The organism is Rhizobium sp. WW_1 (genome assembly GCF_003610155.1).
Taxonomy (GTDB): Bacteria; Pseudomonadota; Alphaproteobacteria; order Rhizobiales; family Rhizobiaceae; genus Rhizobium; species Rhizobium tropici_A.
The window spans coordinates 508429-563423 of sequence record NZ_RAIN01000004.1; the positions used below are offsets into that span (position 1 = coordinate 508429).

A 54995-nucleotide genomic window follows, 5' to 3' on the forward strand; every position below is an offset into this window, starting at 1 on the left:
TTTCTCGTCATCATACCATAAAGGTATCGTTTGAGATGCAAATGGTGTTGGACGTTTGCCGCCTCCCCGCGCAGACTTCTGGCATGAACACGACCTTCACACCCATTGCGCCGAACGCGGCAACCTCCCCCGTCATTGACCGGGTAGAAACTTTGCTGATCGACCTGCCGACCATCCGGCCGCACAAGCTCTCCGTCGCGACGATGAACGGCCAGACCCTGATGCTGGTCAAGGTTCACTGCAGCGACGGCATTGTGGGCATCGGTGAGGGAACGACGATCGGTGGGCTCTCCTATGGCGGCGAAAGCCCAGAAGGCATGAAGCTCGCCATAGATACCTATTTCCAGCCGGCACTGCTGGGGCAAGATGCCACCCGCATCCAGATCCTGATGGCGCGCATCGGCAAGCAGATCAAGGAAAACCGCTTCGCCAAATGTGCGATCGAGACGGCGCTGCTCGATGCGCATGGCAAGCGGCTCGGCCTGCCCGTCAGCGAACTCTTGGGAGGGCGCATGCGCAGCCGGTTACCGGTCGCGTGGACGCTCGCCTCGGGCGATACTGCGACCGACATAGCCGAAGCCGAGAAGATGCTCGACCTTCGCCGCCACAGGATCTTCAAATTGAAGATCGGTGCCGGGACGCCGCGCGAGGACGTTGCCCATGTCGCCGCGATCAAGCGCGCGCTCGGCGATCGCGGCGCAGTTCGCGTCGACGTCAATATGGCCTGGAGCGAAACCGAGGCTGCCTACGCGATGGCCGCTCTTGCCGAGGCCGGATGCGAGCTGGTGGAACAGCCTGTCGCCTCCGCTGCTGCGCTGGCGCGGCTCGTGCGTCGCTTCCCCATCGCCTTGATGGCCGACGAATCCCTGCAAGGTCCGGAGACGGCCTTCGAGCTTGCCAAGATCAGCGGCGCAGATGTCTTCGCCATCAAGATCGAGCAGAGCGGTGGCCTCTTCAATGCGCAGCGCGTCGCGGCGATCGCCGATGCGGCCGGGATCGAACTTTATGGCGGCACCATGCTCGAGGGCGCGGTCGGCACCGCCGCATCGGCCCATGCCTTTTCCACCTTCGCCAATCTGCAATGGGGAACGGAGCTCTTCGGCCCGCTGCTGCTGACGGAGGAAATTCTGGCGACCCCGCTGGACTATCGCGATTTCGAACTGACCGTCCCCGATGGGCCTGGTCTGGGCATCGCGCTGGACGAAGACCGAGTGAAATTCTTCCTGCGCGGCGGATCACGCAAGACGGTCAGTGTCATCGGGTAGAGGATCAAGATCATGCTTTTTCATGTGCGAATGGACGTGAACATCCCGAGGGACCTGCCGCAGGCGGAAGCGGGCGAAATCATCGCCAGGGAGAAAGCCTATTCGCAGGAGCTGCAGCGCAGCGGAAAATGGCGGCATATCTGGCGCATTGCCGGTGAATACGCGAACTACAGCATTTTCGACGTGAAGGACAATGAGGAGCTGCACACGATCCTGATGGGCCTGCCGCTGTTCAAGTTCATGACCATCAAAGTCACGCCGCTCTTGCGGCACCCGTCGTCGGTCCGCGACGACGACACCTGAGGCGACGGCACGGGAGAGGCCCCTGCCGCAGGCCGGGTCTTAGAAGCGGCTTTCGCAACGACCGGAAAAGAGGAGGAGTAATATCATGAGTGTTAAGATTTTTGACAGGCCAGACGTACAGGATTTCCTGAAGGTTTTGAGCGGCCTCGCCAACGACAGCGGCAATCCGCGCGTCAAGCAGATCATCCATCGGTTGATGTCCGATCTGTTCAAGGCGATTGACGATCTCGACATCACGCCCGACGAATACTGGACCGCGATCGCCTGGGTAAACGAGATCGGCGCCGCCGGCCAGGCGGGCCTCATCTCGCCCGGCCTTGGGCTCGACCATTTTCTCGACGAACGTCTCGACGCCATCGACGATGCGCTCGGCATCAAGAACGAGACACCGCGCACCATCGAGGGGCCGCTTTACGTTGCCGGCGCGCCAGTGTCACAAGGATTCGCCCGCCTCGACGACGGCACCGATGCCAATGGCCATACGCTCATTATGCAAGGCACTGTCTATGGGGCCGATGGCAAGCCGCTGCCCGGCGCATCCGTCGAGGTCTGGCACTGCGACACGCGTGGCTTCTATTCCCACTTCGACCCCACCGGAAAGCAGGCGCCCTTCAACATGCGCCGCACGATCATTGCCGATGTCAACGGCTGTTACAAGTTCCGGAGCATCGTGCCGCACGGCTACGGCGTGCCTCCGGGCAGCCCGACCGAAAAGCTGCTGTCGGCGCTCGGCCGCCACGGCCAGCGCCCCGCGCATATCCACTTCTTCATCAGCGCCGACGACCATCGCAAGCTGACGACCCAGATCAATATCGCCGGCGATCCGCTGGTGAACGACGATTTCGCCTATGCGACCCGGGATGGCCTCGTGCCTGAGGTAACGGAGCGTACCGACGAAGCCAGTATCCGGGCCAATGATCTCAGCGGCCCGTTTGCGGAGATCGAATTCGACTTCCGCCTGACCGCCCTCGTCAATGGCGTCGACAATCAGGTCAACGAGCAGCGCAAGCGCGCAGCCGCGTAACCGATCGATGCGGTGGCCCGAAGGGCCGCCGCCCCTCTTCATCATCGATATTGTTGCTGTGCCGCACCCATGCGCCGCGAGCTGGAGAGACATCATGTCCGCGATCATAGACAAGGCCCGAGATCTCGATCATCTGCTGAGCACTGCCGTGCAAGATGACAAGGACGCCGGCATATTCCGTTGCCGCCGCGACATCTTCACCAACGAAGACCTGTTCGAGCTCGAGATGAAGCACATCTTCGAAAGCAACTGGGTGTATCTGGCTCATGAAAGCCAGATCCCTGATAACAACGACTATTACACGACCTATATTGGCCGCCAGCCCATCGTCATCACCCGTGACAAGACGGGAGAACTGCACGCCGTCATCAATGCCTGCGCGCACCGCGGCGCCATGATCTGCCGGCGCAAGCACGGCAACAAGGGCAGCTTCACCTGCCCCTTCCATGGCTGGACCTTTTCCAACACCGGCAAGCTGCTCAAGGTCAAGGACGAGAAGACGACGCAATATCCCGAGCAATTTGCCCAGAACGGCTCGCACGATCTCAGACGTGTAGCGCGTTTCCAGAGCTATCGCGGCTTTCTGTTCGGCAGCCTGAACGAAGACGTCGCCACGCTGGAGGATTATCTCGGCGCGGCCAAGGTCATCATCGACCAGATCGTCGACCAGGCCCCCGAAGGGCTGGAAGTGCTGCGGGGTAATTCGTCCTACATCTATGACGGAAACTGGAAGCTGCAGATGGAAAACGGCTGTGACGGCTATCACGTCAGCTCCGTTCATTGGAACTACGCCGCAACCATGGGCCGCCGCAATGAGGAAGGTACCAAAGCGGTCGACGCCAATGGCTGGAGCAAATCCATCGCCGGCGTCTACGGTTTCGAAAATGGCCACATCCTTTTGTGGACACGAGCGATGAACCCGGAGGTCAGGCCGGTCTACAATCGCCGCGGCGAGATCGAGGCTCGTGTCGGCTCGGACAAGGCGGATTTCATCATCAACCAGACCCGCAATCTCTGCCTCTATCCGAACGTGTTTCTGATGGACCAGTTCAGCACGCAGATCCGCGTGACACGCCCCATCAGTGTCGACAAGACGGAAATCAGCATCTTCTGCTTCGCGCCGAAGGGCGAAAGCGAGGCCGATCGCACGCTTCGTATCCGGCAGTACGAGGATTTCTTCAATGTGTCGGGCATGGGAACCGCCGATGATCTGGAAGAATTCCGCGCCTGCCAGGCCGGCTATGCCGGAACGGCAGCCCTCTGGAACGATCTTTCGCGCGGCGCGCCTCTCTGGATCGACGGCCCGGACGAGAATGCCAGGAGGATGGGTCTGGAGCCGCTGCTGTCAGGCGAGCGCAGCGAAGACGAGGGCCTGTTCGTCCGCCAGCATGAATATTGGGCGAAGGTGATGCGCGAAGCTCTTGCCGCCGAAAAGGAAGGAGCTCTCCCATGAACATCTCCCACGATGAGATCTGCGCCTTCCTCTATCGCGAGGCACGCCTGCTTGATGATCGCGAATGGGATGAATGGCTAACCTGCTATGCGCCCGATGTCGAATACTGGATGCCGGCCTGGGACGACGACGACCAGTTGACCGAAGATCCACATAGCCAGATATCCCTGATCTTCTATCCGAGCCGTGATGGCCTGGAAGACCGGGTGTTCCGCATCAAGACCGAGCGCTCCGGCGCATCGACGCCGGAGCCGCGCACCAGCCACAATGTCAACAACGTCGAGCTGCTGGCCCGCCGCGATGCGGAAGTCGACATTCGCTACAACTTTCACACGCTCAACCATCGCTACAAGGTCACGGATCAATTCTTCGGAACCATGTTCGTCACCCTTCGCAGGAGCGGCGATCAACTGCTGATCTCGGCCAAGAAAATCGTGCTGAAGAACGACTACATCCGCCAGGTCATCGACGTCTATCACATCTGAGAGACGTCTCCTGACGGCACAGGAACCGATGAGGAGAGTTCCATGACCAGCTATAACATCGCTTTGAATTTCGAAGACGGCGTCACCCGTTTCGTCGAATGCAAGGAAGGCGAAAAGGTTCTCGACGCGGCCTTTCGCAACAAGATCAACCTCCCGATGGACTGTTCGGACGGCGTATGCGGCACCTGCAAATGCCGCGCCGAGTGCGGCAACTACGATCTCGGCGACGACTATATCGATGACGCATTGACCGCCGATGAGGCAAAGAGCGGGCTCGTCCTCACCTGCCAGATGAAGCCGTCCTCCGACTGCGTCATCGCGGTCCCGACGACCTCGACGGCATGCAAGACCAGTCAACAGAAGTTCGTTGCGACCGTGGCACAGGTTACACCGCACAATGATGCAGCCATCGTACTGGAGCTGGAAGTCGATGCGAGCGCTCCCGTCTTTCTTCCCGGACAATATGTCAATATCGATGTCCCCGGCAGCGGCCAGCACCGCTCTTATTCCTTCAGCAGCGCTCCCGGCGAGCGTCGCATCGGCTTCTTGATCAAGAGGATCAACGGCGGCGTGATGAGCAGCTGGCTCGCAAGGGCGCAGACCGGCGAGAAGCTCGACATCACAGGCCCGATGGGCAGCTTCTATTTACGCGACATGCAGCGCCCCGTGCTCATGCTCGCCGGCGGGACCGGTCTCGCCCCATTCCTGTCGATGCTGGAAGTCCTGGCATGCGAAAACTCGCAGCAGCAGATCCATCTGATCTATGGCGTGACCCGGGATCTGGACCTGGTTCTCGTCGATCAGATCGAAGCCTACAGGAAGCGGCTGCCGAATTTCACATACAACACGGTCGTCGCGGAAGAAGCTTCCGCCCATCCGCGTAAGGGCTGGGTCACGCAACACATGCCGGCCGAGGCCCTCCATGGCGGGGATGTCGACGTCTATCTGTGTGGCCCACCGCCAATGGTCGATGCCGTGCGCAAATATTTCGACGACAACGGCATTACGCCCAACAGTTTCCATTATGAAAAATTCACGCCGAACGTCGCGGCGAAGGAGGCCGCATGAGCGGCTCCTATTTCCCAGGTCGCTTCTCCGGCAAGGCTGTTGTCGTCACCGGTGCCGCGCAAGGTATAGGCCGGGCTGTGGCAACGCGCGCAGCCGAAGAAGGCGGCGCCGTACTCTTCGTCGATCGCGCCGAATTCGTGGAAGAGGTGGCGGAAGGTGTGAAAGCCAGTGCCTTCAATGCCGATCTCGAAACCTATGAAGGTGCTGCAGCAGCCATGCGATTTGCCGCCGAGACTTTCGGCGGCATCGATATCCTGATCAACAATGTCGGCGGCGCGATACGCATGCGACCCTATGTCGAATTCGAAGCAGGCCAGATCGATGCGGAAATCCGCCGTTCGCTGATGCCAACCCTTTACTGCTGTCACGCCGTGCTGCCGCATCTGTTTGCGCGCGGTGGCGGCACGATCGTGAACGTATCGTCCAACGCGACGCGCGGCATCCATCGCGTGCCTTATTCGGCCGCCAAGGGAGGCGTCAACGCCATCACGCAATCGCTGGCAATGGAGCTTGGCGAACGGAATATCCGCGTGGTCGCGACGGCGCCCGGCGGCACGGATGCTCCGCCGCGCCGGATACCGCGCAATGTCAGCGGGGACAGCGCCGCCGAGAAGCGCTGGATGAGCGAGGTCGTGCAGCAGGTAACGGAATCGAGCTTCATGAAGCGCTACGCGACGATTGACGAGCAGGTCGCGCCGATCCTGTTTCTGGCTTCAGATGAGGCCTCCTACATCACAGGCAGCGTATTGCCCGTCGCCGGCGGCGATCTCGGCTGATTTCGAGGAACACTCCGGCGCCAACCGACGTCAGTCCGGGCTGGATAATGACGTCCGTTGCGCGCCAAATGTCGCCTTCACAGGTTGCAGGAGGATTCGGCGCCAGATTGGTTTTGCTGGCGGGATTTACGCTCCTCATGCACAGCCAGATCCCGTCTTGCCCGCGCACTCGCGGCCTCGATCGGCTCCGCCCTTCCCTGTTCGGCAATGGCAGCCCGCGCTCGCTCGATGTCGACCATGTAGTCGCGTGCCAGCGGCAGGGCCGAAACATTCTTTGTCAGCTGCAATTGCCAGTTCATGTGACCCATGCGGCGGAAGGCCAGCTCAGATCCGACGAGGTAGAATTCGAACATCCGACAAAACCGCTCGTCGTAAAGCTTGGCCAGGGTTTCCCTGTTCTTCATGAAGCGATCCCGCCACTGCGCGAGCGTCTTGGCGTAATGGAGGCGCAGGATTTCGACATCCGTCGTCCATAGACCAGATTTTTCAACCACGGATAGAACTTCGGAGGTCGCCGGCGAATAGCCGCCGGGGAAGATGTATTTGGCAATCCACGGATTGGTGCTGCCCGGCCCGTCGGCGCGGCCGATCGCATGGATCAGCGCAACACCGTCCTCCTTCAGCACCGAGCGGATCTTGTCGAAGAAGGTCTTGTAGTGGTTGATGCCGACATGCTCGAACATGCCGACCGAGACGATACGATCGACCGGGCGCGTCCAGGAACGATAATCCAAGAGCTCGAACGTCACCATGTGATCGAGGCCGGCATCTTTTGCACGCGCCCTTGCCGCCAGCAATTGCTCCTCGGAAAGGGTGAGACCCGTGACCCGGGCGCCGAACTCCCTGGCAAGATAAAGCGCCATCCCGCCCCAGCCGCAACCGATGTCCAGAACTTCGAGGCCCGGGCGATCGAGCATCAGCTTCGATGCGATATGCCGCTTCTTCTTGAGCTGCGCCTCCTCGAGCGTCTCGTCACCGACGGGGAAATAGGCGCAGGAATACTGCCTGTCGTCGTCCAGCATCAGCGAATAGAGGCGTGCGTCGAGATCGTAGTGATGCGCGACATTGCGCTTCGAGCGCCCGGCAAAGTTCAGCTGATCCAGGTTCCGGCGCAGCCAGCGAACCTTCTCCATCAGCTTTTCGAAAGGATGGCTCCCGCCTTCCATCATGTTGAGGGCGAGCAGGTCCACCATCTCGAAGAGATTGCCATCGACCGGCTCGACTTCGCCGTCCATATAGGCTTCCCCCAGCGCCAGCGCCGGATTGAGGAGCAAGCGGCGTTTTGCGCGGGCGGTCTTTATGTTCATCGCGGCGCGCGGTTCAGATCCCGTACCGAAACTGCGCGTGGAACCATCCGGAAAAGTGACCGTAAGGGTTCCGATCTTGATCAAGCGGGAAAGAGCTGCTTCTAGGAACATGACAACTACCTGTTTATCGTTTCCTTGACGGGTGATCCCCTAGCTCGGGAGCAGAGAAGAATCCCGTACCGGTATTGGTTTGTAAAGCGTACTACTTAATCTGGTAGAATATCCAGATCATTTGCGACATCAAGGTTGCGTTCGCGCGCCGATGCCCGAGGCGGCTGCATCGTTACCGACGAAATCGCTCGCGATATTCACTCGGCCCGGTGCCGATGCGCCGCAGAAAGGCCCGTCGCATCGTATCGGGGTTTGCAAAGCCGCAGCTTGAAGCCACTCTCTGCAATGGTGTTTCGGTATCTTCCAGCAGCCTGCGGGCGGAATCCACCCGGGCCATCTCGACGAAATCGGCCGGCGTAATGCCGGTTTCCTGCTGAAAGACGCGGGAGAAATTGCGAACGCTCATGGCTGCGCGTGACGCAAGTGTGTGAACGGTAAGCTCAAGCGACAAATGGTCAAGTACCCAATGCTGGATCGCCTGGATACGTCCCTCGGTCGCGATTTGTGCGGCAAGATGGACGCTGAATTGCGATTGTCCGCCCGGGCGCTTCAGGAAAACGACCAGCCGCCTCGCGACAGTCAGCGCAAGCTCGCGGCCGTGATCGTCCTCCACCAGCTTCAGGGCAAGATCGATGCCGGCCGTCACGCCGGCAGATGTCCATAGCGGCCCATCCTCCACATAGATCTGATCGGGAACGACGTTGACGGCCGGAAAGCGCTCGGCCAGCTCGACGGCATGCTGCCAATGCGTGGTCGCACTGTGGCCGTCGAGCAGACCCGCAGCCCCCAGGAAGAAGGCTCCCGTGCAAACCGAGCCGTGCCGGCGCGTCGAGGGCGCACGCAGCCTCAACCAATCGTGTAGCTCGATGCTCTCATAGGCCTGTCCGTAATTGGGCGTGCCTGCAACGAGCAACGTGTCGATGGCGCCATCGTCGTCATGGATCGATCCATCCGCGAGCAGCGACATGCCTCCGGCCCGTATCGTTCGTTCACGGCATGCCGACAGCGTCCGGATTTCATAATTTGCGATGCCCGGCGCCTGGCGGTTGGCTTCCAGGAATACGTCGAAAGGCCCGGAGACATCGAGGGACTGGGCATTGTCGGGCACGACGATGACAACCGGCTTCGCCTTAGCGGTCATTTCCTACTTCCCCACCCCACATCCCACGCCAAACCTTGCGTCAACGGCGGTGAAACGCTCCGCCCGAAAGTCGGACATTGGAATACAAACCTACAACCAGCCGCTCAGTTCCCGCCGAACGATCGACCCGATCACGCGCATTCCCGCTTCACTGTCGTTCAAACAGTCGATTCGCGCAAATTTTTCGCCGCCGCCAGCGAAGAAATACTCGGCATTCTCGGCCCCGATTTCCTCGATAGTTTCAAGACAGTCGGCGGAAAAACCGGGGGTTACGACCGCCAGCCGCTTTACCCCACTTGCCGCAAGGGCCTTGATCGTCTCATCGGTATAGGGCTTTAGCCATTCCGCCTTGCCGAAGCGCGACTGGAAGGTCACCATCAACCGGCTGACCGGCAAGCTCAGTCGCAGCCGCAGGAGATGAACCGTCCGCTGACATTGGTCGTAATAGGGGTCGCCGTTGAGGAGGGTGTCGAGCGGCATGCCATGGAACGACGCCAGGATGATCTCCGGCTCGAAATCGAGGCGCCTGAGCTGATCGGCCATCGAAACCGCGATCTGCTCGATATAATCGGGATCGTCGAAATAGGGAGCTGCGACCCTCAACGCCGGCTGATGGCGAAGCGCTGCCAGGGCCTCGAAGGTCTTGTCGCAGGCTGTCGCGGTCGTCGCCGCGGAATATTGCGGATAGAGCGGCAGCAGAAGAATACGGTCGCAGCCATTCGCCACCAGATGCTCTATTGCCGATTTCAGCGAGGGGTTGCCATACCGCATTCCCCAGGCGACGGCGATCTCCGCATCCGTGCGACCGAGCAAACCGGCCGCAATCGCAGCCTTGAGCTTTTCCGCCTGCTCCCTGCTGATCGTCTTTAGCGGGCTTTCGTCACGCTCAAGATTCCAGATCGTCGCATAATCCCTCCCCTTCCTTGCTGGCCGCGTCGTGAGAATAAGGCCGTTGAGGATGAAGAACCACGCAAGTCGGGACACCTCTATCACGCGACGGTCGGAGAGAAATTCCTTGAGATAGCGTCGGACCGACCAGTAGTCGGTGCCATCAGGCGTTCCGAGGTTGCTGAGCAGGATGCCGATCTTGCGGTTGCTGCTCCAGTGCAACGAACGGCGGCGGTCCATGCTCCTGGAAAGATCCAGCTTGACGATATTCATGTCGGCCTCCAAATCCTCGCGCCGCTTCGGACCGCTCGAAACGGAACGGTGTTGCGGTCAGGCACCCGCGACCCCGAGCGGCGGCGGGGGCGCGAACTATCTTGAAGAAAGATCGGGACGCGTTGCGGAAAAGGCCTGGCGCACCGCTTTCCGCAACGCTTGCAGGCGGCAGGGTGGATAGGGCCGCCTGCAAAACTGCATCAGAGTTCGCCGGCGGTCAATTTCGCCAGCGCGTCGGCAACACCCTTGCCATAGGCCGGGTCGGCCTTCGTGCAGTTGTCAATATGCCTCTGCTTGACTTCGGCCCTGGCATCTCCCATGGCGCGAGCGGTATTGTCGAACAGAGCCTGCCTCTGCGCAGGCGTCATCTTGCGGAAGAGATCGCCTGGCTGCTGGTAGTAATCGTCGTCGACACGATGATCCCAATGCGCTGCCGCTCCGGTGATTTCGAGCGGCGGCTCGTTGAGATGCGGCTGGTCCGTCCACTCGCCCCTGCTGTTTGGCCAGTAGGTCGGGGTGCCGCCAAGATTGCCGTCGGTCCGCATGGCGCCATCGCGGTGATAGCTATGGAACGGACATTTCGGCGCGTTGACCGGGATCTGGTGGTGATTGACGCCGACCCGGTAGCGCTGCGCATCGCCATAGGAGAACAGGCGCGCCTGCAGCATCTTGTCGGGCGAGTAGCCGATGCCGGGCACGATATTGGCTGGCGTGAACGCAGCCTGCTCGGTTTCGGCAAAGACGTTGTCGGGGTTGCGGTTGAGCTCGAAATACCCGACCTCGATGAGCGGATATTCACCCTTCGGCCAGACCTTGGTGAGGTCGAACGGGTTGAACGGAAAGGCCTGCGCCTGCTCGTCGGTCATCACCTGGATGAACAGCGTCCAGCGCGGGAAATCGCCCGCCTCGATACTGTCGAACAGGTCGCGGCCGTGACTTTCGCGATCCTTGCCGGCAAGTGCTTCGGCGTCCGCATCGGTAAGGTTCTGAATGCCCTGCTGCGTGCGGAAGTGGAACTTGACCCAGATGCGTTCATTGGCGGCGTTCAGCAGACTGTAGGTATGGCTGCCGAAGCCATGCATATGCCGCAGGCTCTTTGGAATACCCCGCTCCGACATGACGATCGTCACCTGATGCAGCGCTTCGGGAAGCAAGGACCAGAAGTCCCAATTCGCGTCGGCCGAGCGCATTCCGGTGCGCGGATCGCGCTTGATGGCGTGATTCAGATCGGGAAAGCGCAAGGGATCGCGGAAGAAGAAGACCGGCGTATTGTTGCCGACCAGATCCCAATTGCCTTCCTCGGTATAGAATTTCAGCGCGAAGCCGCGGATATCGCGTTCGGCATCGGCGGCGCCGCGCTCGCCGGCAACCGTTGAGAACCGGGCAAACATCGGCGTCTGCTTGCCGATCTCGGAGAATATCTTCGCCTTGGTGTAGCGCGAGATATCGTGCGTCACGGTAAAGGTGCCGTGCGCACCCCAGCCCTTGGCATGCATGCGGCGCTCGGGAATGACCTCGCGGGCGAAATGCGCAAGCTTCTCGATCAGCCAGACGTCCTGCAGCAATGCCGGACCGCGCGGGCCGGCCGTCTGGATATTGACGTTATCCGAGACCGGAGCCCCGGACGCGTGTGTCAGGAATGGCCTGTTGGTTTGGTCGTTCATCGGTTTCTCCTCGTTCATGGAAGCGACTGATGCGACCTTGTCATCCATGCTTATATAGATGAATGACAAGGATACTATATGATTAAGAGGCTTTGGCTCTCAATCGGTCTTCAGCGTGATCCATGACGCCTGGCGCGCTCGTGAAAGATCGAGCCGATGAAATCGAGGCTGGTGCGAGCCGCCAGAAGCGAGGTGATGCCTGAGGGATCATAGGGCGGCGAGACTTCGACGAAATCGACGCCGACCACTTCGAAGCGGCGGGCAACCTCGCGCAACAGGTCCTTGGCCTCATAATAGGTGAAGCCGCCATGGCTGATGGTTGCCGTGCCCGGCGCGATCGACGGATCGAAGCTGTCGATGTCGATCGAGACATAGACGCGCTCGCCGTCCGGAATATGGGCGAGAGCTGCAGCCGCGCCGATGGTCCTGAACCTGCGCAGCGACACGACATTGGTGCCATAGGCTTTGGCTGCCTCGTAATCCTTCCTGCTGACCGAGGCCATATTGTGCGGGCCGAGCGTGGTGATGCCCTTCACATGCGCCATCTCCGAAGCACGACGCATCGGACTGCCATGGCCCCAGGTGATGCCGTTGCGGCCGTCGATGAAGTCGAAATGGGCATCGAGATGGACGATATGGATCGGCTTCTCGTTCGAATAGGCCGCAATCGTCGCCATGGTGATCGCATGGTCGCCGCCGAGAATATAGGGCATGGTCTTGGCGTCGAGCAAAGCGCGCACGGCAAGCTCGGCATTGGCGAGACTGCGCTTCGTGTCGGCATAGATGACATCGCTATCGCCGGCATCGACGATCTTGACCTCTTCCGCCGTCAGATATGTCACTTCGTCTTCGAAATCGAAGACGCCCTCCGGGCCGAAGCCATGGAACATCGACATCTCGCGAATGGCCCGCGGGCCGAAACGGGTGCCGACGCGATAGCTGGAAGCGGTGTCGATCGGCACGCCCAGCACGGCGACGTCGGCACCATCGAGCTTGTCCCAATCGGTGCAGGCGGGCTGCGTTGCGAAGGTCGCAAGACCGACGAAGGGAAGGTCCATGCGCTCGGGCATGTTGCGGCTGTGGAACTCGGTTGTCATGGCAAAATCCTTTCTTGGATCGCGTCGCGAACCGGGCGCGCGGATAGGCGCCCGGCAGGCAGGCGTTGATGGCGTTCAGCAGATGCCGTCGGTGATGCCTTCGCCCTCATAGGCGCGGCGGACGGAGGGAAGGGCCGTCACCTTGTCGAGCAACTTGGCGATCGCCGGCCGGCTGCGCGGCGGCTTCGTCATCGGCCGAGCCCAGCGCGAAAGCATGACGAGATAGAAGTCGGCCGCGCTCAGCTTGTCTCCGAGGAAAAGCGGGCCGTTTGTCTTCAGATGCTGCTCGATGACATCGAGATAATTGCTGGCGCGCGCTTCGGCGCCGCGCTTGACGACTTCGACGGCGGCCTTGTCGTCTCCAGCCAGACGATCCGGGTACTGCCAGATCATCAGCTCTTCCTGAAGCGAGTTCGTCAGGAACGTGAGCCACTGGTAGAACTTGGCGCGCTCTGCCGTGCCGACGGCCGGAGCAAGGCCTGCCTGCGGATGCTTGTCTACGAGATACAGGACAATAGCGGCGGCCTCGAACAGGACGAGATTGCCATCAACCAAGGTAGGGATACGGCCATTCGGGTTGATCTTCATGTATTCCGAAGACTTTTGAGCGTTCTTTGCGCGATCTACGATAACAATTTCGTAGTTCGCGCCAATTTCCTCAAGAACCATATGCGGTGCTGCATTGGCATTCGCTGGGAAATAGTGAAGCTGATACATTTTATGTTTCCTTGGCTGCGTTTCTACCAGTCAAGAATAGATTTCCACCAATTTGTCCGCAATGAAGGATATCCGTCTATTTCGGCCAAAGACCCGTCAATCCAGGCCGTTTCCAGCGCCTTGCCGAATGACCTTGCTTGCCGGAGTATCCGCGACATATTGATAGATGGAAGACAATTAACTAACGATATAAATAGACAATAGCTATCACCAAGGTAGACTCTGATGAACCTCAGCGGACTGTCTCTGCGAGATCTGGAATATGTGGTGGCGATCGCCGACCATTTGAGCTTTGTCCGCGCCGCCGAACAATGCCGCGTTGCCCAGCCCTCACTGTCGGCGCAGGTCCGCAAGCTGGAAACCTGGATGGGGCTTATGATTTTCGAGCGCACGACCCGTCGCGTGTTGATTACGCCCGAAGGCCGGCAATTCGTCGATCAGGCGCGCAAGGTATTGCAGGAGGCACGTCAGCTTTTCATGGTCGCCAGAAATACGGCGCTTCCGTTTGGAGGCTCATTGCGCCTTGCCGCGATATCGACGCTCGGTCCTTATCTCTTCCCCCGGATATTGCCGCACCTGCGCACCGACTACCCCGAATTGACGATGGTGCTCGGCGAGGGCCTGACGGACGATCTTGCCGCTAAATTGAGTGAAGGCGACCTCGACGCAGTCCTGTTATCACTGCCGCAACCGGACCTGTCGCTCTCGACCGCTGCCATCTTCGACGAACCCTTCTTCCTGGCCTGTCCGCATGGGCACGCGGCGATGAGCAAGGGCGGCCCCAACTGGGACGGGCTAAGGCCGGAGGAGCGCTTGCTCCTGGAAGAAGGACATTGTCTGCGCGAGCAGGCTCTTGCCGCCTGTTCGGTGGTCGATCGGAGCAACCGGCATGGAACCAGCCTCGAGACGTTGAAATACATGGTCGCGGCCGGCGAAGGATGCACTCTCGTTCCGGCGCTTGCGATCGCCGACAAGGACGCGGTCGCCTATAGCCCTCAGCCCGCGGCCGGCTTCGTTCGAAGGATCGCATTGGCATGGCGCCGCAGCGATCCGCGCGACGAAGAATTCAAGATCCTGGCGTCGCACTTGCGAAGCATCATCGCGACTCTGGATCTGGGCGTTTCATTGCCGTCCAACAATACGAAAGACATGGGCTGAACCGACGGCCGCCGAAGTGCTGGAAACGAGCCATTCAAGCCGCCGCGCCGAAAGACAGCAATGGGGAGCGGGCCGTTTTGCGACGTCCCGCAACGAGATGGATCTACCAGCAGGTAAAGCCGCCATCCACGTTCACGATAGTGCCGGTCATCAGGCTCGCAGCACCTGATGCGAGAAAGAGAACTGCGCTCGCGACCTCCTCGGGCGTCCCCATACGCCCCATCGGCGTCTCGATATAGGTCGGGGCGACGGCATTCACCCGGACACCATACTCAGCCCATTCGGCCGCCATCGACCGCGTGAGATGATGGACGGCCGCCTTGGACACGTTGTATGGCGTCTGCGGCTGCGGCCGATTGCAGATGATACCGGACATCGAGCCGAGATTGACGATGGCTCCACGCCTCGCGGCAACCATATGACGGCCGAAAGCACGCGAGCACCAGAACACGCCATTGATGTTGACATCCATCATTCGCAGCCAATCGGCATCGGTGACATCCTGCGAGGGAATGCCGCTCTGGCCGATCCCGGCATTGTTCACCAGGATCGTCGCGGGGCGACCGTCATCGGCAAGCTCGGTCGCGATCGCTTCCATGCGTGCGGAGTCGGTGACATCCCCGATCCGCAATTCGATCTCGTACCCCCTGTTTCGCAGGGCAAGTGCCTCCTGCGCATCGGCCTCGCCACGCTCGATAACGACGATCGCGGCACCCGCTTCCGCCAGCGCCTCTACGCAGCAAAGGCCGATGGCGCGACCGCCGCCGGTAACCACGGCGCGCTCGCCGTGGAGCCGGAATTTTTCCTGATAGCTCATCAACATGCTCCTTAGATGTCGAAAGCACTTGGCAGAACGACGACGTCGCGGATCGTCACGTTGCGGGGACGCGTCAGCATGAACATAATGGCATCGGCGACCTCCTTGGGCTCGATCAGGGCACCGGCTTCCTTGGCCTTGCGCAGGTTTTCCTCGGGCCAATCCGCCAGCAAGGCGCTGATGACCGGGCCTGGAGAAACCGAACCGACGCGGATACCGCTCTTCAGGAGCTGACGCCGCATGGTCTGGACGAAGCAGGTCATCGCCCATTTCGAAGGCGAATAAACGGGCTCCCAGGGAACCGGAGAATGCCCGGCGACCGAGCTTGTGACAATGATGTCGCCGGTCCCACGTTCGATCATATGCGGAGCGACCGTTCTGACATTCTTGATGACGACATTGACGTTGAGATTGAGCATCCGGTCTATGGCGTCGAGATTGGCCTCCACGAGGTCGCCGCCGATATAGGTGCCGGCGTTTGCATGGAGGATGTCGAGGTGATCGACCTTGGCGAGAATGCCGTCCAAGAGCGAAGCGCATTGCTCCGCATTCAGCAGGTCGACGGCAAGCGGAATGGCCCGGTCGCCAAGGCGTTCGCACACCGATCGCAACGCTCTCTCATCCCGGTCGACAAGAACGACCGTCGCTCCCGCCGCGATCATCGCTTCCGTCGACGCCAGCCCGATCCCCGACGCGGCGCCCGTCACCGCGGCTACCTTTCCCTTCAATTCGTCCATCTGCTCCTCCTTCAGTTAGCTAGCGATTGTTTCCCAGCGCCACACGCCGCTTGATAGTCCGCAAGACTGCGAAGGCTCGTCGTCTTCCAGCGAAAAGAAGCGGCTGCGAAACATATATGCTGCCTCGAATGGCCGGCTAGAACCCCGGCCTCCTTTCGAAGACGATTTCAACATTCGCGTTGAGTTCAAGCACGATTCCCCGTGGCTTGCCCATGCGGACCTTTGACACGCCCGCTGCAAATCCTGAGGGAGGACACCACCGGAACTAGGTAGTTTATATCCCCGTCGATCGCTTCCCCCCTTTGACGAAATCCGGTTCGTTTCCGACAGGTCATCGCATTTTCGTGTTGACTCTCGCTGCATTGGTAACTTCGATCGAGAGACAGGCAGGAGACGGCGAGAGGAAGTTCCGATGAGTTTCGAAGGCAAGAGGGTGATCGTCACCGGCGCAGGCAAGGGCATAGGCCGGGCGACGACGGAACTGCTCATAAGACGCGGCGCACAAGTCGTGGCATTGACCAGAAGCGCCGACGACGTCGCTTCCCTGCGTGGTGAGTTGGGTTGCCAAGCCATTCAGGTCGATCTCGCCGACGCCGACAAGACGCGAGAGGCTGCAATTGCCGCGCTTCCGGCGGATTATCTCGTCAACTGTGCAGGCACCACCGAACTGCAGTCGTTTCTCGACACGACGGTCGAAGCCTTCGATCGCCTGCACGCGGTCAACACGCGCGCTCCGATGATCGTGGCCCAGGAATTTGCACGGACCTTGATCGACAGGGGTCTTCCCGGCGCAATTGTCAACGTCTCCTCCATTGCCGCCTTTATCGGCGTACCGGATCACGCAGCCTATTGCGCCTCGAAAGGAGGCCTCGACGGCCTGACGCGCGTCATGGCCAGGGAACTGGCCCCGAAGGGCATTCGCGTCAACAGCGTAAATCCGGCGGTGACGATGACGCCGATGGCGGTCAAGGCCTGGAGCGACCCCGAAAAGGCCGGCCCGATGCGCGAACGTATCCCCGTCGGCCGGTTTGTAGAGCCGACGGAGGTTGCCGAGGTCATCCTGTTCCTGCTCTCCGACGCCGCCGCCATGGTGAACGGCATCTCCATGCCGGTCGACGGTGGCTATATGATTGCCTGAGATCACGCCGCGCCGATAGAGGAGCGCGATCTCGCCTATTTCGCTGCCGTATGGATTTCAGCGACATAACCGCCTGGAAATTCGACCATCGCCGCCTGACGCTTGTCGGAGGTGTAGGGGTCGGCGAAAACGGTCGCGCCATTGGCCTTGGCCTTGTCGAGCGTCGCCTTAAGGTCCGGAACCTCATAGCCCGTCGTTTCATGGCCATAAGGGAAAGGCAGATGTCCGTCCGTAACGAGTACCGTCATGTTGCCATAGACGGACTCGACGCGAATACGGCGAAATGTGTCGTTCGGACGGCCGATCTCGACGCCCGAGGCCTTCCTGTCGTCCGAGACCACCTTGCCCTTGGAGAAGGCGATAAAGGCCTTGACGAACTTGTCCGCGACGTCAGGCGAAACATAGATGCGGTTCTCCGGAACGGCCTCCAAAGGAGCATAGTTCGGCTTGGTCGTGTGCCAATAGAGCTGCATGTTGACGCCACCCGGCCATTGAATGACCGCATCACGGCCGATCGGATCCGGAAAGACGTCGACGACGACAGCGGCGCCTGCTGATCTGGCCGCGGCAACCGCTTGATCCATATCGGTGACCAGATAGCCAGTACGCTCGGCGCCGAACGGATAGGGGATCGGCGTCTTGAAGCCGAAGAGCGACACGGTTCCGACCGGCGTCTGCAGCAGCTGCGACGTTGTACTGCTCGGCGTCGGCGTGACGGTGGCGACCACCTGCTTCGTGCTGGTCCCGCCGAACGTACCCAGGAAACTGGCGGCGAAGGCGTCGACCTTGTCCGGATCGATATAGACGTGCGAGGTATCGTATTGCGCCCCGACGCCGACCTGCGGCTGGGCGGCGCGGGCAAATGCCGTGCCGGCAGGCGCCAGGCCAAGGGCGATGAGCAGTCCGATCGTGTAAGCGTTGCAAGATCGCATATACCGAGCCTCCATTGTTCTCGGCACATCCTGATCGAGAACAGGCCCGACCGCCAGACGGAAGTCACCTAGGAGACCAAGATATTCGGAAAAGATTTACCCTCTCGAAGCGTCCGGGCCTCACCGATCGCTTCTACTGGCTCCGCACTAGGCGGCCTCCTCGTAGATCAGGTTCGGCGCGACAATCCACTCCCCGTGTCTGAGCGACAGGACATCGAGCCTGCCTTCGCGGTCCCGGCGGGCGAGGCCGACGAAACGGTAGCGGCTACCGTTTCCATCGACCACTGCACTCGCAATCGGCCTGTCGTTGACATAGCCGATCACGGGACCTTCTTCGCGTGTCGCCGACAGGACGAAATATTCCTGCGGAATGTTTCTGCTCACCATCAGCCGCGGTCCTCGCGCTGCAAGGTCAGCCCGACGCTCGCCTCGATACCTTTCCGTGCGCTCGGGGCCTCGCGGCCCGCTTGCGCGGGAGAAGATTTCGAGCGGGGTCGTCTGCTCTTCTTGATCTCGACCACGAATGGCTTTCGCTGCGGCCGCATTATCGGTCCTTTCAACTTTTGATTTTTTTCAATTGAATATGCATTCGACCTGGCCGAGCGGCCCGAAATCCGCAGCCAGATGCTGGCCGGCGCAAACCTGAAGAATCGTGGTGCAGGAGCCCGTCGCAACGACATCGTTAGGCTCCAGCTGCCGGCCGTTTGCGGCGAGTGCCGCGGCGAGCCAAGCAACCGCATTCAACGGATTGCCCATGACCGACGATGAATTGCCGGAAAGCACGGTCTGCCGGAAGAGAAATGCCGTCACATCGATCCCGGCGAGATCATCGGCCTCGATATCTCCGGCATGCTCACCGCACAGCGTCGCGACGTGCAGACCGAAATCCGCAATCGCCGCATTCGCGCTGGCAGGCGCTTGCCGTATCCTGCGCCCGACGATGCCGATTGCCGGGCGGCAACTCATCACGGCATCGGCCACGCTGTGAAGCGTGATCTGCTCACCCTCGTCCGGAAACGACCTCAGCATGGTGAAGACCAGCTCGCATTGCGCACCGATGGTTCCAGGCGGCAGGCGGAAATTCTGAGCCCTTTTTTGCAGGGCAATGGCGGGGATCTCGGAATAGATCGGCTCCCGGAGACCTAGCATATGACGCGACGCCTCGCTCGTGCCCACAACCGCATAGCCCTTGCGTTCGAAGCCGAGCGCGTCCTGCGCCGTTGCCTGGATGTCATATGCCTCACGCTCCGAGGCGATCAGATCGAGCGGTAGATCACACAGCTCTTCCCGCCGGCGACACTTCGCCAGAAGTTCGGCTGTGGTATCCTTCAATTCGAAATACATCGTCGCGCTCCAATTTCGCCCGCTGGCTATCAAGCGAAGATGGCCCGACACGCATAACCATTCCATTCGGCGCAATGCTCGAAGAAATTAAAATCTTATAGTGATCGCTTTTTCGACGGGACGGACGGGGCTGCTGCCGCGTGACCCGAAAGGTGGGGTCCGGTGGGCGGCAAAGCGGCGCATGAGGGAGAGATCCTGGCACGGATCGTAGCGGCGCAGCTATTAAGCGTTCGGGCGTCATGAAATCAGTCGCCGGACAGATCGCCCGGCGCCGCCACGCCGAGCCGATCGTCGTCCCCCTTGACACGTGGCCGCTGTCGGTTTTCACCCCCATGCAAGAGGCCGCGCGCTCAAGGGATCGCGCATTCGCTCTCGAACCCGATAAAGGTTGACGCTAAGAAAAATCGGACAACCTGTCTGCGTCCATTTTTGAAAGTGGCAAAAATTGAACGGCCCGGAGACCCAAAGGCTGTTGATAGCGCACCAGGTCTTTTGCACGGCTTTCGCCTATGAAACGGCACCGGGGCCGGCGTCCTGCACCGCGCGAACCCTTGATGAAACATGATCGACGATGAGCAGCTTGTGCGCCTGAGCCATGGCATATTCCTGATAGAACCCAAGCGAGATCCATAGCGGCGAACGACCCCTGTGTCCGCTCCAGCCGATGCCGCCGACCACTTCGGCCGCCGACAGTTTAAAGAGCGATGTAGGCGAGGACGAGCCGTGTCAGCTCGGGTTCGCCGGTGTGAACCGACCAGAAATGATGGGCGAGAGCCGCCTGATAGAGCAACCAGCGCTGCTGCGTGGCAAGCAATGCCGCCAGTATCGGCGAGGCTTCGTGAACCGCTATGAAACTGCGCGCCAGTTGCTGCAACGCATCGGGAAACGCCTCCATCGAGATCAGGCAATCGACGTCGCGCCGCAAGGCAACCCCGTCACCGTGCATGGCGAAGGGCGACGCTGCTATTGAGAAGTCACACAGCCTGCACATCAGCGTCACTCTCGATACCACAACCGATTTTCGCCGCGTCCTCGCCCAACCGAATTGACGGACAGACCGATCCCCCAGTCTGCTGTCTACAGCTGGCGCAGAAGGCTACCGATGGTTCGACCGATCGTCTGCGTCCATCTTCGAACGGATCTAGGCCGCCTCGCCCGTCTGCTCAGCAGGCGCGCAGCGTCGAGAAAGGGAGGTCATGGCGTTTGGCGCAAGCAAGCGAAGCGGATAGGATGGTGGGAGTAATCGAATCATAAATTGGCGGTGTCGAGCAATGCGCGTTACTATTCTGGACGATTGGCACGATACGCTGCGCGGCCTCCCCTGCTTTGCCAAGCTGGACGGCCATGATGTTACGATCCACACCGACCATCTGCATGACACGGCCGCCCTTGCAGAGCGGCTGAGCGAAACCGAAGCCCTCGTCCTCTTCCGCGAGCGGACCGCAATCCGCCGCCCCCTGATCGAACGCCTGCCCAAATTGAAGCTGATCAGCCAACGCAGCGTCTATCCGCATATCGATGTCGATGCCTGTACCGAGCACGGCATCGTAGTCTCGTCCAATCAGCATGCAGACACGCCTTCCTATGCCGCAGCGGAGCTGACCTTTGCCCTCATGCTCGCCTCTGCACGCGCCATTCCGCAGCAAATGGCATCGATGCAGAGAGGCGGCTGGCAAATCGGGGTCGGAACGACGCTGCGTGGCAAAACGCTCGGCATCTACGGCTACGGCCGCATCAGCAGGGCCATGGCCGGCTATGCGACGGCATTCGGCATGAACGTGCTGGTCTGGTCACGCGAAACCTCGCGGGCGCAAGCGGCTGCCGATGGCTATGCAACCGCGCCCGACAAGGAAACGCTTTTCCGTGAAAGCGATTTCCTGACGCTGCACATGCGCCTCGTGCCGGCGACGCGCAATATCGTCACCGCCGCCGATCTCGCCTTGATGAAGCCGTCCGCGACGCTCATCAACACCAGCCGGGCGGGGCTGATCGAGCCTGGCGCGCTTGAGGCGGCCCTGCGCTCGGGAAGGCCGGGCTATGCGGCTGTCGATGTCTACGAGATCGAGCCGCTTCCGGATGGCAAGCACCCGCTGCTCGATATGCCGAATGTCGTCTGCACACCGCATATCGGCTATGTCACGCGAGAAGAATACGATCTTCAGTTCAGCGATATCTTCGACCAGATCACGTCGTTTGCCGCGGGACTTCCGATCAACGTCGTCAATCCGGGCGTATTGCCGAATACGACCAAGCCTTAACCCCCATGCAGCCGAGGCTGACGACACCGGCCGGCGCCGCCACCCAGCATTTCGACGACCTGAAACACGATTAAGGTCGCCGTGCCGGTAATCTTTAGGCATGATCGGCTGGAGATATCGCCGCCAATCCCTCACGACCCGATCTATGCTCTTCATTCCATTTCCGTTCGTCGTCACCATTTTACTTGTCGTTCTGTTTGCGACCGTCAGGACCCGCGACGATGAGGCACCGCCCAATCTTCCTTTTCAGGCGCTGATCCTTCTCAGCGCATTGCAGTCCGCGATGTCGGGGTTGCGATGGGGCTATGCCATTCAGCCTATCATGTACGTCATGCCGGTCGCGGCTGCGATGGCCCCGCCGCTTGCCTATCTCGGCGTTTCCAGGCTGGTGCGCAAAAGTTCGCTTTCTCCGATCCGGCAGATCTGCCTGCATGCGCTCCCGGCCGGGCTCATTATCGTGCTGGTCGCGGTGCGGCGCGACGCGATCGATCTCGCCATCATCCTCATCGATATCGGCTATGCCGCGGCAATTCTGCGTCTCATGCGGTCCGGCACGGACGCGCTTCGTCTCGCGCCGTTCGAAAATGCCGACACGACCTATCGGGCCATCCTCTTTGCCGCCGGCGCACTTCTTCTGTCGGCGGCGATGGATACTTTCATCTGGTTCGCCTTTGCCTGGGCCGGCGTTCAATATGCGTTGAAAATCATTACCTTCGGGAACCTCGCAGCCCTGGCCATCCTCGCCACCGCCGCCGCTGCGGCGAGCCGCAGCCATGCGCCGGCCGACAAGGTGGATGCCGTCCAGCCATTGGACACCCTTCAGGACGCACAGACGCTTGCTGCCGTGCAAGCACTGATGAAGGACAAGCATGCCTATCGCGATGTCGATCTCAATCTCGATCGGCTCGCGCGCAAGCTTGCTATTCCCGCCCGGCAGATTTCCGCCGCCATCAACCGAGCAACCGGCAAAAACGTCTCGCAATATGTCAACGAGTACCGGATCGCGGAAGCCTGTACGCTGCTGGCGGAAACGGAAAAGCCGGTAACCGAAATCATGTTCGATGTCGGCTTTCAGACCAAATCGAACTTCAATCGCGAATTCCGGCGTATCACGGATACGACGCCGCTCGAATGGCGCGACAGGTCGCGCAGGCTCTCAAGGCCCGCAGGCAGGTCGACGGCTGACTGAATCGCGATAAAGCACGATCCGGAACATGTTTGAGGTCTCCCCGTGCCGGCCGGATGGCAATGCTCCCAGACATGAGCACCATCACCGATCACGACCACAGACTTGCCGCAACGCTCACCTCCCTCTCGCTTGAGCGACAGCACGAAACACAGGCCCCGCCGCGCAAATCGGCGCGGCAGCCACTCCTTCCCATCATCTTGACGATGCTCGCCACCGCGGCCGCCTTGACCGCCGTTATTTATCGGCCAAGCATACTTCAGCCGTGGGAAACGGCTGCTCGCACGATGCCTGCCTCGCGGAATGAACCGCGCACGATGGAAGCCTCACAGTCGGGTGAAGGTACCAACGCGCAGGACGCCAGGAAAAACGCGCCCCGCAGGCAGTCAATGGCGGCCGGTGAGATAACCGGTTCCGGCACGGTCGTTGCGCCACGAACCACGACGGTCTTCTCCAAATACGAGGCCAGAATCACCGGCGTCACGGTCGAATTGGGCGATCGCGTCGCCGCGGGTGAGGTTCTGGTGACGCTCGACGACGCCGTCACCCACATCGCCCTGGAACAGGCCAAGGCGGCGAGAGCAGCAGCCGAGCTTGCGCTTACAGCTCGCGACATTGATCTCAAGCAGGCGCGAGCCTCGCTGGATCGCCTTGAAAGCCTCGCGAGCCGCGACGCTGCCTCTAGGCAGCAGCTGGAAGAATCGAGAACGGCCTTTGCCCGCGCATCCAATGCCGTCTCGCAGGCCCGGCAGGATCTTGCGACGGCCGAACTCGGCATTCGCTCTGCCGAAGAGCCCCTGGCGGAACTGACGATCCGCGCGCCCTTCGCCGGCACGGTGACGCAGATCAACGCCCATGTCGGCGACACGGTCCTCGCCCGTGCCGACAGCGTGCGCGAAAACCAGAGCCTGCTTGTCATAACCGATACAGCCAACCTGGTGATCGACGCCGACGTGGCGGAAACCAACATCGCATCCCTCAGACCGGGCTTGCGAGGCGAGGCCGTACTGGACGGATTTCCAAACCGCGCCTTTGCCGTCGAAGTGGTGCGGCTCGCGCCCATAGCCTCGATCGAAAAAGGCACGATCACGGTCCGCCTTGCCCTCATCGATCCGCCCGAAGGCATTCGACCAAACATGGCCGCACGCATCCGTATCCCCCTTGCCGACATGATCAGCCAGAACGGAGACAGCACGCCATGACCCATGCCGCCCATATCGAACTCAAAGAGGTGAGAAAGGCCTACCGTATCGGCAGTGAGGCCATCTCCATCTTCTCGGATCTGGATCTCACCATTCCACAAGGCGACTTCGTCGCAATCATGGGGCCGTCAGGATCGGGGAAATCGACGCTCCTCAACATGCTGGCCGGCATCGACCGGCCGGATGCCGGCAGTCTCACCATTGGCGATCATCGCCTGGACTGGATGGGTGAGGCGGCGCTTGCCTCATGGCGAGCTCACAATGTCGGCATCGTCTTCCAATTCTACAATCTTCTGCCGATGCTGACCGCGGCCGAGAATGTCGAGCTGCCACTTCTCCTGAAGCCGCTCAGCAAGAAGGAGCGACGTGAACGGGTCGACAAGGTTCTCGATCTCGTCGGGCTTGCCGGCAGGGAAAGGCAATATCCCTCGTCCATGTCCGGTGGACAGCAGCAACGCATCGGCATCGCTCGTGCCATCGTCTCCGATCCCAGCCTGCTGCTTTGCGACGAGCCGACCGGCGATCTCGACAGGGCATCCGCCGACGATGTGCTGCAGATGCTCACCTTCCTCAACCGCGAACTGGGAAAGACCATCGTCATGGTGACCCACGATCCACGGGCAGCAGGCTCGGCCCGCAGGACGCTTTATCTCGACAAGGGCCAGTTCATCGAAGCGGAGAAGGCAGCCTGATGACCTTCCTCGACCTAGCCCGAAAGAATGCCTGGCGAAAGCCGCTGCGCGCGGTTCTCCTTATCGTCTGTATCGCCGTCGCCTTTCTGATCTATGGGCTGACGGCCAGTTTCCTTGCAGGTTCGCAGGGCGCGTCGGCCGCCAGCGACAGTATTCTCGGCGTCATGAGTGCGGGCGGCCGCGGACAGGCATTGCCGATGGCCTACCGTGCTCGCCTGGAGGCCGATCCCAATATCGCGGCGGTCGGCTACATGGCGCGCCTACGCGGCTTCATGAATGTCGAAAAGAATGTCGTCCCCATCAGCGCCGGCGATCCGGCAGCGCTTATGGAAACGAGTGGCCAGGAGCTCGGCCTTACCGCCGATCTGCTTGCCGCCATTAATCAGGGTCGTGATCGGGTGCTGGTCGGACGGGCGCTGGCCGAGGCGCAAGGCTGGTCCGTCGGCCAGCACATCGCCGTCACCGCCTTCCAGATGGCAAAGCAGGACGGCAGCCGCGACTGGCGCTTCGAGGTCGCCGGAATCTTCGACGGCGAAAACGCAAGCACGGACACCTACTTCGCCATAGCACGCTACGATTACGTCAATGCGGCGCGCGCAAGGGACAGAGATACAGTCGATGTATTCATCGTCCGGCCGCGTGAAGGCGTTTCACCGGGAGTCTTGGCAGCCCACATCGACGCACTGTTCGCCAACTCCGCAGCGCCGACCCGCACGCAATCAGAAAAGCAGTTTCTCGAAGCCTTCCTGCGCCAATATGCCGATATCGGCCTCATCGTCGATCTGGTCACGGGCGCTGCCTTCGTCACATTGCTGATGATCGTCGTCAACACCATGGTCTTTGCCGTGCGCGAGCGGACCTTTGAAATCGCCGTGCTGAAAACGCTCGGCCTCTCGCGCATGACGATCATGACCCTCGTCCTCGGCGAGACGTTGCTAATCTTCACGATTGGCGGAACCGTCGGCCTGTCCTTGGCGAAGGCAGGAACGATACTTGCCGGCCCGTCGCTCGGGCTCGTCTTCTCACCGACCGTGCTGATCCACGCAACGGCCATTGTACTTGCCCTTGGTCTTGCGACAGGCATCCTGCCGGCGCTGAATGCCATGCGAACTCCCATTATGACAGCTTTCCGAACGAGGTGACCGACATGTCCATCCAAATCAGGCAGATCATCGTCGCAACCAGAACCACGCTCGGCAGTATAAAGCGGCGCAAGGCTATTTCGGTCTCGATGGCACTCTCGGTATCGCTCGTCGTCATGGTGCTTACAGGTTTCCTTGCCATGGCGGACGGTTTCGAGAAGGCCTTGAGCGGGACCGGTTCGCCGCTGGTCGCCGTCATCCTCGGAGGTGGCACGAACCGGGAAACCGGCTCGGATGTCCCCGCCGATGCGATCCGCAGCCTCAAGGCAAGCGCTGACAATATCGGTGCGCTTCGCAATGTGTCAGGAGACCTTGTCGCATCCCGCGAGCTGGTGGTCCCGGTCGATGTCTTCGGCACAGGGGACAAGACTTCCAGGACTTTGGCCCTGCGCGGCATGGACGCAAGCGGCCTCTCGATCCGGGACGGCATTACCCTCTTCGAGGGAAGGCTGTTTGCGCCCGGCGCCAGAGAAATCGTCGTCGGCGCGAGCATTGTCCGCGACTATCCCGGCTTCGGTATCGGCGCCAAGGTGCGGTTGGGCGCTGTCGACTGGACGGTCGTCGGACATTTCGCCGCCAATGGCAGCGCGTTCGAGTCCGAAATCTGGAGCGACATCGACGCGGTGCGTGCCGCCTTCGACCGACAGGGAGAGGTGCAAAGCCTGCGGTTGCGGCTCATCGAGCAACCTTCCCTTGCCACGTTGAACGCGAAGCTGGCGACGATGACCGGGATACCGCTGACCGCCGTATCCGAGGCCACGCTCTATGCGGCACAGGCCGGACGCACCTCCGATCTCATCCGCCTGTTCGGATGGCCGATCGCCTTGCTGATGGCGATCGGAGCAACCGCCGGCGCGCTCAATACGATGATGAGTTCGATTTCGGACAGAACGGTCGAGATCGCGACCTTGCGGGCACTGGGCTTCAGCCGCCTGTCCGCCTTTCTGGCAACCTGGCTCGAAGCAAGCTTGTTGGCTGCAGCCGGCACCGGCATCGGCGTATTGGCGTCGCGGCTCGTCTTCGACGGATGGCAAGCCAGCACCATCGGGGCCAATGATACCAGCATGGCCTTTCAGCTTACTCTGAGCTTCGATGCCATGCTGACCGGTGGCCTGCTCGGCCTTGCAATCGGGCTTGTCGGCGGCGCGCTTCCCGCCTTGGCCGCTAGCCGGCTGCCGTTGATTGCTGCACTGAGAGCCCGTGGATAGGCTGACGACCCGGCACTGCGACCGTCTCCAAACTGTCGCCTGCACTCCAGCTGCTCATGCCTTTAACCAGTTTTTAATCATCAAGTTGAAGCGCCAGCCATCCTCGGATAAAGGAGGGATATCGCCCCCTCCGTCATCCCGTGGATAGCAAATTGACAATGGAAAATTTGCTTCAACTGCTGAGATTGATGGAGGAGTATACCGATCGCATCTTTCCCGTCGCAGCGCTGTTGCTCGCCGCAGAGATCTTCTTTCCGAAGTCTCGGTATAGCTACATATCGAAGCTTCGCGGCGCTATCTTCTGCGTGGCGAACATCCTGATAACCAAGGCAAGCCTGACGCTCTTCTACTGGCTTTGGGCCGGTATCGGCATCAAACCGCTGTTCGAGATCGACCTGACGTTCCTCACGAGGTTCTCGAATGCCTGGCCACTGCACGCGCTGGGTGCCATCGCTGCTTCCTTTCTCGTTTTGCAGGTCAGCGAGTTCTTCTACTATTGGTTTCACAGACTGCAGCATAGCAGCAGGTTCTTCTGGCGCTTCCATGCCGAGCATCATTCGCTCGAGGAAATGAGCGCCTTCAACAGCAACCACCATTTCAGCGAAGAGATCTTCAGGATTCCCTTCCTGATCATTCCTGTCTCGCTGCTCTTCGATTTCAAGCAAGATTATGTTCCCTGGATCTGGGTGTTCTTCGTTCGCTGGCAAGGCTATTTCGAGCATAGCTCGACGCGCCTCAACCTGGGCTGGGTAAGGTATATCTTTCCCGACAATCGTTTTCACCGCATTCACCATTCGATCGAGCGACGGCACTTCAACAAGAACTTCGGCAGTGGCTCGGCGATCTGGGACATTCTCTTCGGAACCGCCTATTATCCGGGGGCGAAGGAGTGGCCCGATGTCGGTCTGCCGAATATTCGCGAACCCCGGAATTTGACCGAATTTCTCGTTCGGCCTTTCCGGCGCGGCAAGCCTGGCTAGAGGGCCGATCATTCCAGCTGTCGGCTGCATTCATAGTCTCCGTCCCGGGACCAAATAAAAGCGGGGCTTCGTTAGAATTTTAGCTAAACCTAAAAGCGGTCATCAAGACCACAACTCTACTATGGGTGTGTCTGGCCGAACCGACGTTCGGCGGCACTATGACAGTGCCAAGGCACCCTCACCCGGTTTCAGCCTCCAGACGGCTGCACTTTTGAACAGGGAGCCCCTCGAAGGGGACGAAGTGCTCAATGCCTCTGTCAGCTTTTCTTCGCCGCCGCGCGGCGATGGCAGTCCGCGTGCATGACACGCTATGCACATTCATCGACGGGACGATCGTCGCGAGGGCGGACAACTGGCGCCCGCTCAGCAACAGCGATGACAAGCGCCGCACGCTGGGCCATACGTCATACCGGGGTGAACTGGTGCCGGTTTATGATCTGGCGGTAAGAATGGGCGACAAGCCCTCGACGAGCTGTGAGATCGCAATCGTCAAGATGGCCGGCGGCTACGTCGCATTTCTGATCGATGAATTCATCGGCAGCACGTCGGCCGCGAGCGAGGCCATCCGCCTCTCGCAACTCGACATTTTTGGCCGCGAGCGCGTGGCTGCCTAACGTCGCTCTTCCGACGCCAATGGAAAGTAGCCGATCAACCGCCCACGGCGCCCGAGCGATCCATCTAGCCGGCCTTGGATAGGCCAGCGCGATCCAATATCTGCGTGATGACGCCGCCTCCCATGATGGCGGCGCGATCGCACATATGGCCGACGACGCCCGGATCATGGCTGACGAGCACGAAGGTCATCCCGTGCGCCGCCTTCAGATCGTTGAGGAGATTGAGAATTCCTGCCTGAACCGAGACATCGAGCGCCGAGGTCGGTTCGTCGAGCAGCAACAGGTTCGGGCGCAACAGCAGCGCCCGCGCGATCGCCACACGCTGGCGCTGGCCGCCGGACAGCTGATGCGGATAGCGCTGGCTCGCCGCCGCAGGCAGGCCGACCTGATCGAGAGCTGTCCGCACCTGTGCCGCGATATCCCCGGCACCTCGCAACGCCAGGGGCTCGCCGAGAATCCGCGCGATCGTGTGACGCGGATGCAGAGAGGAATAGGGGTCCTGGAACACCATCTGAATATTGTCGCGCAAGGGGCCTGAAATCTTCTTGCCCGGCTGCAGCGGATCGTTGAAGACGGAGATCGCTCCTTGCCAATGGATATTCAGCCCGGCGATGGCACGCAGAACCGTCGTCTTGCCGCAACCGGATGGCCCGATGAGACCAAAGGTTTCGCCGCGCGCCACATCGAAGCTGACACCACGCACGGCCGTAAACGCCTTCCTCGCACCGGAAAAGGTGATGGAAAGATCGGATATCGAGAGCGCGTTCATGCTCCGGCTCCATAGACAGGCAGTCGGGTGCCATAGGTTTCAGCCGACGGCCGCGCCGCCCACAACGCGCGCGTATAGGCGGATTGGGCGTTAGCAAGATCGGCAGACGCCAGCTCTTCGTCGATCCGGCCGCCGCGCATGACGATCACGCGATCGGCAAATTGCGACACCTGCTGCAGATCGTGGCTGATCAGCAGCAGGCCCATGCCGAACTCCTCGGTCAGCGAGCGCAACAACGTCAAAATCTGGTTCTGAAGCTCACGGTCGAGCGCGGAGGTCGGCTCGTCGGCAATCAGCAGCTTCGGCCGGTTGATCAGCATCGCCGCGATCATCACGCGCTGCCCCATGCCACCAGACAATGCTGCCGGATAGCTCGAATAGATCCGCTTCGGATCGGGAAGGCCGACCGTATGAAGCATGTCGAGCGCCCGCTCGCGCCGCTCCGCCGCCGAAAGACGCGTGTGGAGCACCAAGGTCTCCTCGACCTGCCGTCCGACCTTATGCGCGGGATTGAGCGAATATTTCGGGTCCTGAAGGACGAGGCCGATCCCCTTGCCACGCAGAGCATTCCAGCCGGAAGGCGCCAAGGAGAGCAGATCCTGTCCCTCGAAAGACAGCCGCGTGGCTCGAACCTCGGCGTGGCGCGGCAGCAGCCCCATGATCGCTCGTCCCGTCATCGATTTTCCGAAGCCGGATTCACCGACGAGCGCGACAATCTCGCGACCGACCGAAAACCCGATGCCGTCGACGACGGGCACTATGCCAGCATCGGTGGGAAAGGAAACCGATAGATCCTGAACGGAAAGCAACGGTTCAGCCATGACGCGGGTCCAGTATATCGCGCAAGCCGTCCGCCAGGAGGTTGAAGGCAAGCGAGGTGACGAGAATGGCAAGACCGGGCACGGCCGCCACCCACCATTGGTCGAAGATGACCTGTGTGCCTTCCGAAACCATCGCCCCCCATTCGGCGGTCGGCGGACGAACGCCAAGGCCGAGGAAGCCAAGCCCTGCGGCCGCCAGGATGATGCCGGAGAGATCGAGAGCCAGCCTTATGATTGCCGATGGCAATACCAGGGGGAGCACATGCCCGTAAAGCAGCCGGATACCCCTGATGCCGACCATTTCGGCGGCGGCCAGATAGTCGCTCCGGCGAAGCGCTGCTGTTTCCACGCGCGCCTGCCGCGCATAGGCAGGCCAGCTCGTGAGAGACAGCGCCAGCGCACCATTGACCAGTCCCGGCCCCATGATCGCGACGAAGGCGAAGGCAAGCAAAAGCCGCGGAAAGGACATGACCACGTCGGTAATGCGCATCAGGATGCGCTCGACGATGCCGCCGAAGAAACCGGCGAGAATGCCGACGACGATACCGAGCGGCGCCATGAGGAGAACAACGAACAGCAACAACAGCAGGGTCGGGCGGGCGCCGTAGATCATGCGGGACAGAAGATCGCGCCCAAACCCGTCGGTACCGAGCCAGTGAGCCGCACTCGGCGGCATCAGCCGATTGGCTGTCTCCTGCAGATTGGGATCATAGGGCGCGATCCACGGCGCGAGCAGCGCCACGGCAAGAATGAAGAGGACAATGATGCCGCCGGCGGCTGCAGAGGGAGAACGCAGGAGACGTCGCAGGAACGACGGCCCGTCGAGCGGATGCTGGACAATCGTACTCACCGCTTCCTCCCTGCCTCAAGCCGCGCAACACCGAGATCGGTCAGCGCATTCAGGAGAACGAAGGACGCGCCGACGACGAGGGTCGCGCCGAGGATCGCCGGCATGTCGCCGGCAAACATTGCCGTCGTCAGATAGCGGCCGATGCCGGGCCAGGCGAACACGGTTTCGGTCAGCACAGCGCCTTCCAGCAGGCTGGCATAGGAAAGAGCAATTACGATCAGAAGCGTCCCGGAGATATTCGGCATGACATGCTTAAAGACGATACGGAAAAGACCCGCCCCCTTGGCACGTGCAGTCGTCACATATTCCTGACCGAGCTCCGTCAGGATCGCCGCTCGTGTGAGCCGCGAAATTGCGGCAAGCGCGTGAAAGGCGAGCAATGTTGCCGGCAGCGCCAGATGCGCCAGCGCGTCGCGAAAAGCGCCCGGTTTTCCGGAGAGCCATGTATCGATCAGCGCAAAACCGGTCACAGGCTTCACCGTATATTGGAAGACGACATCGGCGCGGCCCGGCCCTGGAGCCCAGTGCAGCCGAGCGTAGAAGAAAAGCAGCATCAGCAGTCCGAGCCAGAAGATCGGCACGGAATAGCCAAAGAGCGAGATTATCCGCGCCAGGGCGTCAATCCAGGTTCCCTGCCGCATGGCCGCGACTATGCCGAGCGCCACGCCGATGACGGCACCCAGGATGATCGCCGCTGTCGCAAGCTCGATCGTCGCCGGAAAGGTCCGAGCAATGTCCCTGGCGACCGGTTGGCCGGTCGAGGTCGATTGACCAAAATTTCCTGATGCGGCGGTCTCGATGTAGCGGATAAATTGTATCGGCAGCGGTTGATCGAGCCCCAGTTCGGCTCGTGCCTGGTCATAGGTCGACTGGCTGGCATGGTCGCCGACCATCTGCAAAGCCGGATCGATCGGCGACAGCCGCGTCAGCGCAAACGTCACCAGCGCAAGGCCGAAGAGCGTCAGCACGAAGGACCAGGCCCATGAAAGGAAAGACCGTACGAAAGACAACTCCCGCCAGGTTTTCATCTGGCGGGAGTTGGTCATGTCGGCATCGGATTGGGTTGCCGCTTGCGGCACTTACTTTTCCACCCTGTCGTAATAGACCTGGTCTGCGTTCAGGCCTTGAACATAGTTCTTCACCTTGTCGCCTAGCACGACCTGATCGTTGCCTTGAAGCATAAAGATGAAGGGAGAGCTTGCCTGGATCTTCTTCTGCAGATCCTGGTAGAACGCGACACGCTTGGCGGCATCCTGCTCCTTGACGGCGGAAAGCGTCTCGTCCGTCAATTCGGGGATTACCCAGCCAGCATATTTCGCAGCCGTGTTGGTCGAATTGTCCTTGTTGATGGCAAAGGCGCTGGCATTGGAGTGCGGATCGAAATAATCCGGAATCCAGTAACGCAGCGTCATCTCGAACTTGCCGGAACGGCCACGGGCATAGATGTCGCTCGCGACACCCGGCTGGATATCGAGCGTGATGCCGGCCTGCGCGAAGGTCGACTGCAGCGACTGCGCGATCGACAGGAACGGCTGGTCGTTGAAGACGATGAATTCGACCTTGAAGGGCGTCTTGATGCCGGCATCGGCCAGGACCTTCTTCGCCTTCTCGACATCGAGCTTAAACGGCGTATCCGTCAATGCGCCGGGGAAGCCGACGGGCAGAAACGCCTGATGCACCGTGCTCTGGCCGCGAAGCAGGTTCTTGGCGATGCCGTCGTAATCGACGAGGTAGCGAGCAGCTTCCCAGAAGGCGGGATTGCCGAGCGTCGGATTTGCCTTGGTGTTGAGGAGAATATAGTCGGTGCGCGCTGACGGCACAGAAAGAACCTTGACGCCGCTCTTGGTCTTAAGCGCCTCGATCTGGTCGGCGGAAAGGCCGCGAGCGATGTCCGCATCCCCCTGCTCGACCAGCAGACGGCGCGCGCCGACATCCGGGACGTTGCGGATGATGACACTGTCGAGCTTCGGCTTGTCGGTGGAGTTGGCGTTCGCCTGCAGCACCAGCGCCTCGTGCGGCGTGTAGGTCGCGATCGTGTAGGAGCCGCTGCCGGCAGAATTCGTCTTCAGCCAGGCATTGCCGAAATCGCCATCCTTTGTCTGTGGCCCGACCGTCCTTTCATCGACGATCGAGGCGATCGGCGCCGTCAGCAGGGACAGGGCGAAACCCGAGCCGACATCGGCGGGCCAGGTCAGCTTCACATGCTTGTCGTCCACCTTGGTAATGGCGGCATCGACATTGTCAGCCTTCCAGCCCAGTTCGTTGAGAATGAACGCAGGCGACTTGTTCAGCTTGACGGCGCGGGTCAGCGAAAAGATCACGTCTTCGGGGCGAACCGGATTGCCGGAGGAAAACTTGGCATCGGCAAGTTCGAAGGTCAGGCTGCGGCCATCGCCGCCGGCCGCCCAGGACGCGGCAAGCGCCGGCTCGATCTTGGTGCCGTCTTCGCGGTTCGACTGGACTAGGCGCTGATAGAGATTGTTGAAGGACTGGACCGTCGTCAGCTCGAAGCCTTCGGCCGGATCGAAGCTGACGGCATCGTCGATCGACTGGGCAACAACGAGCACGTTCGGCGGCGTTTCTGCCTGCGCAGCCGATGTGCCCAACAGGAGCGCCAGGCCAAGGGCCGTTCCGAGCAGCTTCGTACGGGAAGCAATAATTGACATGGGGTGAACTCCCTTAAATATTTTTGCTTTATAGCATTCTATCTATTCGCCGTGCCCATTCGGGTCCAACTACCGGCAAGCATTTAGCAAGCTCTCTCGGAGCATGCAGGCAAAATCGAACCAGCTTTTCGTCTTTTTCGCGAAAAAATTTCCTCGTCATATTCCGGCATTGGCGCCGATCGTCGCACTCGGCCGTTTATTCGGTCTTCATCGACCAATTCGTTCGGATTCCATTCATGTGGAGCGGGTATAGTCACATCAGACAGCTTAGCGATCCGTAAGGAAGGCCGACACCCAGGATAGATCAGCCTTCCATTCGTCAGACGCGGCTCTGGCGAAGGAGATGATGATGGAACATGATGAAAGCTTGAAAGTTGAACGGCGGCAATATGCTCGAAAGGCGCTTCTGACCGTTGCCGTTTGTGCCGCTCTTGCAGCCTTCGCTGCATGGCTGATCCAGCCGGAAGCAGCCTCTGCCAAACTGCATGAGCATTCCACGCAGCCGGCGGCATCCACTCTTTCGCTTTAGTCAAACATGACGCGGAATGAAGTTTCCCTCGATTAGACAAGCGCATAGTTTTCCCTGATCGCTAGCGAAACGCCGGGAAACGTGGCCGGGATCTTGCCCGACATCCCTTGATCACCATCCGGCCCATAGCCATGCAGCCGCTCCCCATCATCGCGGCCATTGCAGTCTATTGACATCCAGCACATTCATTGGCCGGCGAAGTCTGCTCCTGAAATGATATTTCAGGAGCGCCTATAATTACTGCGCCTAGCCTCTTGCGTCGCTGCGGATGCAGCATTTTATAGAAATATTTTCTCCGAAATCCCCTTAGATTGGTAAACGAGCGATCGCCTGCCGCCCCGTTACCAGATATTGTCGATCAAGGTACTAGACAATCGGGATTCGACGGACGTACACTTGATAGATGAACGCGCACCACAGCAAGAAGGCGATTACGGTCTTGATCTCAACCGGAACGGCCACTCCACTGATGGCTCTCTCTTGGATATGGAGCTGACGAATGCTGTATGATCCGAAGGTGTCCCAATCGCGCTGGCCATTGCCGTTTCGTCGGCAATCATGGGAAACGATAATTGGTCTTGTCTCTGTGATCCTCCTGGTCGGGATTATATGCTCATACCTGCCCAGCGCAGGCATCGTCGAGCGGAACGTAGCGGTAGCCTCTTCGAATCATTCCGAACATTAATGGGCTGACGCTGCCCACCCGCAGCGAATCGGAAGCCTCCAGCGGATGGTATCTCGTATCCATCTGAGCTTGCACTTAGTTGATACAGCAACGAGCGCGAGTATTGACTGGCAGTGCAACGGCAACCCGTTGCGACGGATGCACCAGCAGTTTTTCCTCGACGAAATAGGCAGCGATGCCCTCATATCTCCGCTGCGAAATGGCTACTGAACGGGGTGATCTCCGGTATTTCCGATCAGAGCCCGCACACATCGGACTTTGGTCCGAATAGCTGTGCGACCCTCGCCCCAACTCACCCGACTGAAGTCCAAGGAAAGGAACAGATAGGGAGGAAGCTCTGTTTTACCGACAGCTCCGTCATTGACGGATCAATAGAAGGTGAAAGGAGATTCTGATGAAAACGAAAGTACTTAGTGTTGCAGCACTCGCGCTCGGCCTCACCGCCGGATGTGCTTTTGCCCAATCGTCGACCGTCACCGGCGCTGCAGGTGGCGCAGTCACGGGGGCCGTCGTTGGCGGTCCGGTCGGAGCCGCCGTGGGCGGCGTGGCCGGCGCCATCGTCGGTACTGCCATCGATCCGCCGCCGCAGAAGGTGGTAACCTATGTCCGCGAACAGCCTCTGCCTGATGATGGTACGGTTGTCCAGGAGCGCGTGGTCGTCGGCCGGTCATTGCCGGACACGATCGTTGTTCAAGCCGTTCCGGAGAATCCGCGATATGCCTATGCAATCGTCAACCACGAGCGCGTGATTGTCGAACCTTCGTCGCGCAAGGTTGTCCAGATTCTGAACTAACTGTCCTGGAGAGCGGAAAGCCGCTCTCCAGCCCTCCCACCGCTCACAATTGTTGTTTGCCTATCGCCGGGTCGAACAGCGTCTGGGGCGGAAGGCTCGACCCGGCGATAGAGCCGGCGGGCGGACCGGCTAGGGTATGGCGTTCGCTGACGCCAAACTTGTGAACGATGAGCGTTTAAACCTCACCACTAAAGTCACCCGTGACCGCCACGCTCACTCCAATTCATTGAAAAACGCAGCGTCTTCAGTTGACAATCGCCGTAACGGTCTGTGACGGGGCTGAGATTTTTGATCTCCTCTCCAGCGCATCACGGACTTCCTCGATTTTTCCGCTTTTGGTTCCAACGCCGAGAATGCTCTTTGCCTCCGCAAGCGTCTGGTCCGTCACCGGTTTGTTCGACAGTTGCGCCAGCGCCGAACGCAAAGCATCGTCACTGAGGGCCGGGTCCGTCGGAACAGCCGCCGTCCCGTACTGCATTTCGAACTCTGCATATGCCTTCACATAGGCCGAAAGCGCCGCGATCTTGGGATCTTTCGAGTTCAAATAGGCATGGTAGTTTCTCCTCAGCGAGGCGAGCCGACCTTCATCGAGCCTTGCGGCTTGCGTCTTCGAGCTCTTGCCATGTGCTTCGGAGCGTTTGTCATGACGCGTTGCCAGCAAGGTCGATGCCGCAACTTGCGTCGTCGTCGCGTTTACGGATGTGGCAGCTGCATCGTTGCTCTCCGACTTTTCATGACCGGAGTTTGCCTCACCATGACCGCCGCCATTGCCGTTACCGCCACCGTTTCCACCCTTGGCAAATGCCGTCTGCGTGAAGCCGACGGCAGCTCCTCCCATGGGAATAACTGTCAGCACCAGGCCGATGCCTGCGGCGCCAATAACGGAACGGATTTTCATGCACCCCTCTTTCACAAGACATCCGTCGCCTGCGACGGCCGTATCCAGCAAATCATTGCGCACTTACAATATTGCTCAAATCCTGTGTTTCTACACCGGTCGGACCTATGCCTTGGGTATTAGGACCATAGTCTGATTGATCACTCCCGATGGTCTCCTGGATTGCCTGGGCCACGAAGCGATGCCATCTTTGCGAGACAAGGCGACCGCCGTCAGTGTCGCAAGAGTTGACACTTCACTTCGCTGGGATAGCTATAGGGGGTTGGGAGATCTGTGCTGACGATGCCGGTTTCGCGAGCTAACGATAAATACAAGTTATCTCTGGCAAGTCGTATCGAACGCTGGAATTCTCAATCCTTGGCCAGGCAGTTCCTGCTTGCCGGCGGCGTGCTGGCGATCTGTGCCATGCTCGTTGTCGGGTCCTTCGTCGCCAGCCTGATCGAAAATGCCGTGACACGCAATTCCGCGGCAACGACGGCCCTCTATGTCGATAGCGTCATCGCCCCGCTTCTGCCGGACATGCAAACCACCCGGGTACTCGACGACACGGTAACGCGGGCTCTTGACGAGACGCTCGGCCAGGGTGCGCTTGGCACACGGCTGTTCTCCTTCCGGCTATGGCGCAGCGACGGAACGATCCTCTATTCCAACAACAAGGATCTTTCCGGCAAACGGTTTCCACTCTCGGACAGCCTCAGGTTGGCGTTTTCCGGACGAATGGTCGCCAAATTCAACTGGATCGATGATGTCGAAAGCACGGCCGAGCGCAATAGCGGCAAGCCGCTGCTGGAAATCTACAATCCGGTGCTGCAGCCCTGGTCGGGCAAGGTCGTCGCCGTCTCCGAGTTTTACGAGGTCGCCAACGATTTCGAATGGAGCCTTACTCAGGCCCGCCTGCTGAGCTGGCTCGTCGTTGCCCTGTTTACGCTGACGTTCTTCGCACTTCTGTCGATCATCGTCCTGCGTGGCAGCCGCACTATCGACAATCAGCGCAAGGCGCTCAACGGTCGCATCGGCGAATTGTCGACGCTTCTCCTGCAGAATGAAGCATTGCGCGCCCGCGTTCAGCGCGCGACGCAACGCGCAGCCGCGCTGAACGAGAGCTATCTGCGCCGTATCGGCGCCGACCTGCATGACGGCCCCGCCCAATTGGTCGCCTATGCTTCATTGCGCCTGGATAGTCAGACCCTCATCAATCCCGCAGCCACGTCGAGCGAACGTGAGGCATCACTGCGCGCCATCAAGTCAAGCCTCGACGACGCCATGACCGAAATCAGGAGCGTCTGCAGCGGATTGATGCTGCCCCACATCGAAACCGACAACCTGACCGATCTCCTCAGACGCGCAATCCGCGCCCATGAGCAGCGCACCGGCGTCACCGTCAAACTTCATGCGACCACGACCCCGCTAGATCTTTCCACTTCCGCAAAGATATGCGTCTATCGCTTTGTCCAGGAAGCGCTGAACAACGGCTATCGTCATGCCGGCGGGGTCGGACAAAACGTCGTGCAATCCCTGGAAGACGGCCAGATCGTGATCGAGGTTGCCGATGAGGGGCCCGGCTTCGAGGCGAAGGATGTCGGTCCACAGAAGCTCGGCCTTGCCGGTCTCAGAGATCGGGTCGAAAGCCTCGGCGGGACGTTCCAGCTTTTATCATCGCACCAGGGAACAACTGTTCGCATGTCCCTGAACATCGAGGAAATGGAGCAGGCATGACAGCTGTAATCAGCTTGGCGGTCGTGGACGACCACCCCCTTTTCAGGGAGGGCGTCATTCGAAGCCTGACCGAGATGGATGGGTTCAGCATTGTCGGTGAAGGCAGCAGTAAGGAAGACGCCCTGCGCATCGCAGCGGAACACCGCCCGGACGTTCTTTTGCTCGACATCTCCATGCCTGGAGGAGGACTGGATGCCGTCTCTCAGATCATGCACCGGTTGCCCGATCAGAAGATCGTGATGCTGACGGTCTCAGAAGCAAGTGACGACGTGATGGCGGCACTCAAGAGCGGTGCAAAAGGTTATGTCCTGAAAGGCGTTGGGGCCCGGACACTTGCCGATATCATCCGCAGCATCGCCACCGGCGACAGCTATGTTGCGCCAACCCTCTCGGCGCGTCTGATTTCGGAAAGCGGATCGGCGAGCGAGATCAATCCGTTCAATGCGCTGACGGATCGGGAACGGGAAGTGCTGGAACTCGCGTCTGCCGGATTGAGCAACAAGCATATCGGCTTGAAGCTCGACCTGCATGAGAAGACCATCAAGCACCATATGACCCAGATCTTTGCCAAGCTTGCCGTCAGCAACAGAACGGAAGCCGCAATGGCGTTTCGTGACGAGCTAGAGAAACGGCGTCAGTGAAGGAATGATTTGAGCCTCTGCTCGTCCGCCATCGTCGCATTGCGATTGACGATTGTCCGCCCCCTCGAATCCCTCATCACATAACGTCCGCCCCGTATGTCCTCGCTCATGCCATCCTTGTGGCGAACTGTGAGGGAGCCGGTACCGTTGCCGACATTAGCGGGCTGGTCGGAATCGACTTGGCTTTGCGTCACGCTCTTAGTGCTGGATGATTGGCCGTTGGCAGCGCCGTTTCCATTGCCGTTATTGTTGGCATTACCATTACCATTGCCGTTTCCGTTATTATTTCCATTGCCGTTGCCACTGTTACCGCCTCCGTTGCCACTGTTACCGCCGCCGTTCCCGTTGCCTCCGCCATTGTCATTTCCACCACCGTTGCCGTTGCCGCCGCCATTCCCGTTCCCCCCTTTTGCCTCTACGACTTGCAGCGCAAATCTTGCGGAAACGCCGTGAATTTTGAGCGTGTAGGGGAGCGTTGTAGCGACCAAAGCCAACAGCAGGTATGGTAAACCGGCAATAAGCTTTCGACGGAATAACATCTGTAGCCTCCTGAGGCTTCCGATTGGCTCCGGTGCCGAACACCCATCGCGCTCGGGCTCCGAGCGTCCGCGCCAATTGAAGGTTCCGATCCCATATCAAATCGCCGCAACATGGCGAGGGGTCAAGTCCAATCAAACGGAAAGCCCACTCCTTGGACTTCAGCGATCACGGCCAAGACCTTGCGCCGACGGACCATCAGACCAACGTCTGAGAACAAGATGGACCGAAGCCCAATTGCATGATCGCGTCATTGAAAGCAGTGTCGCCTGGTCGATATCACCTCGGTACACACTGTAGCGGGGCCCACGCAATCGAGCTGACGGAAGGAATACAGCGATGACCCAGCACTGGAGGACATTTCTGGCCCGCTCCGCTCCGCCGGGCGCAATATCGGATTTCTCCGCAACCGAATTCACTCTCGGTGTTGCAATCAACTTGCGGTACTGCCTGAACCTCGTCCGGCCGACGCCAGAATGTATTGATCTCGCGGAACTTGTTCTGCTACGTGCCGCAAATTATGGCGAGGCCAGAATGGGCCTCAAGCCGCAATTGTTTGCAGAGGCCGAAAACGCGCTTGCCCAGGCAACGCGGCTACTCGAGATCGAACTTGAATATTGCTGGGTGCAAGCTGCGAAAGAGTGCCGCATTCGGGCTGCCTGAAATTTTCGCGAGGTTTTTTCTGCGATGAGAGAGGAAAACCACTGAGCGGGCCGTCCGCATGGATACCTTCTACATGCGGCCCCGCGGTCGCTGCCATTTCCGCGTGATCTGTCAGGAGCATGTGCTCGGCTCGAAAACCGAGCGGTCATCTTCGATGGGAGAGGCTGGCCCGACCACGGCGATGCTTAGCGCAAAATAGCGCTTCAATCGGCTGCTGCCTCTGGGAAAAGGCGTCGATGGTTGCCGCCCCTTGAACCCTTTGCGGCGGCGCATACCGGAAGGTATGCGCGCGAAAATGAAAACTCAGTTGCCGCGGGCGCCGCTGACGGCGTAGGGGATATGCGCGCGCGAAATGCCCAGATCGCGAAGGACATGATCGTCGAGGGCGGAAAGTTCGCGTATTGCTCTGCGCTCTTCGCTGAAGCGTTTAATCTTCTGAAATATTCTCATTTTAGCGTCTCCTTTGTTTGCTGCGCAGGAGATAAGCATTTACCCGCCTAAATAAAATGCACATGCCTGCAAGATAGCCATGCCGCTTTTGCAAAGCTCAAAGCGGCGCCACTCTTTACCGGCTGGCTGTAGCCTGTCGTGCCAGCGATTGGTCTCCTCGATCTCACGCCAATCATGGCCGTTGGGCGTAACTGCACCCTGAGGCTTGAATTTGGGGCCAACTGATATTGAAATAGCTCTATGACCCATTACCGTGACCCCGACCTCACTGATCGCGCCTACATCGGCGCGACGACCTACCACGCGATCAAGCGCTACTTTGCTCATGCGGAAGGATTGCCGGCCGGGTATGACTTCGAGGCACGTTACCGTGCCTATCTCGGTGAAGCATTGGAAGCACGAGATCGGAAAGCTTTTTCTCGGGCTACGATGCGCCTTTTCGCAAGCCTGAGAAATGGCCATACCTCCTTTTGGGACGAAGAATTGGCGCAGCAGACAGGACCGATGCCGTTCAGGATAAGACGGATCGACAGTCGATGGACGGTCGTGCGATCAAGGATGGCTGAGCTATCCCCTGGTGACGTGGTGACCATAGTCGACGGTAGACCTGTCGATGAATGGCTTGAGAGTGCGCGCGAACATATTGGTCAATCCAGCATCGCGGCATTGGATTGGATGACATGGCTCCGCCCATATCTGCTGCCACAACGTTTTACGGTCGGCACGGATGATGGCAGGCAAGTGCCGATCGATTTGACCGAACCCCTAGCCGGACCTGAACGCGGACCACCGCTTGCAACCGACGTTGAAACCGTCCAACGCAAAGACGGCGTGGTGGTGATCCGCATTCCAGGCTTTGATGACCCGAAATATGAGGAAGCCGCCATTACGGCCATTCGAGGCGTGGAAAATACTCGCCCCATCCTCCTCGATCTGCGCGACAACAGCGGCGGCAGTTCGCCAGGCAAGCTGCTGTCGGCGATTATGACCAATCCCTATCGCGGTACGTTGGTATCTACCCCTATGACAATTGCCAAGTCCGATGCTTCGAACTCCTTCAACGGCAGCATCCCGGCATTGCCCATAACGATGATGCGAAGCGGCCCGGATATAACGCTGCCTTTCACAGACGCCTGGAAGGGGAAGATGGCGCTACTCATCAACGGCGGCAGTGCTTCGGCATGCGAAGATTTCGCCTTACGCTTCAAGGATGGCAAGCGTGGCCTCGTGTTCGGCGAGCCTAGCTTCGGATCGACGGGACAGCCATACTTTGTGCGGTTTCCCGAGTTTGGTATGTCGTTCAGGGTATCCACCAAGCGCGAATATTTTCCCGACGGTCGCCAGTTCGAAGGCGTCGGCGTAGAGCCCGACGTGTCTATTCCTCTGACGCGCGACGAATTGAGGAATGGGATCGATATTCAGCTCGAGCTTGCCGCCAAAGCTGTGTTGGCCGAATGACGGGCCGGCGGACGGAAGTTCAGCCGTGGCAAGGACCGGCTGCCGGAGCTCTGGCAGACAGGCTGGTGGCTTTGTGCCTTACACCGGACATCGCACCCATCTGTGTATCGGTTGGAAAATGCTCGAAATAGCGAAATAGCGGGAAGTACTTATACGATTTCCACCCTGCGCATCTTTAAACCTATGAGCGCAATGCCTACGTGGTCTACCGTTATGTCTATCAAGGCAACACCGATGTGAGACCGCATCAAGACCACGCCCTTCCTCAGTGGGGACTGAGGGCAGGCGGTCATTTTTCCATGTAGTGAGCAACCCAAACCTTCGACACACCCTTGGTGCGTCGACCGCATAGGCGCGCAATCTCCCCGTCTTATCAACCAATACCAACCGGGCGGCTGTCGGGTGGACGAACCCGTGCGCCCTAGGAGAGAAGAGATGGAAGCCCTCACCAATCTCAGTCCGATGGAATGGCTCGCGATCGAAATCGCCGTTCCCGTTATCGTGTTGGCAATATTCTTTCGATGGAGCGGCGTGGTCCGCTATATTCCCAATGACAGGCTCGGCATTCTTGAAAAGCTGTGGAGTTTTCGTGGCTCGGTCAAGAATGGCTTCATTGCACTCAACGGCGAGGCCGGCTTCCAGCCGGATGTCGTGCGCGGCGGCCTGCATTTCTTCATGCCGTTCCAATATTCGATGCATCGCGCCAATCTCGTGACCATCCCGCAGGGCCAGATCGGCTATGTCTTCGCCCGTGACGGCAAGCCGTTGCCGCCGACCCAGACGCTTGCCTCGAACATAGAGGCCGATGATTTCCAGGATGTGCGCGGCTTTCTCATCAAAGACGGACACAAAGGCCCACAGCGCAAGATCCTGCGCGAAGGCACCTATGCCATCAACCTCGCGCAGTTCATCGTGCTGACGGCCCAATCGATCTACGCCGTCAATCTCAGTTCATCGGAACAGACGCTGTTTGCTGACATGTCGACGCTGATCACCCAGCGTGACGGTTTCGAACCAGTCGTCATCCATGACGCCGAGGACATGATCGGCATCGTGACCATCCACGACGGTCCGGCACTGCCCGACGGCGAGATTATTGCGCCTACGGTCGCCAACGATCCGAAAGATCTGAATTTCCATAACAATTTTCAAGATCCTGAGAAGTTTCTCAATGCCGGCGGTTATCGCGGCCGACAGCTGCAGGTGCTTGCCGATGGCAGCTATTTCCTCAACCGTATCTTCGCGACCGTCGAACTGGTCGACAAGACGATCATCGGCGTCGGTACGGTCGGCGTCGTGGTTTCCTATACCGGTCGCCGGGGCGACGATATTTCTGGCCAGGCCTATCGCCATGGCGAGCTTGTTGAAACGGGTGCACGCGGTGTGTGGTCGACGCCGCTTCTGCCGGGCAAGTACGCCTTCAACACTTACGCCGGGAACATCGTCATCGTACCGACCACCAACTTCGTGCTCAAATGGACCAAGGAACAATACGGCGAGCACCGTCTGGACGAAAACCTGTCCGAAGTATCCCTCATCACCAAGGATGCGTTCGAACCTATGCTGCCGCTCTCCGTCGTCGTCCACATCGACTACATGAAGGCTCCGCTCGTCGTGCAGCGCTTCGGCGATATCAAGCGCCTGGTCGAACAGACGCTCGATCCGATGGTCTCGGCCTATTTCAAGAATATCGCCCAGACGAAAACCTTGATCGAACTGTTGCAGGAGCGCAGCGAGATCCAGCGCAAGTCCGGTGACGAAATGCGCGAAAAATTTTCCTCCTACAGCCTCGAACTGCAAGAAGTGCTGATCGGCACGCCGCGCGCCAGCAACGGCCAGAACAGCATAGAGCAGATTCTCATCCAGCTGCGCGAGCGCCAGATCGCCGTTGAGAAGGTCGAGACCTACAAATTGCAGGAGGCAGCTGCAATCCAGGAACGTACGTTGCGCGAGAAGGAGGCGCTTGCCGAACAACAGGCCAAGATCACGACATCCGCGCTCACCATCGAGATCAGCGAGAATGAGGGCAAGGCGCAGCTTGCCCGTACCCGCCAGCAGGCGGAAACCATTCAGGTCACGGCCAAGGCAGAGGCCGAGAAAGTGCGCCTCGCAGGTCTCGGCGAAGCCGACCGGATCAAAGCCATTGCGCTTGCAGATGCAGAGCGTATCAGGGCAACCGGCCTTGCGGATGCAGAGAAAGTGCGCGCCGTTGGCCTGGCGGAAGCGGAAGCCACCGAGAAGAAAGTCGCGGCTTTCGGCGGCCCGGACTATCAGCTCAACTCGCAGGTTCTCATGCGATTTGCCGAGGCGATCGAGAACGGCAGGCTCCCACTCGTGCCGCAGATCCAGGTCGGCGGTGGTGTCGGAGAAAAGGGCGCTCCCAACGGTCTTGTGGAAATGATGCTGTCGATGCTGGTCGCCGACCGGCTTGGGCAGCAGGGTTCGCCAACCGTTGTGCCCGCGCCGATTAAGCAGGATTAATCGCAGACGGGCCGGCGATGCCGGCCCGTCTTGCGTCATGAGATGAGCATGAGGCGGCAGGCCCGATGGCTAGATCCGTGAAATCACAAGAAGTCGCGCGGACAATGTCCGCGCGACACTTAATTCGACTTCAATCTCGCGAATACCGATTTTCGCCGCTATCCGCCATGGGGAAAGGTTAGCAAAACGGTCAACCCTCCCCCTGGCGTTTCTCCAAGTACGACCGATCCGCCATGGGCATGGATGACCTGTGCGACGATTGCGAGCCCCATCCCCGTGCCCTCGGCTTCCGCACTGGCCCCTCGAACAAAGGGGCGCAACACCGCTTCGCGCTCTGAGGTCGGAATTCCGGGACCGTGATCAATGACCTTCAGCTGATGAGCTTCGAGCACTTCAACGACAATTATATCAGCACTTGGAGCATGCCGGAGAGAATTGGCAATCAAGTTATCCAGTGCAACACGAATTGCCGCTTCCGAACCGGAAATAGCGACTTTAGCCTTGGGAGCGCGCAACTCAATCTCGAGCCCCTGCTTGATTGCCCTGGGCACATGTTCGGTGATGACCGAGCGCGCGATCGCAGTGAGGTCGACGGACGTGAAGGCAAAAGACTGTCCAGAGAGGCGGGCAAGCTGCAACGACGTTGTGACGATGGAAGCAAGACGTGTCGCGTCGCGGATCAGCGGCTCTCTGACTTGCGGATCTTTCACCAAATCCAGCTTGATACGCAGCTTGGTCAAGGGCGTCCTTAACTCGTGGGATGCGCTTGCAAGGAAATTACGCTGCGCCTCGAAGGCGGCATCGATCCGCGTCAAAGCGGTATTGAATGCCGCGACCATCGGCCTGAGCTCGGCTGGAGTATCAGCGTCAGGAATTCTGCGACCGTTGGGAAGGCCATCGATCTGTGCGGCGGCATCGACGACGCGTCGGACAGGGGTCGCAATGGTGTGCCTGATGGCGATTGCCGCAATCGTCACCGTCGTCACCAATACGAGACCGAGAAGATGGTAAAGGCCCTGCGGCCACACCGCCCAAAGCGTCGCGAAGATCGTCTGAAAATTCGAAAAGGATATGCCACCCAAGGCAATGACGACACGCGGATCACTGTCATCCACCAGTCTAAGGGCGAGAAATCGCTCTTCACCGGCGGTATAGTAGAATTCGGACGCGAAGATTTCCGAAGGGGCAGCCTTGATGATCTGATCGACCGAGGAAGGTATGGTTCCATGAGAGACAGTTTGGCTTCCATCGCTCACCAGATACCAAAAAGACGGTTCCGCATTGGCGAATCCCATGATGGTTGCGGGGATACCCTTCTGCTCCAAGACGAGCCTGCCGTTGCTATCGTACGCCCTTCCAGATTGCAGGAGCTTGCCCACGACATCGGCATTCATGCGCTGCTTGGTCTTCACATTCGTGCTGAGGAAAACGCCCAATGTCAAAACGGTGCTCAGCACCATGACGCATGCCATGCCAACGATGAGCAGGCCCGCCACCGGAAGTGCGATCGAACGCTTCGGCCACTTCATTCTTGCACCAGCATATAACCGATCCCGCGAATGGTACGGATGTTGACGTCGCAATTGGCTTCGCGCAGCCTGCGACGCAGACGAGAAACATGCGACTCGATCACATTCGATTCTATTTCGTCATCGACGCTGTAGGCTGATGCCTCCAGCGTACTGCGCTCGACCACCCTGCCTGCCCTGCGTATCAGCGCTTCAAGAATGCCGAGCTCCCGCCGCGGAATATTGAGGACGACTTCGCCGATCATGGCCGAGCGATGGTTGAGGTCGAAGATCAGGTTTCCAAACTGGGTGCACCCCGTTTCGTCGAGATTGTAGCGGCGCAAGACGGCCCTCGCCCGTGCCACCAGCTCCATGGGTTCGAATGGCTTACCGATATACTCGTCCGCCCCCTTGTCCAGCGCCGCGACGATATCGATGGGATCATCCAAGGCCGTCAGGATCAAGGTTGCGGGTCGCGGCCGCAACTGACGCAACACGGGGAGCAAGGAAAGCCCGTCACCGTCTGGAAGATGACGATCGATGATGACGAGATCGAATTTGAAAGCAAGAAGCGCGGCCTCCGCATCACCAACCGTCGCAAACGTATCAGTCACCCCGATCGAGGTTTCCATCATAGCCTTTAGAGACGCGGCGAGTTCGAGATCATCTTCAACGATCAGAATATGCATGTTTTGCCTAAGTAAAGTTCAGATATGGGCCAAACGCCGATTGGCTCCCACACATAGTGGAAGGGATGCGGCATTCTAGCTCTTGCGCCGCGATCCAGCCAAGGTGCGAGAGGGAGGGCTTCCGCATCCATTGCAGATCACTTTCAATAATCGTAGTTTGGCGCGTCGATCGATCTGTCCATGCGACGCTCGCGCATCATGTCGATGCGCTGCTTGCAAACGGCAAAAGCCGTTGTCCCGCGTTCAAAACCGTACTCCTTACAGCGGTCACCATCTTCGACGGACTGGCAGCCGGAAAGATACACGGATAGGGCGACTGCTAACCAATAACGCATAGGGAAACCTCACGATCTTCTATTGAATTCAATGCACCACACATGCGATGCGAACATTACGATACTCTTACGGGTCGGAAACGATCGCTCCCGAGCAGTTCCGTCAATTCAAAGGCTTAGCCGGATTGGGCGTGGAGAGATCTGATGCCAGGGGTTCGCGGACTCGCGCGCCGTGGTCTGCCCATGATGGGGGTGCGCCGAAGGACGCGGCGATCGAGCCAGCGATGCCTGGCGCGCGACCAAAGGTTTCGCACAAGGGGGAGCCCGGCTTGCCGCCAAGCGCAGTGCGAATCTCATATACCGAGGGGAGACGAATATTCAGCCCCTTGGGCTCCTTGCCTGTGATGATCATTCTGGAGAATTCGCTTCCGAACGCGGCCGCCAAATCGTAGGCGTCTCCAACCCTTGAGACGCGAGCCTCGCTCGTAAAGGAATTCGCGCCACGAGACCAAACTATAGCGGCACGCTGAACGCCGGCACTGTCTAACGCCTCCGCTTCCATCGCCAGTCCGCCAAGCCCCAAGGGAAGACGCGGAATTTGCACGGGCAAAGCAATCGAGCTGCCGATCGAAATCGCCTTTGCTGCTCCGGCTACCGCAGGCTGCGTGGGCACGATGTCGGTAATCACCGCCTTTATCGTGAGATCGGGCGATCCGCCGATTGGAACGATTTTATATTTTTCGCTCATCGTAAAGCAAATGGCGCGATCAATCGCGTTCGAGACCAGCAGCCTATCGTTTGAATTCTGAATTCTTCGTCCGGCAGAAAACGTCAGGGTTGTCGGCCAGATGGCAACCGTTTTGATTTCCTTCAGCCGATTGCCATCCAGGTAGGTTCGCGATTTGGAAAATCGCCCCTTGGCTGCACCGAGATTGCCATAGGAGGACAGTGTCCCTCCTTCCTTCAATGGCACCGAGCTGCAGCCGCTGGTGATCGTCAGAATTGAGGCGGTCGCCAAGGTAAGTGTACGAGCAGACATTGATCGCACAACAGCTGCTTTCTTTGAATAGCCAGCTACTGTAATCGGGCGCATATAATGCAACTCCTTTGTTAAAGTTGCATCCCTTGTCCTGTTCCATCCTTGTGAAAACCTTACGGATTCGGCCCGTCCCGTTTATTGTCTTGCAACGGTCCTTCACTTGAAGATCAATATGGCAATCGGCCCTCCTAACAGGGCACCTACTATGACCGATGATAGAAGGTAGCGTGCGATAATACGAAGAAGGCACCTGATATAGTACATTTGATGATATCCAGCCGCGTTGCGATCCACTTGCGCGCACGAGATCGCGCGAAGTGTCGATCGAGGCGAAGTCGAAGCATTGAATGCCTTTGCACGGGAGCTCGAAATATCCGAGTTATCTGTCTTTCCCGTTTGGCGCACACGGTTGGTAGGTATCCAATATTACCGCAATCTTACCGCACCCTGTAACGCGAACGGCGTCGCAATTGGCGATCATTGCGTCCTGGGAATGCGCACCGTGGTGCTAACCCTGGACGAGCCAGCCACTTACCGGGACGCCGCGAGTGAAGCACATGTGCTGACGGCTCTCGACAAGCTTGTCATCTCGTCGATTTTATTCTGTGCTCTCGGCTTTCTCGTTCGCCTCGAAAATAGGGCTGCGATATGAGATCCGGAGAGCTGCCGGTTACCGGTCATTTCCCTGAGATCATGCTGCAGGCAGTCGAGGCGGTCTCGATAGCAAAATGCAGAGCCGGGGGCGCCAGCTTCAAATATGTATAAGCTGACTTCGATGCAGAAGGCTTGTCAGCTTAAAGTTCAAGTGCCATTGGTCTGAGAACGACGGGTGACGATAAGCAGCTTTCACATGAAACTCGACGCAATCGATCTGCGCATACTGGATGCCATTCAACGCGATGGCCGCATTACCAAGCTCGCGCTTGCCGACAAGGTCGGATTATCCCCTACCCCGTGCTGGCTGCGCCTTCGAAAGCTGGAAAAGGCCGGGATCATCACAGGCTATCATGCGCATCTGTCGCTGCGGCGCCTCGCCCCGATCGCCAACGTCATGGTGGAACTCACCCTCGCCAACCATCGCCAGGCCGATTTCGAGCGGTTCGAACGCGCGGTTGCCTCGACCCCGGAAATCGTTGCCTGCTGGGCCGTCGGCGGCGGCGTCGATTATATTTTGAAGATCATGGCGGCCAATATCGACGCTTACCAGCGTTTGATCGACGAGCTCCTCGATCGCGACCTCGGGATCGAGCGCTATTTCACCTATATCGTAACCAAGACGGTGAAAGAGGAGACGGTGCTGCCCGTCATCGATCTGCTTTCTCCCGATGTGCTCGGCGACGAATAGAGAAACTCTCTACTAACACCTCGCTCTTTAGGGCCTTTCTCTCTTCTGCCTGCCAGCAATGGACAATCTCTCGCGGTGTTCCGTGCCAGCATTGGAGCATCTGGAACGAGAGACCCGACCATGACCGCGCTCCACGCCCGCGCCACCTATCATGAAGCCCTTTCGCGGTTGAACGACCGTCATCTCCTGCGAGACCTCTCCTATGTCGCTGGCCGTTGGGTCGCGGGCAAGGCCAATCAAAGCTTCGAAGTGACCGACCCGGCATCTTCCGCGACGCTCGCCTGGGTTTCCAGTCTCGACAAGCAAGAGACCATCAACGCCGTCGACGCCGCAGCGGAGGCTTTTGTCGCCTGGCGCTCGCTGCTGCCGCAGCAGCGGTCAGCGATCCTGCGCAGATGGCATGACCTCATGCTGGAGGCACGCGAGGATCTGGCGCTCATCATGACGCTGGAACAGGGCAAACCCTTGGCCGAATCGCGTGGTGAGATCGATTATGCCGCGGGCTTCATCGAGTGGTATGCCGAGGAAGCCAAGCGCATCAACGTCGAGAGCGTCAGCAGTCATCTGCCCGACGCCGAAATGTTCGTTCGCAGGGAGGCCCTGGGTGTCGTCGGCATCGTCACGCCCTGGAATTTTCCCGCGGCGATGATTACCCGCAAGGCGGCCGCGGCCCTTGCGGCCGGCTGCACCGTCGTTGCCCACCCGTCCTCCGAAACGCCGCTGTCGGCGCTGGCGCTCGCCGAACTTAGCGAACGCGCCGGCCTTCCCGCCGGCGTGTTCAACGTTGTGACCGGCGATGCGGCAACCATCGTCGGGGCCTTCTGCGACGATCCGCGGGTCAGAGCATTGAGCTTTACCGGCTCGACGGGCATCGGCAAATTGATCGCCGGCCAGTGCGCCGCAAGCATGAAACGGCTTGTCATGGAACTCGGCGGCCATGCCCCCCTGATCGTTTTCGACGACGCCGACCTCGATCGCGCCGTCGATATCGCCGTCAACGCCAAATTCGCGACTTCCGGCCAGGATTGCCTCGCGGCCAACCGCATTTTCGTTCAGCGCTCGATCATGGACGCTTTCGTTTCTGCCTTCGCCAAGCGCATCGAAGCCCTTAAGGTCGGAAACGGATTGGATCGTAGCGTCGAGATCGGCCCGCTCATGCACGAACGCGCCGTTGCCAAGGTCGAGGAACAAGTTGCAGACGCCTTAAAGCGTGGCGCACGGCTGGTCACCGGCGGCAAACGCCACGCCGCCGGCCCACTCTTCTTCCAGCCGACATTGCTCGCCGATCCCGCGCCGGATGCCCTGATCATGCATGAGGAAACGTTCGGACCTGTCGCCGCCGTAACCTCCTTCGATACCGAAGACGAGGTCGTCACACGGGCGAACGACACCGAATACGGCCTGGTTGCCTATGTCGTCACGGCGAACGGCGCTCGCCAGATGCGGCTTGGACGGGCACTCGAATACGGCATGGTGGCCATCAACCGCGTGAAGATTACCGGCGGCCCGATCCCATTTGGCGGCTGGAAACAATCCGGCCTCGGCCGCGAAGGCTCCCGCCACGGCATCGAGGCCTTCACCGAGCTCAAGTATCTCTGCGTCGACACGACAGCCTGACGCTCCCAATAGAAAAGAAGGAACCATAACATGTTGGACAAGCGCAACGAACTCAACGCCTGGGACCGGGACCACTTCTTCCATCCCTCGACCCACATGGGAATGCACGCGCGCGGCGAAACGCCGACCCGCGTCATCTCCGGCGCTGAGGGCGTTTACATTACCGATACCAACGGCCGGAAGAGCCTCGATGCCTTTGCCGGCCTTTACTGCGTCAATGTCGGCTATGGCCGCCAGAAGATCGCCGACGCGATCGCCGAGCAGGCAAAGAACCTGGCCTATTACCACGCCTATGTCGGCCACAGCACGGAAGCCTCGATCACGCTTTCGAAGATGATCATCGACCGCGCGCCCGAAGGCATGAGCCGCGTCTACTTCGGCCTTTCCGGCTCCGATGCCAACGAGACCAACATCAAGCTCATCTGGTACTACAACAATATTCTCGGTCGCCCGGAAAAGAAGAAAATCATTTCCCGTTGGCGCGGCTATCATGGCTCCGGCGTCATGACGGGTAGCCTCACAGGCCTCGAACTCTTCCATAAGGCTTTCGACCTGCCGCGCGCGCCGATCCTGCATACCGAAGCGCCCTACTACTTCCGCCGCGCAGATCGCTCGATGAGTGAGGAACAGTTTGCGCAGCATTGTGCTGACAAACTCGAGGAAATGATCCTCGCCGAAGGTCCGGAAACGGTCGCAGCCTTCATCGGCGAACCAATCCTCGGCACCGGCGGCATCGTTCCGCCGCCGAAGACCTACTGGCAGAAGATCCAGGCCGTCCTCGACAAATACGATGTCCTCCTCGTGGCCGACGAAGTCGTCACCGGCTTTGGGCGTCTCGGCTCGATGTTCGGCTCCGATCACTACGGGATGAAGCCGGACCTGATCACCATTGCCAAGGGCCTGACCTCGGCCTATGCGCCACTTTCGGGCAGTATCGTCTCCGACAAGATGTGGCAGGTGCTCGTGCAAGGGTCGGATCAGCTTGGCGCGATCGGCCATGGCTGGACCTATTCCGCCCATCCGATCTGCGCAGCCGCTGGCATCGCCAATCTTGAACTGGTCGATGAACTCGGCATTGTCGAAAACGCGGGCTCGACCGGCGCATACTTCCGCTCCGAGCTTGCCAAGGCCGTCGGCGGCCACAACCACGTCGGCGAGGTCCGCGGCGATGGGTTGATGGCAGCCATCGAGTTTGTCGAGGACAAGGACGACCGCAAGTTCTTCGACCCTGCGCAGAAGATCGGCCCGCAGGTGGCGGCAGCGCTGCTCGAGCGCGGCGTCATCGGCCGTGCCATGCCGCAGGGAGACATCCTCGGTTTTGCGCCGCCGCTCTGCCTGACCCGCGAGGAAGCCGATACCGTCGTCAAGGCGGCGGCTGGCGCCATCGACAGCGTGCTTTCGAAGCGCTGATCCGATCCTTGCCGGTATAGCTCCAGGCAATCTATGCGGCGATGACGCGGCCCGTTGTTGACAAGGAGCCGCGTCATCGCATTCGGTCGTCGCCATCCCGCGGCGAATGGTGTACATGGATTCCTGTAATTGTACCGGATCAATCCATGTATCGTCATGATTCAAAAGACCAGGACAATGGTGCCTGGAAACCCGTCCTTCAGCATCGCAAGGGCGTCACCAAGCACAAGCTGCTTACCGACAAGATCATCGCGGACATCGATGATGGCATCCTGCCGGTGCACACGCAGATGCCGACGCATCGCGATCTCGCCCATTCGCTCGGAATCTCGGTCCAGACCGTGAGCCTGAGTTACAAGGAAGCGGAGCGCCGCGGCTATCTGCGCGGCGAGGTCGGACGCGGCACTTTCGTGCGCAGCCGCGTCACGGAACGCGCCGACAGCTTCATGCTCGATCGCGATCCGAGCGGCAGCGCCGATCTCTCCATCATCCGGGCCGTCTACACCGAGGCGCATGAGCGATCGGCCAGGGAACTCATGCAGGCGCTTGCCGAAAGCGACAATAGCAGCTTCATGCGGCCTTGCCGGCCAATCGCCGGCCTCGATGCCCATCGCGCCGCAGCACAGGTCTGGCTCTCGGGCCTGTCGGTCAAGGCGGATGCCGATCGGATCTTGATCACGAACGGCGCGGCGCACGGCCTCTTTCTTGCCGTCGCCTCGGTCGTGCGGCCGGGCGAGGTGGTGCTGACCGAAAACCTGACCGATCACGGCATCATCGGCCTTGCCAATGTTCTAGGCTTCACCCTGCGCGGCCTTCCGACAGATCATGAGGGTATCTTGCCGGATGCCTTCGAGGCCGCCTGCGCCATCGGCGACGTATCGGCGCTTGTCATCGTCTCCTCGCTCGGCAACCCAACAAGCCATGTCATGGGGGCCGAGCGCCGGCGCGCGATCGCCGACATCGCCCGCCGGCACGGTGTCTTCGTCATCGAGGACGAAGTTTACAAACCGATGCTGCGGGAAGCGCTTCCCTCCATGCCCGATCTCATTCCCGAGCTCGGCTTCTTCGTAACCAGCTTTACGAAGTCCGTGATGACGGGATTGCGCATCGGCTATCTCGTCGTGCCGGCCCATTACTCGATCCGCGCCGCGTCGATCCTGCGCGTTACCGGCTGGAGCGCCACCAATGTCGTTGCGGAAATGGCATCGCGCTGGGTGCTGGATGGGACGGCGCAAGCACTGCTTGCCGTCCAGCGAGGCGAGGCCGAGGCCCGACAGATGATCGTCTCCGAGGTGCTGGCCCCATTCGTTGCCGGCAGTCATCCGCTGTCGCTTTGCGCGTGGCTTTCGCTTCCGGAGCGCTGGACGGAGGAGGGTCTGGTACGGGCACTGGCCCGCAAGGGCGTCGCGGTGACGCCGTCCGATCCCTTCGTCGCCGGCGCAGAGCGACCGGGCGGCGGCATCCGTATCTGTCTGGGCGGACGCCTGTCTCACTCCGCCCTTCGCTCGGCGCTGGAAACCGTTCGCGGCACCTTCGAACAATTACCGCCCGTCTTCGACGTCGGCTCGATCGTCTAGAGCACGTCCATTTTACTCGGGGTCATATCCGCATGCCATGAAGTAGTTGGCGCATTCTTGGGGTTTGAAGAGCGCAACGATCTCGCCGACAGTGTCCCATAGTGCTTCGACGGTGCGCTTTGCTCTGGCTCGCAGGAGCGCTTTGAACTTGGAGAAGGCCTTCTCGATGGGGTTGAAGTCCGGGCTATAGGGTGGGAGGTAGAGTAGCTGGCAACCGGCCACTTCAATAGTCTGCCGCACGCCTTCGGCTTTATGCGCAGGCAGGTTGTCCATTACAATAATGTCGCCGGATATTAGTGTTGGTACGAGAACCTGTTCGACATAGGCTCGGAACGCTATTCCATTCATTGCGCCGTCGAGCACCATAGGCGCAGTCATCCCCGACAGCCTCAACGCACCGGTAAAGGTCGTCGTCTTCCAATGGCCATGCGGGATCGCAGCACGACAACGTTCTGCGCAAAGAGACCGTCCGCGAATCCGGGACATTTTGGTGCTCAAGCCGGTCTCATCGATGAAGACAAGCCGGTTGGGATCGAGATCGAGTTGACCCTCGAACCAGTCCCGACGGCGCTTCAAGAGATCGGGGCGTTCTTGCTCC

Annotated in this window: 53 protein-coding genes; 28 read left to right on the forward strand and 25 right to left on the reverse strand. The window is 59.7% G+C overall.

All coding sequences use genetic code 11. The annotated features are described in order from the left end of the window. Positions 1-83 precede the first annotated feature (83 nt). The 7 genes from BJ928_RS15465 (at position 84) to benD (ending at position 6374) form a co-directional block, all read left to right on the forward strand. Complete coding sequence (locus tag BJ928_RS15465) at positions 84-1265, forward strand: muconate/chloromuconate family cycloisomerase (RefSeq protein WP_052227567.1); 1182 nt, start codon at positions 84-86, stop codon at positions 1263-1265. 12 nt (positions 1266-1277) lie between these two features. After that, complete coding sequence (gene catC / locus BJ928_RS15470; protein ID WP_047630377.1) at positions 1278-1568, forward strand: muconolactone Delta-isomerase; 291 nt, start codon at positions 1278-1280, stop codon at positions 1566-1568. 85 nt (positions 1569-1653) lie between these two features. Beyond that, positions 1654-2592, forward strand: coding sequence for a catechol 1,2-dioxygenase (gene catA, locus BJ928_RS15475; RefSeq protein WP_047630379.1), 939 nt, complete (start codon positions 1654-1656; stop codon positions 2590-2592). Between the two features lie 94 nt (positions 2593-2686). Then, positions 2687-4045: a Rieske 2Fe-2S domain-containing protein gene (locus tag BJ928_RS15480; protein WP_047630381.1), complete on the forward strand. Its 1359-nt coding sequence runs from the start codon at positions 2687-2689 to the stop codon at positions 4043-4045. Further along, the gene (gene benB, locus BJ928_RS15485; RefSeq protein ID WP_047630382.1) at positions 4042-4530 is read left to right on the forward strand and encodes a benzoate 1,2-dioxygenase small subunit; all 489 of its coding nucleotides are present in this window, start codon (positions 4042-4044) and stop codon (positions 4528-4530) included. Before BJ928_RS15480 ends, benB begins: the two co-directional genes overlap by 4 nt. A gap of 42 nt (positions 4531-4572) precedes the next feature. Next, positions 4573-5598 carry a benzoate 1,2-dioxygenase electron transfer component BenC gene (benC, locus tag BJ928_RS15490; protein ID WP_047630384.1) on the forward strand — a complete coding sequence of 342 codons (1026 nt, stop codon included), beginning with the start codon at positions 4573-4575 and terminating at the stop codon, positions 5596-5598. Continuing rightward, on the forward strand, positions 5595-6374 hold the full coding sequence (gene benD, locus BJ928_RS15495) for a benzoate diol dehydrogenase BenD (protein WP_047630387.1): 780 nt from the start codon (positions 5595-5597) through the stop codon (positions 6372-6374). Before benC ends, benD begins: the two co-directional genes overlap by 4 nt. Positions 6375-6451: 77 nt before the next feature. On the opposite strand, the gene BJ928_RS15500 is transcribed toward benD, so the two are convergent. From BJ928_RS15500 to BJ928_RS15530, 6 genes are all read right to left on the reverse strand, one after another. Continuing rightward, a complete protein-coding gene (locus tag BJ928_RS15500; RefSeq protein ID WP_047630389.1) occupies positions 6452-7792 on the reverse strand; it encodes a class I SAM-dependent methyltransferase in 1341 nt (446 codons plus the stop codon). A 172-nt stretch (positions 7793-7964) separates the two neighbouring features. Beyond that, on the reverse strand, positions 7965-8933 hold the full coding sequence (locus BJ928_RS15505; RefSeq protein ID WP_052227568.1) for a GlxA family transcriptional regulator: 969 nt from the start codon (positions 8931-8933) through the stop codon (positions 7965-7967). 90 nt (positions 8934-9023) lie between these two features. Continuing rightward, the gene (gene hemH, locus BJ928_RS15510) at positions 9024-10061 is read right to left on the reverse strand and encodes a ferrochelatase (RefSeq protein WP_245432347.1); all 1038 of its coding nucleotides are present in this window, start codon (positions 10059-10061) and stop codon (positions 9024-9026) included. Positions 10062-10294: 233 nt separating this feature from the next. Continuing rightward, positions 10295-11776 (reverse strand): catalase, encoded by a 1482-nt coding sequence (locus tag BJ928_RS15520; protein WP_348628219.1) that lies wholly within the window; start codon positions 11774-11776, stop codon positions 10295-10297. A 92-nt stretch (positions 11777-11868) separates the two neighbouring features. Further along, entirely contained in the window at positions 11869-12855 is a 987-nt protein-coding gene (locus BJ928_RS15525) for an agmatinase (protein WP_183079413.1), read from the reverse strand. 75 nt (positions 12856-12930) lie between these two features. Then, positions 12931-13572 carry a glutathione S-transferase family protein gene (locus BJ928_RS15530; protein ID WP_047630392.1) on the reverse strand — a complete coding sequence of 214 codons (642 nt, stop codon included), beginning with the start codon at positions 13570-13572 and terminating at the stop codon, positions 12931-12933. Between the two features lie 225 nt (positions 13573-13797). On the opposite strand from BJ928_RS15530, the gene BJ928_RS15535 reads away from it, so the two are divergent. Continuing rightward, entirely contained in the window at positions 13798-14730 is a 933-nt protein-coding gene (locus tag BJ928_RS15535; protein ID WP_052227569.1) for a LysR substrate-binding domain-containing protein, read from the forward strand. A 103-nt stretch (positions 14731-14833) separates the two neighbouring features. On the opposite strand, the gene BJ928_RS15540 is transcribed toward BJ928_RS15535, so the two are convergent. Next, positions 14834-15547 carry an SDR family oxidoreductase gene (locus BJ928_RS15540; RefSeq protein ID WP_047630393.1) on the reverse strand — a complete coding sequence of 238 codons (714 nt, stop codon included), beginning with the start codon at positions 15545-15547 and terminating at the stop codon, positions 14834-14836. A gap of 11 nt (positions 15548-15558) precedes the next feature. Continuing rightward, complete coding sequence (locus BJ928_RS15545; protein WP_047630394.1) at positions 15559-16284, reverse strand: SDR family oxidoreductase; 726 nt, start codon at positions 16282-16284, stop codon at positions 15559-15561. A 412-nt stretch (positions 16285-16696) separates the two neighbouring features. On the opposite strand from BJ928_RS15545, the gene BJ928_RS15550 reads away from it, so the two are divergent. Then, a complete protein-coding gene (locus BJ928_RS15550; RefSeq protein ID WP_047630395.1) occupies positions 16697-17422 on the forward strand; it encodes an SDR family oxidoreductase in 726 nt (241 codons plus the stop codon). Positions 17423-17457: 35 nt separating this feature from the next. On the opposite strand, the gene BJ928_RS15555 is transcribed toward BJ928_RS15550, so the two are convergent. The 4 genes from BJ928_RS15555 to BJ928_RS15575 form a co-directional block, all read right to left on the reverse strand. Then, a complete protein-coding gene (locus BJ928_RS15555) occupies positions 17458-18354 on the reverse strand; it encodes a glyoxalase (protein WP_047630396.1) in 897 nt (298 codons plus the stop codon). Positions 18355-18501: 147 nt separating this feature from the next. Next, positions 18502-18741, reverse strand: coding sequence for a hypothetical protein (locus BJ928_RS15560; RefSeq protein WP_047630397.1), 240 nt, complete (start codon positions 18739-18741; stop codon positions 18502-18504). 186 nt (positions 18742-18927) lie between these two features. Next, the gene (locus BJ928_RS15565) at positions 18928-19698 is read right to left on the reverse strand and encodes a hydratase (protein ID WP_047630398.1); all 771 of its coding nucleotides are present in this window, start codon (positions 19696-19698) and stop codon (positions 18928-18930) included. Positions 19699-20392: 694 nt separating this feature from the next. Next, on the reverse strand, positions 20393-20689 hold the full coding sequence (locus BJ928_RS15575) for a hypothetical protein (protein ID WP_156151434.1): 297 nt from the start codon (positions 20687-20689) through the stop codon (positions 20393-20395). 280 nt (positions 20690-20969) lie between these two features. Between BJ928_RS15575 and BJ928_RS15580 the strand changes: the two genes are divergently transcribed. From BJ928_RS15580 to BJ928_RS15615, 8 genes are all read left to right on the forward strand, one after another. Then, positions 20970-21956 carry a D-2-hydroxyacid dehydrogenase family protein gene (locus BJ928_RS15580; RefSeq protein WP_047630400.1) on the forward strand — a complete coding sequence of 329 codons (987 nt, stop codon included), beginning with the start codon at positions 20970-20972 and terminating at the stop codon, positions 21954-21956. Between the two features lie 145 nt (positions 21957-22101). Next, positions 22102-23145, forward strand: a complete 1044-nt coding sequence (locus tag BJ928_RS15585) for an AraC family transcriptional regulator (protein WP_047630401.1) — start codon at positions 22102-22104, stop codon at positions 23143-23145. Positions 23146-23216: 71 nt separating this feature from the next. Further along, positions 23217-24344: an efflux RND transporter periplasmic adaptor subunit gene (locus tag BJ928_RS15590; protein WP_047630523.1), complete on the forward strand. Its 1128-nt coding sequence runs from the start codon at positions 23217-23219 to the stop codon at positions 24342-24344. Next, positions 24341-25036, forward strand: coding sequence for an ABC transporter ATP-binding protein (locus BJ928_RS15595; protein ID WP_047630402.1), 696 nt, complete (start codon positions 24341-24343; stop codon positions 25034-25036). Before BJ928_RS15590 ends, BJ928_RS15595 begins: the two co-directional genes overlap by 4 nt. Beyond that, positions 25036-26178: an ABC transporter permease gene (locus BJ928_RS15600; RefSeq protein WP_047630403.1), complete on the forward strand. Its 1143-nt coding sequence runs from the start codon at positions 25036-25038 to the stop codon at positions 26176-26178. Before BJ928_RS15595 ends, BJ928_RS15600 begins: the two co-directional genes overlap by 1 nt. Before the next feature lie 5 nt (positions 26179-26183). Continuing rightward, positions 26184-27386, forward strand: coding sequence for an FtsX-like permease family protein (locus BJ928_RS15605; RefSeq protein WP_047630404.1), 1203 nt, complete (start codon positions 26184-26186; stop codon positions 27384-27386). Between the two features lie 158 nt (positions 27387-27544). Then, positions 27545-28366, forward strand: a complete 822-nt coding sequence (locus BJ928_RS15610) for a sterol desaturase family protein (RefSeq protein ID WP_047630405.1) — start codon at positions 27545-27547, stop codon at positions 28364-28366. Positions 28367-28614: 248 nt separating this feature from the next. Beyond that, entirely contained in the window at positions 28615-28980 is a 366-nt protein-coding gene (locus BJ928_RS15615) for a chemotaxis protein CheW (protein ID WP_047630406.1), read from the forward strand. A gap of 64 nt (positions 28981-29044) precedes the next feature. Here BJ928_RS15615 and BJ928_RS15620 read toward each other — a convergent pair whose 3' ends face one another. Genes BJ928_RS15620 through BJ928_RS15640 form a run of 5 tightly spaced genes read right to left on the reverse strand, consistent with a single transcriptional unit; the run spans position 29045 to position 34086 of the window. Then, complete coding sequence (locus tag BJ928_RS15620) at positions 29045-29749, reverse strand: ABC transporter ATP-binding protein (protein ID WP_047630407.1); 705 nt, start codon at positions 29747-29749, stop codon at positions 29045-29047. Then, on the reverse strand, positions 29746-30570 hold the full coding sequence (locus BJ928_RS15625; RefSeq protein WP_047630408.1) for an ABC transporter ATP-binding protein: 825 nt from the start codon (positions 30568-30570) through the stop codon (positions 29746-29748). Before BJ928_RS15625 ends, BJ928_RS15620 begins: the two co-directional genes overlap by 4 nt. Next, positions 30563-31420 carry an ABC transporter permease gene (locus BJ928_RS15630; protein ID WP_052227570.1) on the reverse strand — a complete coding sequence of 286 codons (858 nt, stop codon included), beginning with the start codon at positions 31418-31420 and terminating at the stop codon, positions 30563-30565. The genes BJ928_RS15625 and BJ928_RS15630 overlap by 8 nt, the downstream gene beginning before the upstream one ends. After that, entirely contained in the window at positions 31417-32499 is a 1083-nt protein-coding gene (locus tag BJ928_RS15635) for an ABC transporter permease (protein WP_047630409.1), read from the reverse strand. Before BJ928_RS15635 ends, BJ928_RS15630 begins: the two co-directional genes overlap by 4 nt. Beyond that, entirely contained in the window at positions 32500-34086 is a 1587-nt protein-coding gene (locus BJ928_RS15640; protein ID WP_047630410.1) for an ABC transporter substrate-binding protein, read from the reverse strand. A 343-nt stretch (positions 34087-34429) separates the two neighbouring features. On the opposite strand from BJ928_RS15640, the gene BJ928_RS15645 reads away from it, so the two are divergent. After that, entirely contained in the window at positions 34430-34615 is a 186-nt protein-coding gene (locus BJ928_RS15645; protein WP_147413912.1) for a hypothetical protein, read from the forward strand. 32 nt (positions 34616-34647) lie between these two features. On the opposite strand, the gene BJ928_RS38825 is transcribed toward BJ928_RS15645, so the two are convergent. Then, complete coding sequence (locus tag BJ928_RS38825; protein ID WP_156151435.1) at positions 34648-34791, reverse strand: hypothetical protein; 144 nt, start codon at positions 34789-34791, stop codon at positions 34648-34650. Positions 34792-35694: 903 nt separating this feature from the next. On the opposite strand from BJ928_RS38825, the gene BJ928_RS15655 reads away from it, so the two are divergent. Then, a complete protein-coding gene (locus BJ928_RS15655; RefSeq protein ID WP_047630413.1) occupies positions 35695-36093 on the forward strand; it encodes a DUF1236 domain-containing protein in 399 nt (132 codons plus the stop codon). Positions 36094-36337: 244 nt separating this feature from the next. Here the strand turns inward: BJ928_RS15655 and BJ928_RS15665 are convergent, their stop codons facing one another. Continuing rightward, the gene (locus BJ928_RS15665; protein WP_047630414.1) at positions 36338-36991 is read right to left on the reverse strand and encodes a hypothetical protein; all 654 of its coding nucleotides are present in this window, start codon (positions 36989-36991) and stop codon (positions 36338-36340) included. 282 nt (positions 36992-37273) lie between these two features. On the opposite strand from BJ928_RS15665, the gene BJ928_RS15670 reads away from it, so the two are divergent. Both BJ928_RS15670 and BJ928_RS15675 read left to right on the forward strand, forming a co-directional pair. Next, positions 37274-38707 (forward strand): sensor histidine kinase, encoded by a 1434-nt coding sequence (locus BJ928_RS15670; RefSeq protein WP_052227571.1) that lies wholly within the window; start codon positions 37274-37276, stop codon positions 38705-38707. Next, entirely contained in the window at positions 38704-39348 is a 645-nt protein-coding gene (locus tag BJ928_RS15675) for a response regulator transcription factor (RefSeq protein ID WP_047630415.1), read from the forward strand. The genes BJ928_RS15670 and BJ928_RS15675 overlap by 4 nt, the downstream gene beginning before the upstream one ends. Here the strand turns inward: BJ928_RS15675 and BJ928_RS38830 are convergent. After that, a complete protein-coding gene (locus tag BJ928_RS38830) occupies positions 39342-39887 on the reverse strand; it encodes a hypothetical protein (RefSeq protein ID WP_047630416.1) in 546 nt (181 codons plus the stop codon). The two genes, BJ928_RS15675 and BJ928_RS38830, sit on opposite strands and share 7 nt — an antisense overlap. Before the next feature lie 337 nt (positions 39888-40224). Between BJ928_RS38830 and BJ928_RS15685 the strand changes: the two genes are divergently transcribed. Then, a complete protein-coding gene (locus tag BJ928_RS15685; protein WP_047630417.1) occupies positions 40225-40548 on the forward strand; it encodes a hypothetical protein in 324 nt (107 codons plus the stop codon). Between the two features lie 303 nt (positions 40549-40851). Here BJ928_RS15685 and BJ928_RS15690 read toward each other — a convergent pair whose 3' ends face one another. After that, positions 40852-40998, reverse strand: a complete 147-nt coding sequence (locus tag BJ928_RS15690; RefSeq protein ID WP_082011810.1) for a DUF1127 domain-containing protein — start codon at positions 40996-40998, stop codon at positions 40852-40854. A gap of 240 nt (positions 40999-41238) precedes the next feature. Between BJ928_RS15690 and BJ928_RS15695 the strand changes: the two genes are divergently transcribed. Both BJ928_RS15695 and BJ928_RS15700 read left to right on the forward strand, forming a co-directional pair. Then, positions 41239-42456 carry a S41 family peptidase gene (locus BJ928_RS15695; RefSeq protein WP_047630418.1) on the forward strand — a complete coding sequence of 406 codons (1218 nt, stop codon included), beginning with the start codon at positions 41239-41241 and terminating at the stop codon, positions 42454-42456. Positions 42457-42891: 435 nt separating this feature from the next. Further along, the gene (locus BJ928_RS15700; protein WP_047630419.1) at positions 42892-44937 is read left to right on the forward strand and encodes a flotillin family protein; all 2046 of its coding nucleotides are present in this window, start codon (positions 42892-42894) and stop codon (positions 44935-44937) included. Positions 44938-45095: 158 nt separating this feature from the next. Here the strand turns inward: BJ928_RS15700 and BJ928_RS15705 are convergent, their stop codons facing one another. The 3 genes from BJ928_RS15705 to BJ928_RS15720 all read right to left on the reverse strand — a co-directional run bounded on the left by BJ928_RS15705 (position 45096) and on the right by BJ928_RS15720 (position 48502). Beyond that, positions 45096-46316 carry a HAMP domain-containing sensor histidine kinase gene (locus BJ928_RS15705; protein ID WP_183079414.1) on the reverse strand — a complete coding sequence of 407 codons (1221 nt, stop codon included), beginning with the start codon at positions 46314-46316 and terminating at the stop codon, positions 45096-45098. 146 nt (positions 46317-46462) lie between these two features. Beyond that, a complete protein-coding gene (locus tag BJ928_RS15710; RefSeq protein WP_047630420.1) occupies positions 46463-47134 on the reverse strand; it encodes a response regulator transcription factor in 672 nt (223 codons plus the stop codon). A gap of 438 nt (positions 47135-47572) precedes the next feature. Further along, positions 47573-48502, reverse strand: coding sequence for a DUF3313 domain-containing protein (locus BJ928_RS15720; RefSeq protein WP_082011811.1), 930 nt, complete (start codon positions 48500-48502; stop codon positions 47573-47575). A gap of 796 nt (positions 48503-49298) precedes the next feature. Between BJ928_RS15720 and BJ928_RS15730 the strand changes: the two genes are divergently transcribed. The 4 genes from BJ928_RS15730 (at position 49299) to BJ928_RS15745 (ending at position 54397) form a co-directional block, all read left to right on the forward strand. Next, positions 49299-49793, forward strand: coding sequence for an Lrp/AsnC family transcriptional regulator (locus tag BJ928_RS15730; protein WP_047630423.1), 495 nt, complete (start codon positions 49299-49301; stop codon positions 49791-49793). Between the two features lie 120 nt (positions 49794-49913). Further along, complete coding sequence (locus BJ928_RS15735) at positions 49914-51410, forward strand: NAD-dependent succinate-semialdehyde dehydrogenase (RefSeq protein WP_047630424.1); 1497 nt, start codon at positions 49914-49916, stop codon at positions 51408-51410. Between the two features lie 30 nt (positions 51411-51440). Beyond that, positions 51441-52820 (forward strand): aspartate aminotransferase family protein, encoded by a 1380-nt coding sequence (locus BJ928_RS15740; protein WP_047630425.1) that lies wholly within the window; start codon positions 51441-51443, stop codon positions 52818-52820. A gap of 146 nt (positions 52821-52966) precedes the next feature. Then, the gene (locus BJ928_RS15745; RefSeq protein ID WP_047630426.1) at positions 52967-54397 is read left to right on the forward strand and encodes a PLP-dependent aminotransferase family protein; all 1431 of its coding nucleotides are present in this window, start codon (positions 52967-52969) and stop codon (positions 54395-54397) included. A gap of 12 nt (positions 54398-54409) precedes the next feature. On the opposite strand, the gene BJ928_RS15750 is transcribed toward BJ928_RS15745, so the two are convergent. Further along, a partial coding sequence (locus BJ928_RS15750) for an IS630 family transposase (protein ID WP_120296564.1) occupies positions 54410-54995 on the reverse strand: 586 nt, incomplete at its 5' end.

Bases quoted from the DNA above. Each gene is read 5' to 3' on its own strand.
- hemH (WP_245432347.1), bottom strand. From the start codon at position 10,061: ATGGACCGCCGCCGTTCGTTGCACTGGAGCAGCAACCGCAAGATCGGC.
- BJ928_RS15555 (WP_047630396.1), bottom strand. From the start codon at position 18,354: ATGCGATCTTGCAACGCTTACACGATCGGACTGCTCATCGCCCTTGGC.
- BJ928_RS15625 (WP_047630408.1), bottom strand. From the start codon at position 30,570: ATGGCTGAACCGTTGCTTTCCGTTCAGGATCTATCGGTTTCCTTTCCC.
- BJ928_RS15670 (WP_052227571.1), top strand. From the start codon at position 37,274: ATGCCGGTTTCGCGAGCTAACGATAAATACAAGTTATCTCTGGCAAGT.
- BJ928_RS15645 (WP_147413912.1), top strand. From the start codon at position 34,430: ATGATGATGGAACATGATGAAAGCTTGAAAGTTGAACGGCGGCAATAT.
- benB (WP_047630382.1), top strand. From the start codon at position 4,042: ATGAACATCTCCCACGATGAGATCTGCGCCTTCCTCTATCGCGAGGCA.
- BJ928_RS15575 (WP_156151434.1), bottom strand. From the start codon at position 20,689: ATGTGCAGGCTGTGTGACTTCTCAATAGCAGCGTCGCCCTTCGCCATG.
- BJ928_RS15565 (WP_047630398.1), bottom strand. From the start codon at position 19,698: ATGTATTTCGAATTGAAGGATACCACAGCCGAACTTCTGGCGAAGTGT.
- BJ928_RS15685 (WP_047630417.1), top strand. From the start codon at position 40,225: ATGACCCAGCACTGGAGGACATTTCTGGCCCGCTCCGCTCCGCCGGGC.
- BJ928_RS15730 (WP_047630423.1), top strand. From the start codon at position 49,299: ATGAAACTCGACGCAATCGATCTGCGCATACTGGATGCCATTCAACGC.
- BJ928_RS15665 (WP_047630414.1), bottom strand. From the start codon at position 36,991: ATGAAAATCCGTTCCGTTATTGGCGCCGCAGGCATCGGCCTGGTGCTG.
- catC (WP_047630377.1), top strand. From the start codon at position 1,278: ATGCTTTTTCATGTGCGAATGGACGTGAACATCCCGAGGGACCTGCCG.
- BJ928_RS15700 (WP_047630419.1), top strand. From the start codon at position 42,892: ATGGAAGCCCTCACCAATCTCAGTCCGATGGAATGGCTCGCGATCGAA.
- BJ928_RS15545 (WP_047630394.1), bottom strand. From the start codon at position 16,284: ATGGACGAATTGAAGGGAAAGGTAGCCGCGGTGACGGGCGCCGCGTCG.
- BJ928_RS15605 (WP_047630404.1), top strand. From the start codon at position 26,184: ATGTCCATCCAAATCAGGCAGATCATCGTCGCAACCAGAACCACGCTC.
- BJ928_RS15520 (WP_348628219.1), bottom strand. From the start codon at position 11,776: ATGAACGAGGAGAAACCGATGAACGACCAAACCAACAGGCCATTCCTG.
- BJ928_RS38825 (WP_156151435.1), bottom strand. From the start codon at position 34,791: ATGTCAATAGACTGCAATGGCCGCGATGATGGGGAGCGGCTGCATGGC.
- BJ928_RS15480 (WP_047630381.1), top strand. From the start codon at position 2,687: ATGTCCGCGATCATAGACAAGGCCCGAGATCTCGATCATCTGCTGAGC.
- benD (WP_047630387.1), top strand. From the start codon at position 5,595: ATGAGCGGCTCCTATTTCCCAGGTCGCTTCTCCGGCAAGGCTGTTGTC.
- BJ928_RS15530 (WP_047630392.1), bottom strand. From the start codon at position 13,572: ATGTATCAGCTTCACTATTTCCCAGCGAATGCCAATGCAGCACCGCAT.
- BJ928_RS15615 (WP_047630406.1), top strand. From the start codon at position 28,615: ATGCCTCTGTCAGCTTTTCTTCGCCGCCGCGCGGCGATGGCAGTCCGC.
- BJ928_RS15550 (WP_047630395.1), top strand. From the start codon at position 16,697: ATGAGTTTCGAAGGCAAGAGGGTGATCGTCACCGGCGCAGGCAAGGGC.
- BJ928_RS15720 (WP_082011811.1), bottom strand. From the start codon at position 48,502: ATGCGCCCGATTACAGTAGCTGGCTATTCAAAGAAAGCAGCTGTTGTG.
- BJ928_RS15610 (WP_047630405.1), top strand. From the start codon at position 27,545: ATGGAAAATTTGCTTCAACTGCTGAGATTGATGGAGGAGTATACCGAT.
- BJ928_RS15600 (WP_047630403.1), top strand. From the start codon at position 25,036: ATGACCTTCCTCGACCTAGCCCGAAAGAATGCCTGGCGAAAGCCGCTG.
- BJ928_RS15640 (WP_047630410.1), bottom strand. From the start codon at position 34,086: ATGTCAATTATTGCTTCCCGTACGAAGCTGCTCGGAACGGCCCTTGGC.
- BJ928_RS15655 (WP_047630413.1), top strand. From the start codon at position 35,695: ATGAAAACGAAAGTACTTAGTGTTGCAGCACTCGCGCTCGGCCTCACC.
- BJ928_RS15740 (WP_047630425.1), top strand. From the start codon at position 51,441: ATGTTGGACAAGCGCAACGAACTCAACGCCTGGGACCGGGACCACTTC.
- BJ928_RS15465 (WP_052227567.1), top strand. From the start codon at position 84: ATGAACACGACCTTCACACCCATTGCGCCGAACGCGGCAACCTCCCCC.
- BJ928_RS15580 (WP_047630400.1), top strand. From the start codon at position 20,970: ATGCGCGTTACTATTCTGGACGATTGGCACGATACGCTGCGCGGCCTC.
- BJ928_RS15540 (WP_047630393.1), bottom strand. From the start codon at position 15,547: ATGAGCTATCAGGAAAAATTCCGGCTCCACGGCGAGCGCGCCGTGGTT.
- BJ928_RS15690 (WP_082011810.1), bottom strand. From the start codon at position 40,998: ATGAGAATATTTCAGAAGATTAAACGCTTCAGCGAAGAGCGCAGAGCA.
- catA (WP_047630379.1), top strand. From the start codon at position 1,654: ATGAGTGTTAAGATTTTTGACAGGCCAGACGTACAGGATTTCCTGAAG.
- BJ928_RS15745 (WP_047630426.1), top strand. From the start codon at position 52,967: ATGTATCGTCATGATTCAAAAGACCAGGACAATGGTGCCTGGAAACCC.
- BJ928_RS15590 (WP_047630523.1), top strand. From the start codon at position 23,217: ATGAGCACCATCACCGATCACGACCACAGACTTGCCGCAACGCTCACC.
- BJ928_RS15585 (WP_047630401.1), top strand. From the start codon at position 22,102: ATGCTCTTCATTCCATTTCCGTTCGTCGTCACCATTTTACTTGTCGTT.
- BJ928_RS15535 (WP_052227569.1), top strand. From the start codon at position 13,798: ATGAACCTCAGCGGACTGTCTCTGCGAGATCTGGAATATGTGGTGGCG.
- BJ928_RS15595 (WP_047630402.1), top strand. From the start codon at position 24,341: ATGACCCATGCCGCCCATATCGAACTCAAAGAGGTGAGAAAGGCCTAC.
- BJ928_RS38830 (WP_047630416.1), bottom strand. From the start codon at position 39,887: ATGTTATTCCGTCGAAAGCTTATTGCCGGTTTACCATACCTGCTGTTG.
- BJ928_RS15695 (WP_047630418.1), top strand. From the start codon at position 41,239: ATGACCCATTACCGTGACCCCGACCTCACTGATCGCGCCTACATCGGC.
- BJ928_RS15735 (WP_047630424.1), top strand. From the start codon at position 49,914: ATGACCGCGCTCCACGCCCGCGCCACCTATCATGAAGCCCTTTCGCGG.
- BJ928_RS15500 (WP_047630389.1), bottom strand. From the start codon at position 7,792: ATGTTCCTAGAAGCAGCTCTTTCCCGCTTGATCAAGATCGGAACCCTT.
- BJ928_RS15620 (WP_047630407.1), bottom strand. From the start codon at position 29,749: ATGAACGCGCTCTCGATATCCGATCTTTCCATCACCTTTTCCGGTGCG.
- BJ928_RS15675 (WP_047630415.1), top strand. From the start codon at position 38,704: ATGACAGCTGTAATCAGCTTGGCGGTCGTGGACGACCACCCCCTTTTC.
- BJ928_RS15560 (WP_047630397.1), bottom strand. From the start codon at position 18,741: ATGGTGAGCAGAAACATTCCGCAGGAATATTTCGTCCTGTCGGCGACA.
- benC (WP_047630384.1), top strand. From the start codon at position 4,573: ATGACCAGCTATAACATCGCTTTGAATTTCGAAGACGGCGTCACCCGT.
- BJ928_RS15505 (WP_052227568.1), bottom strand. From the start codon at position 8,933: ATGACCGCTAAGGCGAAGCCGGTTGTCATCGTCGTGCCCGACAATGCC.
- BJ928_RS15525 (WP_183079413.1), bottom strand. From the start codon at position 12,855: ATGACAACCGAGTTCCACAGCCGCAACATGCCCGAGCGCATGGACCTT.
- BJ928_RS15710 (WP_047630420.1), bottom strand. From the start codon at position 47,134: ATGCATATTCTGATCGTTGAAGATGATCTCGAACTCGCCGCGTCTCTA.